Annotated in this window: 42 protein-coding genes and 1 pseudogene (1 of these 43 running past the window's edge); 29 read left to right on the top strand and 14 right to left on the bottom strand. The window is 66.0% G+C overall.

The annotated features are described in order from the left end of the window. The 4 genes from WKW79_RS22125 to WKW79_RS22110 all read right to left on the bottom strand — a co-directional run. A protein-coding gene (locus WKW79_RS22125; RefSeq protein ID WP_340337363.1) for a response regulator crosses the window boundary here: on the bottom strand, window positions 1–1,208 show its 5' portion. The gene continues 229 nt to the left of window position 1, outside the view; only the first 1,208 of its 1,437 coding nucleotides appear in the window; the start codon lies at window positions 1,206–1,208; the stop codon falls past the left edge of the window. A gap of 80 nt (window positions 1,209–1,288) precedes the next feature. Further along, window positions 1,289–2,221, bottom strand: a complete 933-nt coding sequence (locus WKW79_RS22120) for a DUF2950 domain-containing protein (protein ID WP_340337362.1) — start codon at window positions 2,219–2,221, stop codon at window positions 1,289–1,291. A gap of 11 nt (window positions 2,222–2,232) precedes the next feature. Continuing rightward, complete coding sequence (locus WKW79_RS22115) at window positions 2,233–3,744, bottom strand: DUF3300 domain-containing protein (protein WP_422823941.1); 1,512 nt, start codon at window positions 3,742–3,744, stop codon at window positions 2,233–2,235. A gap of 111 nt (window positions 3,745–3,855) precedes the next feature. After that, window positions 3,856–6,252 (bottom strand): phosphoketolase family protein, encoded by a 2,397-nt coding sequence (locus WKW79_RS22110; RefSeq protein WP_340337360.1) that lies wholly within the window; start codon window positions 6,250–6,252, stop codon window positions 3,856–3,858. A 347-nt stretch (window positions 6,253–6,599) separates the two neighbouring features. Between WKW79_RS22110 and WKW79_RS22105 the strand changes: the two genes are divergently transcribed. After that, window positions 6,600–7,988, top strand: coding sequence for a hypothetical protein (locus tag WKW79_RS22105; RefSeq protein WP_340337359.1), 1,389 nt, complete (start codon window positions 6,600–6,602; stop codon window positions 7,986–7,988). A gap of 5 nt (window positions 7,989–7,993) precedes the next feature. Here the strand turns inward: WKW79_RS22105 and WKW79_RS22100 are convergent, their stop codons facing one another. Further along, window positions 7,994–8,908 carry a hypothetical protein gene (locus WKW79_RS22100; RefSeq protein ID WP_340337358.1) on the bottom strand — a complete coding sequence of 305 codons (915 nt, stop codon included), beginning with the start codon at window positions 8,906–8,908 and terminating at the stop codon, window positions 7,994–7,996. 463 nt (window positions 8,909–9,371) lie between these two features. Between WKW79_RS22100 and WKW79_RS22095 the strand changes: the two genes are divergently transcribed. The 4 genes and pseudogenes from WKW79_RS22095 (at window position 9,372) to WKW79_RS22080 (ending at window position 14,074) form a co-directional block, all read left to right on the top strand. Beyond that, entirely contained in the window at window positions 9,372–11,210 is a 1,839-nt protein-coding gene (locus WKW79_RS22095) for a sensor histidine kinase (RefSeq protein WP_340337357.1), read from the top strand. Window positions 11,211–11,215: 5 nt separating this feature from the next. Next, window positions 11,216–11,863, top strand: coding sequence for a response regulator transcription factor (locus WKW79_RS22090; protein WP_340337356.1), 648 nt, complete (start codon window positions 11,216–11,218; stop codon window positions 11,861–11,863). After that, on the top strand, window positions 11,860–13,452 hold the full coding sequence (locus WKW79_RS22085) for a phospholipase D family protein (protein WP_340337355.1): 1,593 nt from the start codon (window positions 11,860–11,862) through the stop codon (window positions 13,450–13,452). Before WKW79_RS22090 ends, WKW79_RS22085 begins: the two co-directional genes overlap by 4 nt. Before the next feature lie 77 nt (window positions 13,453–13,529). Next, window positions 13,530–14,074, top strand: a pseudogene (locus WKW79_RS22080) (TerC family protein). Between the two features lie 12 nt (window positions 14,075–14,086). Here WKW79_RS22080 and WKW79_RS22075 read toward each other — a convergent pair. Continuing rightward, a complete protein-coding gene (locus tag WKW79_RS22075) occupies window positions 14,087–14,509 on the bottom strand; it encodes a hypothetical protein (protein WP_340337354.1) in 423 nt (140 codons plus the stop codon). Then, window positions 14,506–15,669 carry a BamA/TamA family outer membrane protein gene (locus WKW79_RS22070; protein ID WP_340337353.1) on the bottom strand — a complete coding sequence of 388 codons (1,164 nt, stop codon included), beginning with the start codon at window positions 15,667–15,669 and terminating at the stop codon, window positions 14,506–14,508. The genes WKW79_RS22075 and WKW79_RS22070 overlap by 4 nt, the downstream gene beginning before the upstream one ends. Window positions 15,670–16,011: 342 nt before the next feature. On the opposite strand from WKW79_RS22070, the gene WKW79_RS22065 reads away from it, so the two are divergent. From WKW79_RS22065 to WKW79_RS22045, 5 genes are all read left to right on the top strand, one after another. After that, window positions 16,012–16,686, top strand: coding sequence for a DUF3302 domain-containing protein (locus WKW79_RS22065; RefSeq protein WP_340337352.1), 675 nt, complete (start codon window positions 16,012–16,014; stop codon window positions 16,684–16,686). Beyond that, entirely contained in the window at window positions 16,687–17,823 is a 1,137-nt protein-coding gene (locus tag WKW79_RS22060) for an HlyD family secretion protein (protein ID WP_340337351.1), read from the top strand. 8 nt (window positions 17,824–17,831) lie between these two features. Next, a complete protein-coding gene (locus WKW79_RS22055; RefSeq protein ID WP_340337350.1) occupies window positions 17,832–19,247 on the top strand; it encodes a TolC family protein in 1,416 nt (471 codons plus the stop codon). Window positions 19,248–19,339: 92 nt separating this feature from the next. After that, complete coding sequence (locus WKW79_RS22050; protein WP_340337349.1) at window positions 19,340–20,695, top strand: DUF3300 domain-containing protein; 1,356 nt, start codon at window positions 19,340–19,342, stop codon at window positions 20,693–20,695. A 43-nt stretch (window positions 20,696–20,738) separates the two neighbouring features. Continuing rightward, the gene (locus WKW79_RS22045) at window positions 20,739–21,629 is read left to right on the top strand and encodes a DUF2950 domain-containing protein (RefSeq protein WP_340337348.1); all 891 of its coding nucleotides are present in this window, start codon (window positions 20,739–20,741) and stop codon (window positions 21,627–21,629) included. Window positions 21,630–21,638: 9 nt separating this feature from the next. Here the strand turns inward: WKW79_RS22045 and WKW79_RS22040 are convergent, their stop codons facing one another. Next, the gene (locus tag WKW79_RS22040; RefSeq protein ID WP_340337347.1) at window positions 21,639–22,997 is read right to left on the bottom strand and encodes an NUDIX domain-containing protein; all 1,359 of its coding nucleotides are present in this window, start codon (window positions 22,995–22,997) and stop codon (window positions 21,639–21,641) included. A 97-nt stretch (window positions 22,998–23,094) separates the two neighbouring features. On the opposite strand from WKW79_RS22040, the gene WKW79_RS22035 reads away from it, so the two are divergent. Then, window positions 23,095–25,443 (top strand): fatty acid cis/trans isomerase, encoded by a 2,349-nt coding sequence (locus tag WKW79_RS22035; protein ID WP_340337346.1) that lies wholly within the window; start codon window positions 23,095–23,097, stop codon window positions 25,441–25,443. A 4-nt stretch (window positions 25,444–25,447) separates the two neighbouring features. On the opposite strand, the gene WKW79_RS22030 is transcribed toward WKW79_RS22035, so the two are convergent. Further along, entirely contained in the window at window positions 25,448–28,207 is a 2,760-nt protein-coding gene (locus WKW79_RS22030; protein ID WP_340337345.1) for an MGH1-like glycoside hydrolase domain-containing protein, read from the bottom strand. 141 nt (window positions 28,208–28,348) lie between these two features. Here WKW79_RS22030 and WKW79_RS22025 point away from each other — a divergent pair, with 141 nt between their 5' ends. The 3 genes from WKW79_RS22025 to WKW79_RS22015 all read left to right on the top strand — a co-directional run bounded on the left by WKW79_RS22025 (window position 28,349) and on the right by WKW79_RS22015 (window position 30,668). After that, window positions 28,349–29,284 (top strand): DUF1254 domain-containing protein, encoded by a 936-nt coding sequence (locus WKW79_RS22025; RefSeq protein ID WP_340337344.1) that lies wholly within the window; start codon window positions 28,349–28,351, stop codon window positions 29,282–29,284. Between the two features lie 153 nt (window positions 29,285–29,437). Continuing rightward, window positions 29,438–29,665: a hypothetical protein gene (locus WKW79_RS22020; RefSeq protein ID WP_340337343.1), complete on the top strand. Its 228-nt coding sequence runs from the start codon at window positions 29,438–29,440 to the stop codon at window positions 29,663–29,665. 334 nt (window positions 29,666–29,999) lie between these two features. Then, a complete protein-coding gene (locus tag WKW79_RS22015) occupies window positions 30,000–30,668 on the top strand; it encodes a response regulator transcription factor (protein WP_340337342.1) in 669 nt (222 codons plus the stop codon). Between the two features lie 64 nt (window positions 30,669–30,732). Here the strand turns inward: WKW79_RS22015 and WKW79_RS22010 are convergent, their stop codons facing one another. Continuing rightward, complete coding sequence (locus WKW79_RS22010; protein WP_340337341.1) at window positions 30,733–31,416, bottom strand: hypothetical protein; 684 nt, start codon at window positions 31,414–31,416, stop codon at window positions 30,733–30,735. A 229-nt stretch (window positions 31,417–31,645) separates the two neighbouring features. On the opposite strand from WKW79_RS22010, the gene WKW79_RS22005 reads away from it, so the two are divergent. The 4 genes from WKW79_RS22005 (at window position 31,646) to WKW79_RS21990 (ending at window position 38,423) form a co-directional block, all read left to right on the top strand. Continuing rightward, the gene (locus WKW79_RS22005) at window positions 31,646–32,488 is read left to right on the top strand and encodes a M15 family metallopeptidase (protein WP_340337340.1); all 843 of its coding nucleotides are present in this window, start codon (window positions 31,646–31,648) and stop codon (window positions 32,486–32,488) included. Window positions 32,489–32,723: 235 nt separating this feature from the next. Then, complete coding sequence (gene tssM / locus WKW79_RS22000) at window positions 32,724–36,584, top strand: type VI secretion system membrane subunit TssM (protein WP_340337339.1); 3,861 nt, start codon at window positions 32,724–32,726, stop codon at window positions 36,582–36,584. Then, the gene (gene tagF, locus WKW79_RS21995) at window positions 36,581–37,576 is read left to right on the top strand and encodes a type VI secretion system-associated protein TagF (protein WP_340337338.1); all 996 of its coding nucleotides are present in this window, start codon (window positions 36,581–36,583) and stop codon (window positions 37,574–37,576) included. The genes tssM and tagF overlap by 4 nt, the downstream gene beginning before the upstream one ends. A 1-nt stretch (window position 37,577) precedes the next feature. Then, window positions 37,578–38,423, top strand: a complete 846-nt coding sequence (locus WKW79_RS21990) for an OmpA family protein (protein ID WP_340337337.1) — start codon at window positions 37,578–37,580, stop codon at window positions 38,421–38,423. A 63-nt stretch (window positions 38,424–38,486) separates the two neighbouring features. Here the strand turns inward: WKW79_RS21990 and tssA are convergent, their stop codons facing one another. From tssA to tssJ, 4 genes are all read right to left on the bottom strand, one after another. Further along, window positions 38,487–39,611 (bottom strand): type VI secretion system protein TssA, encoded by a 1,125-nt coding sequence (gene tssA, locus WKW79_RS21985; protein WP_340337336.1) that lies wholly within the window; start codon window positions 39,609–39,611, stop codon window positions 38,487–38,489. Continuing rightward, window positions 39,611–40,402: a type IVB secretion system protein IcmH/DotU gene (icmH, locus tag WKW79_RS21980; RefSeq protein ID WP_340337335.1), complete on the bottom strand. Its 792-nt coding sequence runs from the start codon at window positions 40,400–40,402 to the stop codon at window positions 39,611–39,613. The genes tssA and icmH overlap by 1 nt, the downstream gene beginning before the upstream one ends. 49 nt (window positions 40,403–40,451) lie before the next feature. Then, window positions 40,452–41,798, bottom strand: coding sequence for a type VI secretion system baseplate subunit TssK (tssK, locus tag WKW79_RS21975; protein WP_340337334.1), 1,347 nt, complete (start codon window positions 41,796–41,798; stop codon window positions 40,452–40,454). Window positions 41,799–41,894: 96 nt separating this feature from the next. Next, complete coding sequence (gene tssJ / locus WKW79_RS21970; RefSeq protein WP_340337333.1) at window positions 41,895–42,521, bottom strand: type VI secretion system lipoprotein TssJ; 627 nt, start codon at window positions 42,519–42,521, stop codon at window positions 41,895–41,897. 174 nt (window positions 42,522–42,695) lie between these two features. Here tssJ and WKW79_RS21965 point away from each other — a divergent pair, with 174 nt between their 5' ends. The 11 genes from WKW79_RS21965 to WKW79_RS21915 all read left to right on the top strand — a co-directional run. Next, window positions 42,696–43,409 carry a tetratricopeptide repeat protein gene (locus tag WKW79_RS21965; RefSeq protein ID WP_340337332.1) on the top strand — a complete coding sequence of 238 codons (714 nt, stop codon included), beginning with the start codon at window positions 42,696–42,698 and terminating at the stop codon, window positions 43,407–43,409. Between the two features lie 25 nt (window positions 43,410–43,434). Continuing rightward, the gene (gene tssB, locus WKW79_RS21960; RefSeq protein ID WP_340337331.1) at window positions 43,435–43,950 is read left to right on the top strand and encodes a type VI secretion system contractile sheath small subunit; all 516 of its coding nucleotides are present in this window, start codon (window positions 43,435–43,437) and stop codon (window positions 43,948–43,950) included. Window positions 43,951–43,954: 4 nt separating this feature from the next. Next, window positions 43,955–45,439: a type VI secretion system contractile sheath large subunit gene (gene tssC, locus WKW79_RS21955; RefSeq protein ID WP_340337330.1), complete on the top strand. Its 1,485-nt coding sequence runs from the start codon at window positions 43,955–43,957 to the stop codon at window positions 45,437–45,439. 75 nt (window positions 45,440–45,514) lie between these two features. Further along, complete coding sequence (locus WKW79_RS21950) at window positions 45,515–46,018, top strand: Hcp family type VI secretion system effector (RefSeq protein ID WP_340337329.1); 504 nt, start codon at window positions 45,515–45,517, stop codon at window positions 46,016–46,018. Between the two features lie 93 nt (window positions 46,019–46,111). After that, on the top strand, window positions 46,112–46,606 hold the full coding sequence (gene tssE / locus WKW79_RS21945) for a type VI secretion system baseplate subunit TssE (RefSeq protein ID WP_340337328.1): 495 nt from the start codon (window positions 46,112–46,114) through the stop codon (window positions 46,604–46,606). Between the two features lie 3 nt (window positions 46,607–46,609). Next, entirely contained in the window at window positions 46,610–48,451 is a 1,842-nt protein-coding gene (tssF, locus tag WKW79_RS21940; protein WP_340337327.1) for a type VI secretion system baseplate subunit TssF, read from the top strand. Beyond that, the gene (gene tssG / locus WKW79_RS21935; RefSeq protein ID WP_340337326.1) at window positions 48,415–49,533 is read left to right on the top strand and encodes a type VI secretion system baseplate subunit TssG; all 1,119 of its coding nucleotides are present in this window, start codon (window positions 48,415–48,417) and stop codon (window positions 49,531–49,533) included. The genes tssF and tssG overlap by 37 nt, the downstream gene beginning before the upstream one ends. Window positions 49,534–49,551: 18 nt before the next feature. Continuing rightward, on the top strand, window positions 49,552–52,272 hold the full coding sequence (gene tssH / locus WKW79_RS21930) for a type VI secretion system ATPase TssH (protein ID WP_340337325.1): 2,721 nt from the start codon (window positions 49,552–49,554) through the stop codon (window positions 52,270–52,272). 106 nt (window positions 52,273–52,378) lie between these two features. Then, window positions 52,379–55,234 carry a type VI secretion system Vgr family protein gene (locus WKW79_RS21925; RefSeq protein WP_340337324.1) on the top strand — a complete coding sequence of 952 codons (2,856 nt, stop codon included), beginning with the start codon at window positions 52,379–52,381 and terminating at the stop codon, window positions 55,232–55,234. Between the two features lie 8 nt (window positions 55,235–55,242). Then, window positions 55,243–56,184 (top strand): DUF4123 domain-containing protein, encoded by a 942-nt coding sequence (locus tag WKW79_RS21920; RefSeq protein WP_340337323.1) that lies wholly within the window; start codon window positions 55,243–55,245, stop codon window positions 56,182–56,184. Then, a partial coding sequence (locus tag WKW79_RS21915; RefSeq protein WP_340337322.1) for a T6SS effector BTH_I2691 family protein occupies window positions 56,181–57,671 on the top strand: 1,491 nt, incomplete at its 3' end. The genes WKW79_RS21920 and WKW79_RS21915, both read left to right, overlap by 4 nt.

Genomic DNA, 57,671 nt, shown 5'->3' with positions numbered 1-57,671 from the left:
GATTGGGACAGCGCCTGCTCGCGTCGGGCGTGGTAGTCGGTGACGGCCTTTCGCACGGCCTCGACCAGCACCCTGGCGTCCACCGGCTTGACCAGGAAATCGGACGCGCCGAGCTTCATCGCTTCGACGCAGGCGACCACATCGCCATGGTCCGTGATGAAGATGACGGCAGGTGCACAACCCTTCTGCACAAGGTGCCGTTGCAGATCCAGTCCGGACGTGCCCGGCATCCGGACATCGAGGAGCATGCATGCGACGCTGGCGGCAGGCGGCTGGGCTGCCAGGAACGCGTCGGCCGACGGGTAGGGCCGCGTGAGCCAACCTTGCGCGCCAAGCAGGCGTACAAGGCTTGCGCGCATCCCGGGGTCGCCATCGATGACGCACACCAGTGCCGTTTCCGCGATTTCGTCGGCCGCCGCATCGGCTATTCCGAAGTCATCAGGCCGTGCCTTGTGATCGGGCTCCAAGGGCGCTGCCGCAGGAGGGTTCGCCCGTTCGACGCGATCGGCATGCCATGCGCGCTGCCGCTCGCTGGCCTCATCCTCCGCACGTGCCAGGGCCAGCGCGCCCCCGAGCATTTCACCCAGCATCGTCAGCCGCGCAACCGTCTCCGGCGGCCATGCGCGCGCACGATGCATCGATGAGAAGGTGAAGGCGGCGGTGATCCGCCGGCCGACGCGCACCGGAATGGACAGGCAGGAACGCAATCCGATCCTGCGGCAGTGCGCCTTCTCTTCCACCGCATCGGCGGGAAGGTCGTCCGGGAGGTTCGACAGCGCCACGGTCCGGCCCGCGCGCAACTGCCCCAGGAACCAGGGCAGGCGATAGGGGAACCGCCCCCGCGGCAAGGGCTCGATATCGCCGGTTGCGCACGAGCAGAGCACATTCAGGTAGTCGCCCTCGATCAACTCCGAGAAGGTGCAGCGGCCGTAGCCGAGCGCCTCGGCGAGTTCACCCAGCGAAGTCTCCATCGTCCGCAGCATGTCCGGGGCCGATGTGTCCGCGAGCCGGCGGGAGACGGCACACAAGACGCCTTCGACCGCAAGCTGCTCGTGCAAGGCCGCGCCCGCGTAGCGCATGGAGACCCTGGCCTCGAAGAAGGCAGCAGATCCCTGCCGGAGCCGGATCTCCGGGCTGTGGTCGATGAGGTCGAGCACCTTGCCGTTCATGGGGTTCCATGCATGGGAAGCGCCGTCGTGTTCCTGCATGCGGCCATTCTGGCCACCTCAGGCTCGCCTGGATTTGCGCTGAATCAAACCACGTCGATCGTTTCCCGACATCCCTGATCTCAGCTTCCGGGCTCGATCGCCTTGCGCCAGCTGGCGTCAGGGTCGAAGCGCGTCACGGCCCGCGCCGCCGCATCCGTGCCCGGCCCCAGGTTCTTCTCGTACACCGTGCCGTCATGGCTCACCATGAAGCTCATCACGCCGGTGTCGCCGTAGAGGACCGGCCAGGCGATGAGCGCGAAGCCGCCGCGCATGCGCCCGCCGATCACGTAGTCGTAGGCGCCGCCCGGGGCATTCTTGCCCTGCGCCTTGAGGATCTTGAAGTGATAGCCGTGGTAGCCCTCGCCGGGCCGCACGCCCGCATAGAGCGGTCCGAGCGGGCTGGGATCGTCGCCTGGCTTGTCGGGCCAGTACAGGCCGTCGTGCTTGCCGGGCGAACTGGCGAACTTCTGCGCGTACTCCAGCACGCCGTTGCCGTCGCGGTCGCGCTGGGCGTATTCCTTCTGCGCGTCGAAGTAGGCCAGCGCCGCCTGCATCGCGGCAAGCTCATTGCGGCCGATGCGTCGCGAACGCATCTGGTCGGCACCGGCATGCGTGTCGAAGCGCCAGCCGCCCGCGCTCTTGATGATCGGGATGGGCAGTGTCCAGTCGCCGGGGCCGGCCGAGAGAACCGCGCGAGTGGGACTTTCGAGTACCGTCTTGTGCTGCTTGGCCCAGGCGGAGAGGAATCCGTAGATGTCCTCCTTGTCGACACTGCCTTCGGGAACGAAAGCGCGCCAGTCGGCGCCGAGCACCGTGCGCAGGGCGGCGACGTCGCTGTTGGCAACGGCATCCGCGAAGGCTTGCGACGCTGCCTCCGGCGTGGGGTAGGCGTGCTGCGCGAAGGCGGGGGCGGAGGCGAGCGTCAATGCGCAGGCCGCCGCGATCGCCAGGTGCTTGAGCGTACGGACATTCAGGGACATGCTGCGCCCTTTCTGGTTGGCTGCTTGTGTCATGCCGGATCCTCCTAGCGACGACCGCCGCGACCGCCGCCGCCACCGCCCGCGCGACCACCGCCCATGTGCCCGCCGCCGCCGGCCCGTGCACCGCCGCCGCCCATGTGCGCACCGCCACCGCCGGCCCGCGCGCCACCGCCGCCCACATGCGCGGCGCCACCGCCGCCGGCCCTTCCACCGCCACCGCCCACGTGGGCGCCGCCGGCACCCTGGCCCGCGCGGTTCTGACCCATGGACTGGCGGCTCGCATCGCCGCGGTTGGCATGCTGGCGGGCCTGGCCGCCACCGGCATCGCCCGCGCCGCGCAGCGCGTTGTCGCCGCCGCGCCCGCCCTGTCCAACGCCTTGGCCGCCGCGATCCGCAACGCCGGCGCGATTGCCGCCACGATCACCGGCTCGGTCACCTGCACGATCACCCGCACCGGCGCGATCCCCGGCGCGATCACCCAGGCCGCCACGATCCCCTGCGCCCTGGCCGCGGCCGGTGTCCCGTGCCGCGTTCTGGGCGCGCTCCCGCGTCCCGGGGTCGTTGCGCAGTTCATTGCGTCCCTGGCCAGGATCCATGCCGCGTTGCTGGAGCGCAGATTGCGCCTGCTGGCGTTGCGAGTCGCGCGCCGCGTTGTCGCGTCCGCGGAAGTCGCCGCGCTGCTCCGCGCCGGGCACGTTCTTGCCGAAGCGCTGCTGGCTCGCGGAATCCCGGTAGGGCACGCCGCGCCGGTTGGCCGCGTTGTGCTGGAAGGACTGGTTGGCGCTGATCTGCCGGTTCACGTTCACGTTGTTGTAGCGGGCCGCGTTGATGTTCACGTTGCCGCCACCCCAGTTGCAATTGCCCCAGAGCGCGGCGGTGGCTGCGACGCCGACGCCGAAGGCGATGCCCGTGGCCAATGCGGCGCCGGGGTAGTACATGGCCGGCGGCGGGTAGTAGTAGGGCGGGTACGCCGGATAGGGCCAGGCGCCGTAGACCACGGTCGGGTTGTACGAGGGCACGTACACCACCTGCGGGTCCGCCGGCTCGATCCGGATGACACTCTCCTGCGACTGCGGCGCCTGCTCGACGATGACGTTCTGCTGCTCGGTGGTCTTGAGGCTGCCGTTGGCCTGCGCGCGGTTGCGCAGCCTTTGCGCGGAGTCCAGCACGTCCTTCGAGGACGCGAGGAAGGCGTCGCCCAGGTTCTGCACCCAGTCGGGCTTGTCGCCCATGGTCTGGATCACCTGAGGGAAGGCGACCAGCGACTGCACGCTCGGATCCCACGGCTGGTTGGCCACGGCCTTCAGCGCGGCTTCGCCCTTCTGGTTGGGATTGGCCTTCGACCACTTGGCGGCCTCCACCACGTCCGCGGGATAGGTCGCCGCCATCAGCACCTGGGACAGCAGCGAGTCAGGGTACAGCGCGATGGGCGCCATCATCTGGTCGAGTTGTTCCTTCGAGAAGCTCGGTGCTTGCTGCTGCGCGCCCGCGACCGCCGTCATGAGCGAGGCAACGAGCATGAGCGCACGCGCGAATCTGACCGCCAAGGCTCGCATACCGGCTCCTTGTCTAGAACAATCGCTCATCTTGAGCGCAACGGGACGCGCGCGACTTGATACAGATCAACCCTGGCGGTTCGCAAGGTAAAGACGCGGCAGGCACAGCCCTCATCCGGGCCACACCCAGTTGGCGATCTCGGTGCGGTCGGTGCCGTGGGCGTGCGCGTAGTTCAGGTTGTCGATGATCGTGTTCTTCATGTCCTCGCGCAGGTGCGCCGTGCGGCCCTGCAGGCGCGGCACGCGGTCCAGGACGTCGATCACGAGGTTGAAGCGGTCGACCTGGTTGAGGATCGCCAGCTCCATCGGCGTGTTGATGTTGCCCTTTTCCTTGTAGCCGCGCACGTGGAGGTTCTCGTGGTTGCGGAAGCGGTAGGCGAGCTTGTGGATGAGCCAGGGATAGCCGTGGAAGTTGAAGATCACGGGCTTGTCGCGCGTGAACAGGCTGTCGAACTCGCGCTCGGTCGAGCCATGGGGATGCTCGCTGGCCGGCTGCATCCTGAACAGGTCCACCACATTCACGAAGCGCAGCCGGAGTTCGGGCAGTCGCTCCCGCAGGATCGCCGTCGCGGCCAGTGACTCCTGGGTCGCGACATCGCCGCAGCAGGCCATCACCACGTCGGGCTCATCGCCTTCGTCGCTGCTCGCGCGGCGCCAGATGCCGATGCCCTTGGCGCAGTGCACGATGGCCTCGTCCATGGTGGTGAACTGCAGGTGCTTCTGCTTGTCGGCCACGATCACGTTGATGCAGTCGGTCGAGCGCAGGCAGGCATCCGCCACCGCGAGCAGCGTGTTGGCATCCGGCGGCAGGTAGACGCGCGTGACCGACGGGCTCTTGTTGGTCACCAGGTCGATGAAGCCCGGGTCCTGGTGCGAGAAGCCGTTGTGGTCCTGGCGCCAGACGGTCGACGACAGCAGGATGTTCTGCGAGGACACCGGCGCGCGCCACGGCACGTGGTTCTTGCAGATGTCCAGCCACTTGGCATGCTGGTTGAACATCGAATCCACGACGTGGGCAAAAGCCTCGTAGGTGTGGAAGAAGCCGTGGCGGCCGGAGAGCAGGTAGCCTTCGAGCCAGCCCATCAGCGTGTGCTCGGACAGCATCTCCATCACGCGCCCGTCGCGCGCGAGTTCGCCGCCGTCGGCGTCCTCCGGCAGCAGGTCGGCCATCCACACTTTCTTGCTGGCCTCGTAGACCGACTGCAGGCGATTGGAGGCCGTCTCGTCCGGGCCGAAGACCCGGAAGTTGTTCATGTTGTGGCGCATCGTGTCGCGCAGGAACTGGCCCAGCGGGTGGGTGTTCTCGTGCAGCACCTTGCCGGCCTGCGTCACGTCCACCGCGTAGTCGCGGAAGTCGGGCAGCTTCAGCTCGCGCCGCAGCAGGCCGCCATTGGCCACGGGGTTGGCGCTGATGCGACGCCGGCCGGTGGGCGCCAGCGCCCGCAGTTCGGCGACCAGCCGTCCGTCGGCGTCGAACAGTTCCCCGGGCTTGTAGCCGCGCATCCAGCTCTCGAGTAACTCGAGGCTCGCGGGGTTGTCCCGCACGTCGGAGAAGGGAACCTGGTGCGAGCGCCAGGAACCCTCGACCTTGTGGCCGCGGATCTCCTTCGGCCCGCTCCAGCCCTTGGGTGTGCGCAGCACGATCATCGGCCAGCGCGGCCGCTCGACCTGGCTGCCGACGCGAGCCTTGTCCTGGATCTCGCGGATCTCGGCAAAGACGGCGTCCATGGTGGCGGCCATCTTCTGGTGCATCTCGGCCGGCTCCGATCCCTCGACGAAGTGCGGCTTGTAGCCATAGCCCACGAAGAGCGCTTCGAGTTCCTCGTGGCTGATGCGCGCAAGGATGGTCGGGTTGGCGATCTTGTAGCCGTTGAGGTTGAGGATGGGCAGCACGGCGCCATCGCGCTGCGGATTGATGAACTTGTTCGAGTGCCAGGCCGTGGCGAGCGGTCCGGTCTCGGCCTCGCCGTCGCCGACCACGCAGGCGACGATCAGGTCGGGGTTGTCGAACGCGGCACCGTAGGCATGCGAGAGGCTGTAGCCGAGCTCACCGCCTTCGTGGATCGATCCGGGCGTCTCGGGCGTCACATGCGAGCCGATGTGCCCGGGAAACGAGAACTGCTTGAAGAACTTGCGCATGCCCTCGGCGTCCTCGCTCTTGTCCGGGTACACCTCCGAATAGGTGCCTTCCAGGTAAGCGGGACCGAGCACGCCCGGGGCGCCGTGGCCCGGCCCGGCCATGAAGATCACGTCCAGATCGTCGCGCTTGATCAGGCGGTTGAGATGCGCCCAGGCAAAAGACAGCGCGGGACTGGCGCCCCAGTGCCCGAGCAGGCGGTGCTTCACATGGTTGATCCTGATCGGTTCGCGCAGCAGGGGGTTGTCGCGCAGGTAGATCATGCCGACCGAGAGGTAGTTGCATGCGCGCCACCAGGCGTCGATGCGTCGCAATTCCTCGTCGTCGAGTGGACCGCGCGATGTCGCGCGTGAGGAAGATGCCTTGGCCATGCTGCCGTCTCCTGTCGAGCAGCCTCGCCGAAGCATGCGGATCGCCGAAGGCGTGCTGCAAAGGCGCGTTGAAGGGGCCGCTCGAACCGCCACGCGCCTGTGGGCGGCCTCGGGACTTCATCGGAATGCCAGCGCGCGAAGCCTTGCGTTACAGGCAGCGTGCGCCGCCAGGCCCCGTCGCCTGGATGCCGATCCCGGGACTATCCGGGCAACGAGATGTGCGCAGCTTGATCCAGATCAATCGCCGGCCCGGGAAACTGCAGAGACTTGCGCGCGTGGGCATCTGGTCGAGGCGTCCGGGCCAGCGCAGACAGCGTGCAGGTCAACAACAAAGCGAGGAGCCGAGGATGTATCGACACGCAGCACGCGGTGCCGTCGCCGCCGCCGTCGCCCTCTGCGGCGTCGCGCAGGCGCAGTCCAACGAAGAGCTCAAGGCCACGCTGGACCAGGCCCTGAACACCATCCGGGACCTGCAAGCGCGGGTCGAGGCGCTGGAGCGGCAGAAGGCGTCCGTGCAGCCGGTCACCGCCCCTGTCGCCGCTGGCGCAACAACCTCGACATCCACGCCTGCCGCGCCGGCCAGCATCGGCGCACCGGTGGTCTCGCCCGGTGCGATGGCCGAGGAGGGCGCCGCGGACCTGGACAAGGCCCGCGTCGAGTTCTACGGCCACGTGATGCTCGATGCGATCTACGACGCCAGGCGGATGAACCCCGACTGGAATGCCACCCTGCGGCCCTCGCAGATCCCGATCAACTGCCCCGGCTCGCCCGGTTGCGGCCAGGACGGCGCCACCATCTTCAGCGTGCGGCAGTCCAGCCTCGGCTTCAAGTCCTTCATCCCGACCCGCCTCGGCGAGATCAGGACCGACCTGAGCTTCGACCTGTTCGGCACCAACGGCGGCACGCAGGTGCACTGGCTCAATGCCTGGGCCGAGCTGGGCATGTTCGGCGCGGGCCAGTACTACTCGAACTTCATGGACATCGAGGTGTACCCGAACACCATCGACTACTGGGGGCCGAGCGGCATGGTCTTCGTGCGCAACCCGCAGTTGCGCATGACGCCTTGGAACAAGGACGGCGCCAGCGTCGCGATCTCGCTGGAATCGCCCGGCTCGGCGATCGACACCGGCCGGATCACGCGCGTCGATCCGGCGCTGGGCAGCGCCATCTCCGGCTGGAACAAGCTGCCGGACCTGGTCGGCGCCTTCAAGCTGGAGCGCGACTGGGGCCACTTCAAGGCCGCCGGCATCGTGCGCCAGGTCGGCTACCAGAACACGGCCTCTTTCAATGGCGAGCCGTCCGGCACGCGCACCGGCTACGGTCTCAACCTGAGCGGCACCCTCAACATCTTCGGCAAGCGGGACAGGCTGAGCTGGCAAGTCGTCTCCGGCAAGGGCATCGCGAGCTACATGAACGACGGCGGCGTCGACCTGGCGCCCGACCGCGCGCTGCATGCGCAGACCGTCAGCACGCTGGGCTGGCTTGCGTACTACGGCCACAAGTGGAACGAGCAATGGACCAGTTCCATCGGCTACAGCGAGCACCGGCAGAACAACACCGATGGACAATTGCCGACGGCCTTCCGCAAGGGCAGCTATTCGTCGCTCAACCTGCTGTATTCGCCGACGCCGAACGCCACGGTGGGGGGCGAGCTGATCTGGGGCCGTCTTGAGGACAAGCTGGGCCGTTCCGCCGACGACTACCGTTTCCAGTTCTCGACCAAGGTCGGGTTCTGATTTGCCTATCTGGGCGCGCCACCCGCACGGCGCTGGGCATCACTTCGCTTCTCGGCAAGGTAGCTGTTCAAGTCCGTCTCATGCAACTGCCTGGGATATTTCTCGGTGGCTGCGAACCAGCGCTTCTGCATGGCCACGGCGTCGGCTTCGCCGCCCTTGGCGCCAGTCCCGCCACCCGCCGCAAGGTACGCATCGACCGCCAGGAAGTAGCGCATCGCATTGCGCTCCACGAGCCCGCGGGAACCGCGTATGAAATCGCGCTCGCCATTGGGCAGCTTGCCCACGACCGTGAAGCCGACCTTGTTGCGACCGGTGGTGGCGAGGTAGGCCTTCGTGCCCGATCGCGCCGCGGCGCTTTCGTCGTAGCGGTAGGAGAAATGAAGGAAGCTGCGCTTCGGGTCGAGCGCGATCGCCTCCAGCACGATGCGGTAGTTGCTGGTGCCCAGCGGGCCCTTTGCCGCAGTCAGCGCCACTTCCAGGTGGTCCGCGGACCGGTCGACCACGCGGTATGCGAAGGGCAACTCGAAGGCCCCGTCCACCGGCAGGTCGAATTTCCGGACCACGCTCAACGTGATCACCTCCTGGCCTGGCGCGCCGGCGACCTTGCAGTCGCGGTTGTTGAGATGCAACAGCAGCGCTGCGCACCAGTTGGACGGCGAGCCGAACGCAGCGGTCAGCGCCGACAACGGCTGGTCGACGACCGCATGCACGTCGCCCTTCAAGCCACCGGACGTCTCCTGGGAGATCAAGCGCATCGGTCTTCGCAGCGGGCTCGCCGCCAGTTGCTCGCGCATCTGTTCATACGTCGCGCGCATCTCGGCCGCGGTTGCCGCGCGGGCGTCGAAGGCAGAAACGGCGACCAACGCGCCGCAAAAGCAGGCAGCAAGGTATCCGGCCCATCGTTCGAGATATCCGGACATGAGGCCTCCAGCACGCTGTTGGGATGGCATCCCGGGAAGGAATGCGCAGAGGGAACATTCTCCGGCCAGAGTGCTCTCGCTGCGTCGTGCGGAGGAACATTGAGTAATCATTTGTTGACGATCGTCAATCACGACAGCAAGATCGTCGCATCTGACACGCGTTGTCGACGCGGCTGGTTGCACCCGCCGCCGGATCGGGGATTGCTGGCTGCCGCATGTCGCGGGCCAGAACCGGAAGAGGTACAAATGGGTTTCACACTCCAGGTGGCGCCGCGGCAACGATCGCCGGCAATTCGGCGACCTCCGCTGGCCGGTTCCATTCGGTTCCCGATGCGCCGTCGGCATCGCAGCCCGTTGGCTGAATGAGTCGATGGCGAGCCTGCGCCCTCGCATGACGCCCGCTGCTGCGCTCCGGTCCGTCCCTCCGGTCGCAGGCAGCACCGTTTCCATGCACACCTCCGCCATGACCGATCGCCCCACGGCCGTCGCCGTCGTGCGGGAGCGCCTGGGAGAGTTTGCGGCCTTCGACCAGGTGCTGACGGAACTGTCGGCGGAGCTCATCAACCTGCCGGCCGACCGGATCGACAAGTCGATCGAGCACGGCTTGCACCAGTCCATCGACATCCTGGACATCGACCGCTGCGCGATGCTGAGAGTGGACGGGGAGACAGGCCAGGCCACATTCACCCACACGGCCGCGCGCACGGGGGTGGCCACGGCGCCGAGGTCGCTCCTGCCGCGCGAGCACCTGCCCCACGCTCTGGCCACGGTCATGGCCGGCAACACCCTGGCATTCACCCGGCTCGATGAATTGCCGCCAGAGGCCAGCGTGGACCGCGCGACGTACGAGAAGTACGGGCAGAAGTCCCATCTCGTGATGCCGTTGTGGATCGCCGGCGAGGTGCGGGGTCTGCTGAGCTTTGGCAGCACGCGGCGCGAGCGTGCATGGTCGGACCAGTTGCAGGCGCGCCTGCGCAGGCTGGCGGAAGTTCTGGGCAATGCGCTGGCGCGCAAGCGCGCGCAGGAGGAACTCGACCAGGCACTCGGGTTCGAGCGCCTGACCACGGGCATCCTCGCCTCGTTGCTGCTGGCCAGGACGCAGGATGGCGCGAAGGCCATCGAACTCGCCCTGCGCGACATTGCCAGGTTCCTCAACGTGGAGCGCGCGACCCTTTGGGAACGCCTGCCGGGCCGGGCCGAATTCCGCAAGTCCAGCCGCTGGACTGCGCCGGGCGTGCCGACACCACGAGAGGTCTTCAACCTCATCGATGCCCCCTGGATCAGTGCCCAGCTGGTGTCGAACCAGGTCGTGCGGCTCACGCGGCTGGATGATCTCCCTGCGTCCGCAACATCCGACCGGGCGACGCTCCTGGGACTGGGCGTGCGAGCGCAACTGATCGTGCCGCATTGCGTGGGCGGCGTCGTGGATGGCGCGCTGGCGGTGGCTTCCGTCAGGCAAGAGCGGTCCTGGCCGGCACCCCTGGATTCCGGCCTGCGCCTGCTCACCGAAGTGTTCTCGAGCCTGAACGTCCAGGTTGCGGCCGACCGTGAGCGGCGGGCTGCCGAAGCGGAGGCTGCGCTGTGGCGCGAGCGTCTGGCACACATCGTCCGTGTGCACGCGGTCGGGGAGATGTCGGGCGCGCTGGCGCACGAGATCACGCAGCCCATGGGCGCGATCGAGAACTACGCGCTCGCGGCCAAGCGCCGCCTCGCGGGCCCGCAGGCGGATCTTGCCAAGGTGGCGGGGTTGCTCGACAACATCGTCGACCAGGCCAGCCGCGCCGGCGACGTGATCTCGCGCCTGCGCACCATGGTGCGGCGCCACGACATGGAGCTGGCCTATGTGGACGTGGAACGCGTGATCCGCTTCTGCGCCGATACGGTGAGGATGGATTGCGAGCTTCGCAACATCGAACTGCAGCAGGAAAGGGCGGCGGACATCCCCTTCGTCGTGGCCGACGAGGTCCATATCCAGCAGGTCGTGCTGAACCTGCTGCGCAACGCCATGGACGCGATGGATCATCCGGACCTGGATCGGCCCAGGATCATCACGCTCTGGATCCGGCATGCGGCAGGCATCGTGTCGGTGGGCGTGGCGGACGTGGGAACGGGCATCGCCGCGGGTGAACTGGAGCGTGTGTTCGAGTCCTTCTACACGAGCAAGCCCGGTGGGCTCGGCATCGGGCTGGCCATCAGCCGCAAGCTTGTCGAGGCGCACGGCGGCAAGCTCTGGGCTGCGCATCGTCCCGGCGGCGGCGCGGTCTTCGAATTCACGCTGCCGGCGGCGGCGATCGGAAGTTGAGCGTCATGAGCATCGAGCAAACCGTCTTCATCGTCGACGACGACGAGGCCTATCGGGACTCTGTCAAGGAGCTCGTGAATTCGGTTGGCACGTCGGCCTTGACCTACGGCTCGGCGCTCGAATTCCTGGAGGCTTTCGACCCGGAGCGCCCAGGCTGCCTGGTGCTGGACGTGCGCATGATGCGGATGAGCGGCATCGCGTTGCAGGCCAGGTTGAGCGCCATGGGTGCAAAGTTGCCGATCGTGTTCATCAGCGGGCACGGGGACATCGAGATGGCGGTGAAGGCGATCAAGGACGGCGCCGTGGACTTCGTCCAGAAGCCCTACCGCGAGCAACAGTTGCTCGATGCCATCGACGAGGCCTTGCGACGCGATGCGGCCTGGCGCAGTGCGCCACAAGCCCTCGTGCAGGGCAAGGAGGGCGGGGCACTGGCCGGACGGATTGCCGCCCTCACCGAGCGCGAGCGTGAAGTCATGACGCTGGCCCTCGACGGTGTCCCGAACAAGCTCATTGCCAAGCAACTCACCCTGAGCCACCGCACCGTCGAGCATCACCGCAGCCGCCTGCTGGAAAAGCTGGGCGTCGCATCGATCGTCGACCTGATGCGCCTGCTGCGCGAGGAGCCCGGCCTGATGGATTCGCCGGTCAAGTGACCATCGCCCCTTGCCGCGACGGCGTCAATGGATCGCTGAACGTGTGGCGCCTGGCCTTCCTCGTTGTCGTGCTGCTGGTCGGTGGCTGTGCCAGCCTTCCGCAGGGCTACGAGCGGGCCGAATCGCATGCGCTGGAAGACACGTCGTCCACCGCACTGGGGCTGGCCGGCCGCGATGCATTGCAAGCCCACGCCGGCCAGAGCGGATGCCGGGCGCTTCCCAGCGGCATCGATGCGCTGGCGGTGCGGATGCTGCTGGCCGAAGTGGCCGAGCGTTCGCTGGACGTGCAGTACTACATCTGGCGCGACGACCTGACCGGGCGGCTGTTCGCGAATGCACTGCTGCGCGCCGCCGACCGCGGCGTGCGTGTGCGCGTCCTGATCGACGATGTCGGCACCCGCTCGAACGACGAGACGCTGCTGGCCCTGGAGGCGCATCCGAACATCGAGATCCGCCTGTTCAATCCCGTCGCTTCGCGCAGCTTTCGCGTCCTGGGCATGCTGGGCGATTTTTCGCGCATCAACCGGCGCATGCACAACAAGGTCTTCATCGCAGACAACCAGCGCGCGGTGCTCGGCGGCCGGAACATCGGCGACGAATACTTCGACGCCTCCGGCGACCTGGCCTTCGGCGACCTGGACGTGCTGACGCTCGGCCCGGTCGTGGCCGACGCATCGAAGGCCTTCGACTGGTACTGGAATGTGCCGGCCTCGGTGCCCATCACGGCGTTGATGAATCGTCAGGGCGCGGCCTCGAAGCTCGACACGCTGCGCACGACGCTGGCGGCGTATGTCGAGGCGCAGCAGGAGACCGCCTATGTGCGCCGCGCGAGATCGACCGGCGCACAGATCCTTGCCGCCGGAACCGGGGACGTCTTCTGGGGCACCGCGCACCTGGTCGTCGACGACCCGGCCAAGATCACGCGCGCGCCGGATGACGACATGGGCCACCTGATGCCGCAGCTGCAACAGATCGGCGTCCAGTTGCGCAGCGAGTTGCTGATCGTCTCGCCCTATTTCGTGCCCGGTGATGCGGGCGTGGCCTCGTTGACCGGGCTGGTGGGGCAGGGCGTGCGCGTCACGGTGCTGACCAATTCGCTGGCGGCCAGCGACGTCGGTGCGGTGCATGCGGGCTACAAGCGCTATCGCGAGGCGCTCATCGATGGCGGCGTGCGCCTCTACGAGCTGAAGCCCGACGCCATCGCCCACGTCGATGGCAAGGCCGGCGCCCGAACGATCGGCGGCTCGCGCGCATCCCTGCATGCCAAGACCTTCGTCTTCGATCAGCGCGCCGTCTTCATCGGCTCGCTCAACCTGGACCCGCGATCTGTGCAACTCAACACCGAGATCGGCGTCATCTGCGAAAGCGAGCCCATGGCCCGCGAGATGGCGGGCCAGCTGGCGCGCGGCTTCGACAAGGTGGCCTGGCGCGTCGAACGCGCGGGCGGCGCCGATGGCCGGGCACACCTGGTCTGGACCGAAAGCACCGCGACCGGCACGACGCAATACAGCGATGAACCCGGCGTCAGCACCTGGCGCCTCCTCGGCGTCTGGTTCCTGGGTCTGCTGCCGATCGAGTCGCAGTTGTAGCGCGTCGCGTCAGGGCTTGTTTGCAGATGCGCCGCTTTTGTTGATAGCTTCCGGCTTCTGCCCTTGTGGACCATCTCATGGAACTCCTTCTGAGCCCCGACGCCTGGATCGCCTTCGCGATGCTGACTGCGCTGGAGATCGTGCTGGGCATCGACAACATCATCTTCATCTCGATCCTCGTCGGGCGACTTCCCCCGGAACAGCGCGACAAGGCACGGCGTCTCGGCCTCGGCTTTGCCATGGTGTCGCGGGTGCTGGCAAGGGGATGTTCTGGAGCATCATCGGCCAGATTGCCATCATCGACATCGTCTTCTCGCTCGACTCGGTGATCACGGCCGTCGGCATGGTCGACCAGATCGCGGTGATGATGGCCGCCGTCATCGCATCGGTGGTCGTCATGCTCGTCGCGGCCAAGCCCATCGGCGACTTCGTCGACCGGCATCCCTCGGTCAAGGTGCTGGCGCTGGCCTTCCTCGTCATGGTGGGCATGGCGCTCACGGCCGAAGCCTTCGACCAGCATGTGCCGAAGGGCTACATCTATGCCGCGATGGCCTTTTCGCTGGCCGTGGAAGCGCTCAACATCCGGGCGCGCGCCAAGAGAAAGGCGTTGGCCGCGCGCTAAGACTGGGACTTGCTACCGCCCCATCCGGGCGTCATAGCTGCGCGACACCTGCTGGAGCAAGCCGGCGTCGCGCAGCCCGGCCCCGTCGAACTGGACCCTGACGCTGCCGTCGCCTTGCCGGCTGATCGTCGCGGTCACCGTGCCCGCGCCGGGGCTTCCGACGATCGTTCCGCTGCCGCGGTCCTCGACGCTGATGGACAGGCCCTGGTCCCGCATCGCGCCCGATGCCGCACTGAAGGAGCGGTCGTAGTTGGCCGGCACGGCGGCCGGCGCCGGCACCGGGTAGGGGTAGTACGCACAGCCCCCCAGGGCCAGGGCGCCGGCGCAGCACAGTGCGCGCGCCATGGCCCGCATCGAAGCGCCCGCGCGAGTCTCGGCCGTAGTGATGTGGCTGAGCGTCAATTTCGTCATGTCGTCCTCGCTTCCTGTTTTCACGGCCGATTCCAGGCGCTGCCAAACTGTACGTAGTAGACCGGCCCTTGAGGCCCGTAGGCCACGTCCAGGCCCATGTGCATCCCGTACTTGCGCGCGATTTCGTAGCGGAAGCCGAAGCCGCCGGTGCTCACGTTCTGGGTCGAGCGATTGCGCGAATCGCTGTTGCGCGCCGCGCCGACGCCGCCGAACCCGACGACGCTGAAGCGCTCCCAGAACTGCCAGCGCACTTCCGCTTCCGCCTGCGCGGTGTATTCGCCTTGGTAGCGCATCGCCGGCACGCCGCGCAGGCTGATGAAGGGGCGCAGGTAGAAGGGCACGTCGCCGAAGCTGAGGACCGAGCTTCCCATCACGCCCACGGTCAGGCTGCGCGAGATCGGCTGGTAGTGCATCGCGGTCAGGTTGACCCGCTGGAAGTTGCTGGTTCCGCCCAATGCCTTCGAGAACAGCCCCGCGGACAACTCCAGGTAGTCGCCCTTGGTCGGCGTGAACATGTTGTCGCGCGAGTCGTAGTTCAGGATCGGCAGCAGGCCCGCGACCCTGGACTCCCGCTGGAAGGCCGGTGGCAGGCGTGACTCCTCCTGCGTATTGAAGTCGACGGTGGTCGAGGCCAATGCGTAGCCAATGCCGATCCAGGCGGGCGAATTGCCGATGCGATAGCGCCCCTGGGCCACGAGGGCGCTGGTCTTGAGGTTGTAGGACTGCGGACTCTCCTGCAGGCTGGCGTCGCGGCCGATGCCGTAGAAGTCCAGGTTGACCGACGCGCGCACCACGCCGACGACGGTTCGCACGCGGTCATCCATCCAGTGGCGCACGTCGCCCGCGAAGGCGCCCTTGGTGCCGTTGTCGGTGCCCAATGCGGCCACCACCGAGATGTTGGGCCGGCCGAACCCGGCCGCCGCCGTGCCGTCGTCCTTCTGCTTGTCGATGAAGGCCATGGCGCCGACGGCGCCATAGCCCACGGCCGGCTCGGTGATCGGGATGGCCAGCGGCACAAAGCCGTAGGTCTCGTCGAGAAAGCCGCTGATGTCCAGCCAGCCATCGTCGCCGCGGATGCGACTGGGTTTCTTGGGTTCGGCGGACGCATCCGTCGCAGCGGGCTCGTCCGCCCATGCGCCAGCGGCAACAAATGCGAGGGCCAGTGCGAGGCAGTGCCGGCGCATGCATCAGTCCCGCAGGCAGCGCTGGCGTCGCGCGCCTCCAGCCGCTCCCTGCGGGGCTGAAGTGCCACTGCGGCGAACACAGTTCTCAGGATGCGGGACCATGACTTTCCTGCTGGAGTTTGCGGGGTTGCCGGACACGAATTTCCCCGACGCATCTTGCGCCGATGGGAAAAGGGTAGCGTCGCGGCGCATTGCGCAATTTGCGCCAGATCAAGTCAGGGCCCTCCCGGAAGATTCCGCCCGCCGTCGCCCCCGCACTTGATTTGGCGCAAGTTGGGCCCGGCCATCGCTGGCTAGCATCTGGCCTGCTCGACATCTGTCTGCCCCAGCTTGAGTCAGGACATGAGGACACATCCAGCCCAGGACCCCAGCCCGCAGGTACCCGCCACGACGCCATCCCTGCCAAGGCGCGATCGACGGCGTCGTGCCTTCCAGGCGGCGCTGGCGATGTTCTTCCTGTTGTTGCAGGCGCCCAGCGTCCACGCCTCCTTCCTGGAGGGCGAGGCACTCGACAACTTTGCCAACATCCTGTCCTGGGTGGTGCTGGCGCTGGTGCCGTGCCTGGGCATCGCGCTGTTCTGGATCGTGCATGTGATGCCGGAGAAGATTGCCGAGAAGCGCCACCATCCGCAGAAGGACGCGATCCACACCCTGTGCCTGCTGTCGCTGGTCTTCGGCGGCCTGCTATGGCCGATCGCCTGGCTCTGGGCCTACACGCGGCCGGTGGCCTACAAGATGGCCTACGGCACCGAGAAGCACGAGGACTTCTACTTCGAACACGGTGACAAGGCCGAGCGCGGCGAACTGGCCTCGCATGAGTTCGATCAGATGGTGGCCGAACTGGATGCGATGGAACGCCAGGGCCACCTCACGCCGGAGCTCAAGCGCGTGCGCGAAAACCTGATCGCCGCGCAGCGCAACATTGCCGCGGCCCAAGTCGCCGAGAGCGCGCCTGTGGTGGCAACCGTCCCGCCGGTCGTGGCGCCCACCCCGCCCGACGCACCCAAGGGGGCATGAATGGAAGCCATCCTGCTTGGCATCTATGCCTTCTTCGTCTGGCTGATCTTCTTCAAGTTCAAGTGGCTGCCGTGGAACAACGTCTCGATGGTGATCGTCATCACCATCCCGGTGGTCGGCATGGCGGTGCTGATCATGCTGCTGAACATCTTCGCGCCCTCGACGCCCGACGTGCGCGTCTACAAGTACGTGATCAACATCGTGCCGCAGGTGCGGGGCCGCGTGATCGAGGTGCCGATCGAGGCCAACCAGCCGATCAAGCGCGGCCAGGTGCTGTTCAAGATCGACCCGACGCCTTACCAGTTGACGGTCAAGACGCTGGAAGCGCAACTGGCCAACGCGGAAGGCGGCACGCGCAAGTTGCGTGAAGAACTCAATGCGTCGACCTCGAAGTCGGCGGCCGTGCGCGCGCAACTCGAATTGATGCGCAAGCGCGTGGTCCAGAACAGGCAGTTGGTCAGCAGCGGCGCCGGCGACAAGTTCGCGCTGGAGCAGGCGGAAGCCAACCTCAAGGACATGGAAGCGCAACTGGCTGGCGCCATCGCGGGTGAATCCCAAGTGCGCGCGCGCCTGTCGGCCACCGTCGATGACGACCAGGCCGAGGTCGCGCAGATCAAGGCGCAACTCGAGAACGCGAAGTGGGAGCTGTCGCAGACCACCGTGGTCGCGCCCTCCGACGGCCAGGCGGTCAACCTGCAACTGCGCGTGGGCTCGATGACCGCGGCGCTGCCGGTCACGCCGGTGATGAGCTACGTGGAGAACGCCTACCAGGTGGTGGCGCTCTACCAGCAGAATGAACTGCACCAGGTCGCATCGGGCGACGAGGCCGAGTTCACGCTCAAGACCAATCCGGGCGTCATCTACAAGGCCAAGGTGGAATCCATCGTCTGGGCGCAGGGTGCAGGCCAAAGTCCGAATGCCCTGCAACTGCCCACGACCGGCATGGGACCGTTGCCGCCGGGCCGCTTCGCCGTCCGGCTGGACATCGACCCGAAGTTCCAGAACGAACTCTTCCCCGCAGGCGCGGTGGGCGACGGCGCGATCTACACGCAGCACCTGGAGGTGATCCAGATCATCCGCAAGGTGATCGTCCGCGTCGGCGCGAAGATCGACTACCTGGTGCTGAAGCTGCATTGAGCCGCACCATGCTCCATTCACGCATGCGCTCAGGGTCGATGCTGGCGCTGGTCGTACTGGGCCTCGCGGGTTGCTCGCTCAAGACCGCGCCCGAGTCGGCCGCGTTGCAGACGGACAACCTGTCCAACGTGGTCCTGCCCGGCGGCTGGAAGGCCGGTGGGATGCCGGGCGACGTGCGCAACGACTGGATCGCGGGCTTCAACGATCCGGTCCTGGCCAGTCTGGTCAACGAGGCGCTGCTCTTCAACCTCGACCTGCGTGCATCGGCCGCGCGCATCGAGCAGGCTGCGGCAGGGGTCAAGGCGGCGGGCGCGCAGGCGGTGCCGGCGGTCGACTTCCTCGGGCGCAAGGGCGGCAAGCTCGGCGGCGACGGCTCCGGCCTCAACGGCTGGATGATCTCGGCCTCCTGGGAGATCGACGTCTGGGGCCGCGTGCGCTACGCCCGGCGCTCCGCCGAAGACCAGTTCGCCTCGACGCAGGCCGACATGGCGGCGGCCCGGCAATCGATCGCGGCGCTGGTGGCCAAGGGCTGGTTCCTCGCCACCGAAGCCTCGCTGCAACGGCAGCTCGCCCGGCAGATGATCACCAGCACCGACCAGTCGGTGAAGCTGGCCGGCGACCGCTTTCGGATCGGCGCGGCGAGCGAGTCCGACGTGGTGCAGGCGCGCGCCGATCGGCAGGGCTATCTCGATGCGGAGAAGCAACTCGACCTGGCCTACGTCAAGGCGCTGCGTTCGCTGGAGATGCTGCTCGGGCGCTATCCCGCGGCGGAACTCAAGACCACAGACACCTGGCCGCGCGTCGACATGCCGGTGGAAGCCGGCGTGCCCTCCGAGTTGCTGGAGCGCCGCCCCGACATCGTGGCCGCGCAACGCCGTGTGGCCGCGGCCTTCAACAGCACTCAGGAGGCGCAGATGGCGCGGCTGCCGCGCATCTCGCTGACGGCGGGCCTGTCCTCGATCACCAGCGAACTCTTCGTGCTGAAGGACCGTGACAACCCCATTGCAGGCGCGGGCCTGAGCATGCTGATTCCGCTGTTCCGTGGCGGCGCGTTGCAGGCTCAGGTCGACGCGCGCACGGCCGAACAGAACCTGGCCGCCGCGCAGTGGGCGCAGACCGCGATGAAGGCCTTCAACGAAGTCGAGTCCGCACTCGCCGAAGAGGCCACGCTGCGCCAGCGCGAACCCATCATCGATGCCCAGATCCGCGAGGCGCAGCGCGTGCTCGAATTCCAGAACACCCGCTACCGCGTCGGCAACACCGACCTGCGCTCGGTGACGCAGCAGCAGATGGCCGTCTACGCGGTGCGCTCGACATTGCTGCGCGTGCAGGCCGAGCGTCGCGTGCAGCGCGTGAACCTGTTGCTGGCGCTGGGCGGCGCATGGGACCGCAGCGAGAACCTCGCGTCGTCCTCGAAGCGGTAGCGTCCCACATGCGCTTGAACGCATCCCCAGTACGCTGGCCTTTTTTCAGATCGCTCGGCACCATGCCCGGCGCTTGTCCCAGGAGCGAAGCCGTGGAAGCTCAATCCAAGTCCGTCATCACGGCCATTGCGCTGGCTGTGATGGCTGCGAGTTGCACCGCACCGGTCACGCCGGGCCCCACCGGCGGCGCGCCGCCGCCCAGCACGACCTCGGTTGCCGCGGGAGGGTCGCAGCAGGGCACGCAGGTCTTCAGCGAGGCGCAGATCGACCAGATGATGGCACCCATCGCGCTCTATCCGGATTCGCTGCTGTCCCAGGTGCTCATGGCATCGACCTATCCGGCCGATGTGGTGGAAGCGGCCAAGTGGTCGGCTGCCCATCCGGACCAGAACGGCGATGCGGCGGCCAAGGCGGTCGAGAGCCAGCCGTGGGACCCGAGCGTCAAGTCGCTGATCGCCTTCCCGCAGGTCATCCAGATGATGGGCGACAAGCCCGACTGGGTGCAGAACCTCGGCGATGCCTTCCTCGCTTCATCGAAGGACGTGCTCGACTCGGCCCAACGTTTGCGCACCCGCGCGCAGGCCAGCGGCAACCTGCAATCCTCGGCGCAGCAGAAGGTGTCGGTGACGGCGGATGCCCAGTCGCCGCAGAGCGTCATCACGATCGAGCCGGCCGATCCGCAGGTGGTCTATGTGCCCACCTACAACCCGGCCATCGTGTACGGCACATGGCCGTATCCGGCCTATCCGCCGTACCTCTACTATCCGCCGGCCTACTACTACCCGGGTGCCGCCCTCGCGTCGGGGATCGCGTTCGGCATCGGCGTCGCCGCCATCGGTGCGCTCTGGGGCAATTGCAACTGGGGCGGCGGCAGCGTCAACATCAACGCCGCCCGCTTCAACAGCATCAACGTGAACCGGCAGATCAGCGGCAACCAGGCCTTCCAGCACAACGCGGCCAATCGGCGCGGCGTGCCCTATCGCGACAGCCGCAGCCAGCAGCGCTTCGGTGGCAATGTGCCCGGCGCGGAACAGCGCGGCGACTTCCGCGGACGCGCGGACGGCTCGCGCGATGCGCAGCGCCAGCAGGCGCAATCGGCGATGCAGCAGCGCGGCATGGACCCGGGTCAGGCGCGCAACCAATTGCGCAACGATCCGGGCACGCGCGAGCGCGCGCAGGCCGCCGCCCAGGGGCGTCCGGGTGGCGATTTCGGCGGTGGCGACAGGATGGGCAACCAGGGCTTGTCGAACATCAATTCACGCGGCGGCATGGGCGGCGACAACGCGTTCCGCGGCGCCGGCAACGCGAGCCAGATGCAGCGGCAGATGGATCGCGGCGGCGCCAGTCGGCAGTCCATGCAGCAGCATGGCGGCTTCAGTGGCGGCGGAGCCCGCATGGGTGGCGGTGGTGCCCGCATGGGCGGAGGCGGCCGTGGTGGCCGTCGATAGGAGGCCGACCATGTCCAAGTTCCATGCTATTCGGAGGCCATCCATGTTGCACTTGAAGGCCGCCCGGTACGCCACCGGTGTGCTCATTTCCATGGCCGCGCTGGCCTCGACCGCCACATTCGCACAGCGCGCCTATCCCAGTGCCGAAGCGGCTGCGGATGCGCTGCACGATGCCATCTCGCGCAACGACGTGGACGCCTTGCGCACGGTGCTCGGCCCCGATTGGCGACGCTTCGTCCCGGTCGGCAGCGTGGATCGGCGGGATGTCGATGCCTTTCTGGCCGCTTGGGACAAGCAGCACAAGGTCATCCCCGGCTGGAGCGGCCGGAAGCAGATTGCGGTGGGCGATGGCGACTGGACGCTGCCGATCCCCATCGTCGAGAAGGCCGGTGCCTGGCGGTTCGATGTGCGCGTGGGCGCCGACACCATGCGGACCCGTCGCATCGGACGCAACGAACTCGCGGTGATGCAGGCCGTGCTCGCCTACTACGACGCGCAGAAGGAATACGCGCAACGCGACCGCGACGGCGACGGCGTGCTGGAATACGCGCAGAAGTTCGCCAGCACGCCCGGGCGGCACGATGGGCTCTACTGGGACGACAACTCCGCGCAGGGCCAGAGCCCGCTGGGCCCCTTGTATGGCGGCCAGAAGCCGGGCGAGGGCTACCAGGGCTACTACTTCAAGATCCTCAAGTCGCAAGGCCCCAGTGCGCCCGGCGGCGCCTACGACTACATCATCGGGAAGCGCATGCGCAGCGGCTTCGCGCTCATCGCCTGGCCGATCCAGTATGGCGAGACTGGCGTCACATCCTTCATGGTCAGCCATGCGGGCGTGCTGTACCAGAAGGACCTCGGGCCGCAGAGCGATGTGGCGGCTCGCGCGATGAACCAGTTCAATCCGGATGCGTCGTGGTCGAAGGTGAATGCACCCTGATCGCCGCGTTCAGGTCTTGTTCCTGCGCAAGAAGCCTTGCGCGGGCGCGATCCAGTCGACGGCATCGCGCAGATCGGATGGCACGGTGCCGCGATCGCCAGTGAAGAGCATGCGGTCCTCGACGAGCAGGAAGTTGAGCGCCTCGGCATCCTGAGCGGCGGCCACCGCGCGGATCGTCGCACCGCCAAGCTTCAGGACCTCATCGGCCGACAACTGCATCGCACTGGCTTCCGGCCAGACTTCACGCAGCCTGTCGACGGTCGCCGTTGCGAGGCTTGCCCGCGGCGCAGTCGAGAGAATCCATCGAACCGGCCCCGGTGCTGCGCGACGCAGCGCGTCGAACTGCGTCGAACCGGCAGGCATCGGGTCGATGAGGGCGCAGTCGCCGCCCGCCTCGCCGACGAAGTAGCTGTTCAGGCCCGGCGCCGTGGAATCGCCCTCCGCACCGTCCGTCACGCGCCAGACCCTGGGCGACAGTTGCATCGCCAGGCCCGCCTCCAGCGCATAGCGCCCGGTGCAACGGCCATTCGTGTCGACGAGCCCCAGTTCCTCATAGGCCGGCTCCTCGATGTTCACGGCCCGCTGCCCTTGCGGACCTTGGGCGACGCGCGGCATGTTGAGCGGTATGTGCTGCACCGACCGTGCATGGGCCAGGCATTCCGCGGCGCTGCCGAAGGCGTCCAACTGCTCCAGGATGCGGCGCGTCACGTTCATCAGCTTGAGGCCGCGCGCCGGCGACAGCGCCTCGTGTGGTCGCAGCCACATGTGCTCCACGGTCTCCCGGCCGTCCTCGCGGACCACCTGCGCAGCCGGCATCAAGGCCGCGAAGAAGCGGGTGTCGAAGCGTCGCGGCATGCCGGGCGGCGTGAGCCAGTGGGCAAAGTAGGTCAGGCGATCGACGGCCAGGCGCCAGCCCCTCCTGTCACACAGCGCCAGCAGCGCATCGGTGCCTTGCTCCGCAGCATGGCGCATGGCCTCGAGCTCCTGTGCAGGCAGGCCCGCCAGGTCGATCAACTGGCCGCCGGCATCGCTCGCGAACAGCACGCCTGCCTCTTCGAAGCATTCGCGCACGGCGGCGGCGTAGTAGTCGAGGCCGCCCGCGTCCACCGACAGGCGCTGGCTCGCGGCCGCATCATCCAGGCCCGCGCAATGGCCGTGCAGGCTGCGGTCGTGCGCGTCGAGCACGCCACCTGGAAACACGGCGGCGCCGCTGTTCTGGTCATTGGCCTTCTCGGCGCGGCGCAGCAGCAGGACTTCGAGGCCCTCCGGTCCATCGCGCAGCACGAGCAGCGTGGCGGCGGCACGTATCGGACGCGGTGTCGATGGTTGCGGGGGTGGTGAGATGGCGGCGGGCGTGTTGGCTTGCATGAGGCGCCATTGTCGATGCCATCCTCGACCGGTCCAAGCGGCGGCTGTCGCCTCCGGTGAGAATGGCCGCGACCAACTTCGTGGGAATCATCGCGTGATGAGCAAACGGATACTCTGGCCCGTCGTCGTCCTCCTTCTCGCCGCCTGCGCCACGCTGGCCGGCCCCGGTTTCGACAAGCTCTTCGGCCCGGCCGATCCGACGCGATTCGACGCGCGCCCCGCCGGGCCGGCCGTCGGCGTCTATGCGCAGGCGATCCAGCCCATCCTCGACCGGCGCTGCGTCGTCTGCCATGCCTGCAACGATGCGCCGTGCCAGTTCAAGGCCACGAGCTGGGAGGGGATCGCGCGCGGCGCGAGCAAGGCACCTGTCTACGATGCCACGCGCCTGCTGGCCGCGCCGCCTTCGCGCCTGTATGTCGATGCGGACAAGGCCTCGCAATGGCGTGAGCTCGGTTTCTTCCCGGTGTTGAACGAGCACGCGGTGCAGACGCCGGAAGCCAACAAGACCGCCGGGCTCATTCACCGCCTGCTCGCGCTGAAGCAGGACCATCCGCTGCCCACCGGGGGCGTCGTCGGCGGCGGGCTGGATTTCTCGCTGGAACGCACCGCATCGTGCCCGGCAGGCGAGGAGATCGACCGCTACGAGCGCACGGTACCGATGGGCGGCATGCCCTTCGGCCTGCCCGGCCTCGGCAAGGCCGAGCACGACACGCTGACCCGCTGGCTGGCGGAGGGCGCGCCCGCGGCCGCGCCGCCCGCGCCGAGTGCGCTGGCCCTGCAACGTGTTGCGCAGTGGGAGCGCTTCTTCAACGGCGACTCGCTCAAGGAACAGCTGTTCAGCCGCTATGCCTACGAGCATCTGTTCCTCGCGCACCTCTGGTTCGACGACGACCCGCAGCGCCAGTTCTTCAAGCTCGTGCGCTCGGAGACGCCGCCCGGTGAGCCGGTGCGCATCGTGCGCAGCCGTCGCCCGGTCGACAGCCCCGGCGTGGACCGTGTCTACTACCGCATCGTCCCCGAGCTGGAGACCATCGTCGACAAGACGCACATGCCCTATGCGTTGTCGGCCCGGCGCATGGACCGTTGGCGCGAGCTGTTCCTGGACCCGCCCTACACCGTGGCCCGGCTTCCCGGTTACGAGGCGCAGGACGCGGCCAACCCGTTCTCGACCTTCGCGGCGCTGCCGGTGAACGCGCGCTACCGCTTCATGCTGGAGGAGGCGGAGTTCACCATCATGGGCTTCATCAAGGGCCCGGTGTGCCGCGGGCAGATGGCGCTGGACGTGATCCGCGACCACTTCTGGGTCGTGTTCGTCGCACCGGAGAAACGCTTCGACGAGCCGCTGTCCGCGCTGCTGGCGCGCGATGCCAACCTGCTGCGCCTTCCCACGGGCAGCAGCAACACCAACATGCTCGTGCCGTGGGTGCAATACGCACGGCTCGAGAACGAGTACCTGAAGTCGAGGTCGCAAGTGCTGGCTGGCGCGTTGGGCAAGCGGCTCAAGCTCGACCTGAACCTGATCTGGAACGGCGACGGCCGCAACGACAACGCGGCGCTCACCATCTTCCGCCACTACGACAGCGCCAGCGTGGTCAAGGGCATGGTCGGCGACACGCCGCGCACCGCCTGGGTCATCGGCTATCCCTTGCTGGAGCGCATCCACTACCTGCTGGTGGCCGACTACGACGTGTACGGCAACATCGGCCACCAGCTCAACTCGCGCATGTACATGGACTTCCTGCGCATGGAGGGCGAGTTCAACTTCATCGCGCTGCTGCCGCGCGCGCAGCGCGAAGCCACGCGCGATGCCTGGTACCGCGGCGACAGCAAAAGCACGCGCGAACAGGTCTACGGCGGCCCGGGCACCACGCTGCCGGCGGAGAGCGCCGTGCGCTACAAGACCGCGGATGCGAGGCACGAACTCATGGACCAGTTGAAGGCCCGCCTCGGGCCGGTGCTGGACACCCGGCTCGACCTGGGACTGAATGCACCACCGGCCTTGCGTGCCCCGTTGCGCGAGCTTGCCGCGATCAGCGGTGTGTCCTTGCAATGGCTGCCGGAAGTCACGCTGCTGGTCATCGACACACCGGGCGGCCCGGTGAGTACCTACACGATGCTGCGCAACACGGCGCATGCAAGCGTTTCGCACCTGCTCGAACGGAAAGAACTGCGACCGGAGGAGGACACCCTCACCGTCGTCCCTGGCGTCGTCGGCAGCTATCCGAATGCCTTCTACCGCCTCGATGCGGCGCAGCTTCCGGCACTGGCCGAGGCGATACGCCGCCTGGGCTCGGAGGCGGACTACACCGACTTCGCGAAGCGCTGGTCCGTGCGCCGCACCGATCGGGCGTTCTGGGCCGTCAGCGACGACGTGATCTCGCGATACCTCGCCGCGCAGCCACTCGAAGCCGGTGTGCTCGACTACAACCGCCTGGAGAACCGCTGAACGTTCAGGCGTGCCCGCGGGTGCGGCCCGTCTGCAAGGCGTCCATCACCGCGGCCTCGGCGCCCGCCGAAGTCAGCATGTCCCGCGTCAGCACCGCGTTGGTCTGGATGATGCGGGCCACGCACCCGGTCCAGCCCGTCTGGTGACTCGCGCCCACGCCCGCGCCGGTGTCGCCGTGGAAGTACTCGTGGAACAGCACCAGGTCGCGCCAGTGCGGATCGTCCCGGAACTTGTGCGCGTCGCCATTCGCCGGTCGCGCGCCGTTCGCGTCGCGCAGGAACAGCCGCGTGATGCGCTCGCCCAGTTCATGCGCGACTTCCATCAGGGTCATCATCTGGCCGGAGCCGGTCGGGCACTCCACCTTGAAGTCGTCACCGTAGTAGGCATACAGCCGCAACAGCGCCGAGACGAGCAGGAAGTTGATCGGCATCCACACCGGCCCGCGCCAGTTGGAGTTGCCGCCGAACATGCCGGAGTCCGAGTCACCCGGCACATAGCCCACGCGGTATTGCCCGCCGCCATGCTCGAAGACATAAGGGTGCTCCAGGTGTTGGCGCGACAGCCCGCGAATGCCGTGCGAGCTGAAGAACTCGCTCTCATCGAGCATGCGCGACAGCAGGCGTCGCACCTTTCGCTCGTCGACGATCGCCAGCATGCGGCGCCCGCTGACGCCGGGCTGGTCGGGCAGGTGCATGCTGCCCTTGAACTCCGGATGGCGCATCAGGAACTCGCCCGCACGCTTGCGGAAGTTGGGCAGCTTGTCGAGCGTGCCCTCCTCGAAGATCGCGATCGCCGCCAGCGGCAGCAGCCCGACGATCGAGCGCACCTTCAGCCGTTGCGCGTTGCCGTCGGGCAGGCGCAGCACGTCGTAGAAGAAGCCATCTTCCTCGTCCCACATCTCGTCGTTGCACTCGCCCACGCGGTCCATCGCGGCGGCGATCGACAGCGTGTGGCAGTAGAACTTCTCGACGAACTCCTCGTACAGCGGCTCGTGCATCGCCAGCTCGCCCGCGATGCGCAACATCTGCTGGCTGAAGAAGACCATCCACGCGGTGCCGTCGGCCTGGTCGAGGTAGCCGCCGGTGGGCAGCGGCTTGGAGCGGTCGAACACGCCGATGTTGTCCAGCCCGAGGAAGCCGCCCTCGAACACGTTGGCACCGGGGCGGTCCTTGCGGTTCACCCACCAGGTGAAGTTGACCAGCAGCTTCGAGAACGCGTACTTCAGGAACTCGACGTCGCCATCGTCGTCGCGATGCTCCTTGTCGACCAGGTAGAGCTGCATCGTCGCCCACGCATGCACGGGCGGATTGACATCGCCGAAGTTCCATTCATAGGCCGGCAACTGGCCGTTCGGATGCAGGTAGTCGTTGCGCAGCATCAGGCCGAGTTGCTGCTTGGCGAACTCGGGGTCGACCATGCCGAGCGGGATCATGTGGAAGGCCAGGTCCCAGGCCGCGTACCACGGGTACTCCCACTTGTCCGGCATCGAGATGATGTCGTCGTTGAACATGTGGCCCCAGTCGACATTGCGCACGCCCTGCCGCCGCAGCGCCTGCGGCACTTCCGCGCCGGCGCCGTGCTCGTCGAGCCACAGGCCGACGTCGTAGTAGAAGTACTGCTTGGACCACAGCATGCCCGCGAGGGCCTGGCGCATGACGTTGGCGCGGTCGGTATCGGCGCTCACTGCGGGCGGCATGATGGACTCGTAGAACGCATCGGCCTCGGCCAGGCGCGTGGTGAACACCTCGTCGAAGTCGGCGAAGGTGCTTGCGCCCGGCATGCGCGTCGACAGGCGCAGGCGGATCACGCGGGTCTCGCCCGCGGCCAGCGTCATCGCGTGATGCACGGCCGCCTTGGTGCCCTGCTGCGTCGGGTTCACCGCGCCGGCATCGCCATGCACCACGAAGTTGTGGAACGCGTCCTTCACATGCGGCGATGCGTTCTGCGTGCCGAACAGGCGCGCGTTGTTCGTCTCGTTCTCGGTGAACAGCAGCGCGGCGTCGCTGTCGCAACTCAGGTGGTAGTCGGCCAGCGACTCCTGGAACAACGGGTCGGTGTGATGCGCGCGCACGGCTGCATGGCCGGGCAGGTCGATCTTCTCCAGCACCGGCTTGCTGCCGCCGCCCGGCGCGGCCCAGGTGTTGCGGAACCAGAGCGTTGGCAGCACATGCAGCGGCGCGGCATCGGGTCCGCGGTTGATGGCGGTGATGCGCACGAGCACGTCCTCCGGCCCGGCCTTGGCATATTCGACGAAGACGTCGAAATAGCGGTTGTCGTCGAACACGCCGGTGTCGAGCAATTCGTACTCGGGTTGCAGCCTGCCGCGCTGCTTGTTGGTATGGATCAGGTCCAGGTACGGATAGGCCGCCTGCGGGTACTTGTACAGGTACTTCATGTACGAGTGCGTTGGCGTCGAGTCGATGTAGAAGTAGCACTCCTTCACGTCCTCGCCGTGGTTGCCTTCCTCATTGGCCAGGCCGAAGGCGCGTTCCTTGAGGATCGGGTCCTGGCCGTTCCAGAGCGCGAGCGCGAAGCACAGCACCTGGTGGTCGTCGCTGATGCCGCCGAGGCCGTCCTCGCCCCAGCGATAGGCGCGCGAGCGGGCGTGGTCGTGGGTGAAGTAGTTCCAGGCGTCGCCGCTGTCGCTGTAGTCCTCGCGTACGGTGCCCCACTGGCGTTCGCTGAGGTAGGGCCCCCATTTCTTCCAGTCCGCATGCTTGTTGCGGGCTTCATCGAGCCTGGCCTGTTCCGCATTGGGGTTCAAAGCACACCTCCGTGACTTTGGGGGATGGCCGAGTGTCGCGCAGGTGTGGCAGTTGCAGCGCGAATTGCCCCAAGGTGCAGGTGCAACCTCCCCACCAGACGACTGGAAGTTTGCGTGGAAAGTTGTAGAACCATGCCTACCATGATGATCCGAAGCGAGCGTCCGCCCGACCGCTGCATCGACAACGGCACCATCCACACGCGCTACGGCGCCTTGACCTTCGACAAGGGTCAGCCGACCCACGAATCCGCCGAGCATCTGGCGCAGATGCTGACCTTCAGCCGCGCCGTCGACATCTACCAGCACAACGCCGAAGCCGTCGCCATGTTCCGCTTCCGGCAGGGGCTGGCCAACTCGGGCATCCGGCAGACCTGCCAGGTGGTGATCTGGAAGACCGTGCAGGAGGGCGTTGCCGGTTCGCCGTCCGGCATCCGCGAAAAGGTGCAGGTGTGCAATTTCCTGAACCTGCGCAACGGCCCGATCGTGATCGACGTGCCGGCCGGCATCGTCAGTGTGTTCGACGACATGTGGCGCCGTCCGGTAGGTGACGTGAGACGCCTGGACCGGACGACGGGCAAAGGCGGCAAGTACCTGGTGCTGCCGCCCGACGACACGCAGGGCGAGCGGCCGGGCTATTGCGCGCTGCGCTCGCCCACCTATGGCGTGTGGATGCTGCTGCAACCGGTCGACGGCGATCCGCTGCTGGCGGTCCAGCGCTTCGCCGGGCTGCGCATCTATCCGCTGGCACAGCAGGCATCGTGCGTGCCGGCCGTGCAATTCCTCGACCGCTCCAACGGTCCCATCGACACCAGCGCGCCCGCGGACTATCGCTACTTCGAGCAACTCGGCCAGTTGGTCGAGCAGGAACCGGCCGGCGCCGTGACGCCGCTGGAGCGCTTTCATCTTTCTCAGATCGGCATGCGCTTCGGTCATCGCTTCGCGCCCGACGACAGCATGAAGGCGTTGCTGGCGGAAGCCGCCCTCGTGGGTGGCGCGGCGGCGCGCATGAATCGCGGCGGACCCCCGATCGCGGCGCCAACGGGCACGCGCGGCCAGTGGCAGCGCACGCTCGCATGACGGGACGGCAAGCCTGAAGATGAAAGCGGCCGTCCCGGCTTCTTCGTCGCAGGACGTGGCGCTGCCGGAGATCGCACCGTCTCGATACAGGCGTGGCCAGCGGCTAAAGTCGCCGGCTTCCTCCACGTTCCTGCCTACGACATGCACTCCCCCTTGCCACGATCCGCCACGCGCTGCCTTGCCCTTGCCATGGTCGTCGTGGCCGCCGGATGCGCGTCTGGCCCGGCGCCCCGTGTCACGCGCATGGGCGATGGGGTCTTCACGTCGCCGAGCATGCAGGAGGCGGAGGCCTACTGCCGCAACTTCGGGGCACCGATGCGGCTCACCAATCCCAAGCTCAAGCCGGCGCCCGGTACCGATGTGTCCTTCCGCTGCGATTGATGGCCCACCGGGCGCACCAGGGCGCGATGCGGTGATTTGAAAATATTTGTGAACAGCCTTGTCCGCAAGGGGGCGGATGTGCTCCCATGGCGCCGCGCTCCCCGCAAGTCGAATTGGTTTGCGCATCTCGACGTAGTCCCGCGGGGGCCGGCCGGGCGCGTTCCGGCCTGGGGCTCAAAGGCATCCGCACGGGAATCAGGGCGCGTGAGCAGGCCCTAAACCAAAGTGCAGGTTGCCGCGGGCCGATCCAACAGATTCAATAGCTGCTGACGACAACACAACAGCCGACAGGGAGCTGGCAGCCATCGACGCGCATGGAGCGCGGAAGGTTGAAATGACCGACAGCGACTTGCAGGACGACAGCGAAGATGCACCGCTGGTACGCCTCATCGACGATGACGCGACGTTCCGGCGTGAACTCCAAGGGGTTCTTCGAGCGGCGGGATACAGGGTGGCGCAATACGGTTCCGTCGGCGAGATGTTGCTCGACGGCATCGGAGACGCGCCCGGTTGCCTGGTGCTGGACATCCACATGCCGGGCCCGAGCGGCCTGGACCTGCAGGAAATGATTGCCACGCAACCGGAGCCCCTGCCCGTCATCTTCGTGACGGCGGAAGCCACGGTGCATGAGACCCTGCGCGCCATGAAGGCCGGCGCCGCCGACTTCTTCTTCAAGCCGATCGACAGCGACGCGTTGCTGCCTGTCGTGGCCAAGGTGATCGAGGATGACGCCGTGCGCCGCCGGGCGCGACTGCGCCAGACCGCGTTGCAGGCCCGTTATTCGAGGTTGAGCCCACGCGAGCGGCAGGTGCTCGACATGGTGGTGAACGGCGCCCTCAACAAGCAGATCGGCTGGGAACTCGGTGCCGCGGAACGCACCGTCAAGGCCCATCGCGCGCACGTCATGGAAAAGATGGAGGTGCGTTCACTGGCCGAACTGGTGAAGGCGGTGGGGCAACTCGAAGCGTCCCTCGCGTTTGCACCGGGGCGCGGCGGCAGCTGACGGATCGACGAGAACGCCTGCGTGTGGTGCGCTGCGTACCCGCGCGGACGACCCGGGGCGAGGCCTATTGCGGACCGCCGCCGTTGCGTCGCAACATGGCCGCCAACAGGTCGGTGTCGGGATCGGTGTTCTTCCTTGCCGTGGGCGGGGCGCTTCTCGCAACGCGCTTCTCGTCCCGCGTCTTCGCGACGGCTGTGCTGCCGGACTTGCCCGGCACATGCACCTTGGTCCGCGCGCCCACCACATCGGTGTGCTGTCGAACCTGCTTTGCCGACGCCTGCTTCTGGACGGGCTTGGTCGCGGCGACTTTTCGAGGCTTGTCGGATCCGGCCTTCGACGCGCCTGACGCCGTAGCCTTGGTCGCAGCCACCAAGGGTGGCGCAGCCTTCGGTGGCACGGCAGTCCGGGCTGTCATGACCCTGGACTCGCGTGCAAACTCATCGGAAATCTTTGCGACGCCGGTCCCGGCGGGGCGGGCGGATTCGAGATTCAGCGCCGTGAGGGCGGGGACCGACGGTTTCAGCTCCTCGGCTGCGACCGCCGCAGGGGCAGGAGGGGCAGGGGCAGCGGAACTGGCTGGCGCGGCGGTTGGCGCTGGCGCCGTCGCGACCGTCGCGATAGCCGGCTTCGTCGCACCCGAAGTGGCCCAGAAGCCTGCTCCGATGCCGATTGCGACGATGCAGCAAGCCACCGCGATCATGCCGCCCGAGATGCCCGGGGGCTTGTGGCCACCGAGGTCGGCCAGCACGCGTGTGGGCTCCGTGGTGCTTCGCGGGTCGGACGGCGAGGAAGGCGCCGGGTCCATGAGGCTGGGCCAACGGCTCGTCGACGCCTCTTTGCTTGATTTGCTCATTTGTATTTCCCCCTGATGAACCTGTACTTTTCAGCACAAGGTGACAGCCGTCGCAGATTAGCAGGTTTTCCAATGAATACGCCAACCTACAATTTCCGCGTCTTCGCATCGTTCACGGTTTGGCTTGTTCGCTCTCGCGCTTTTTTTCTATTTCGTACTGATGGTGGCTGTGGCCGCCATTTTTTTTCTACCGTCTGCGCGGGCGCGAGCCGTTGCAATGGCGAGCGGCGCATGGCGGTCCTTCGCCAGCAGTTGGCGTCGTGCGCGGCATGGCGCCGCGCGGACCTCGACCGCCTCGGTGCGCGCGGCGGGCAGCGCGGGCTCCGGCGCGCTGCAGTTCCTGGTCCGGCGCCGGTTCATGCTCCTGGGCGGACTGGCGGTACTGGCCGTGCCCGTATTGTTCAGCGTGGTGCTGCGCAGCGGCAAGACGGTGTTCTACGAAGATGCTGAACGCGACACCGACGAGAAGGTCGAGGCACTGCTTCGAGGCGAGCACCTGGTGCCGCCGCCGGCCTTGCCGCCGGAGGTCTTCGCGACGGCCGAAGTCGAGCAGGTGCGGCCGCTAACCCGGGAAGGCAGCCGCAACTGGGATGTACTGGACCCCGATTTCCGCGCGCGCCTGCTGCTCGTCTACAAGGTCATGAAGGACAAGCACGGCTACGACCTCGCGCTGCTGGAAGGCTACAGAAGTCCGGAGCGTCAGGCAAAACTTGCCGCTTTGGGCGAGCACGTGACCAGAGCGAAGGCAAATCAAAGTTACCATCAGTATGGTCTGGCAGCAGACAACGCGTTCTATCGAAATGGCAAACTCGTCATTACCGAGAAGGACCCGTGGGCGATGGAGGGCTACCGCCTGTATGGCGAAGTGGCTGAATCGCTCGGGCTTGTCTGGGGCGGCCGATGGTCGTTCAAGGACTATGGACACGTGGAATACCGCAAGCTAGGTTTCAAGCTGCCACGGGATTGATTGAAATTGTGTGAGTTGCGCGCCGCCAAGAATGCGGTGCGCAGGGCAGCCAAGGGAGTAGATAAAAATGAATCGACCGCACGACGTGCCGGGCGATGGATCTGACTGTCACGGCGTCTCCGACGCCGCGTCCGGCAACCAATCGACATCACCATCCGGCCACCGCGCCACGCGCGCGGCTTCGGGCCGCGCGCTCGTTGCCATGATTGCTGCCGCATCGCGGCACGCCTGAGCGATGAGCCGCTTCTTCAGCTTCCTGCTGGACACGCGCACGCTGTCCATCATCGGCTTCCTCGCGCTGGCCGGGGTCCTGTTCCTGGGCGTGCAGCAACTCGAACTCGCGCTGACCTATGCCGTGGCCGCGTTTGCCGTGGCCTTGGCGATCTGGCTGGTGGTCTGGCTCGTTCGCCGCTGGCGCAGGCGCAAGGCCAATCAGGAACTCGGCGACATGCTGGAGCACCAGGGCGAGACGGCCCCGGTCACGCCCGTTGCCGACCCTGCGCGACGCGCCGAGATCGAGGCGCTGCGCGCCCGCATGATCGAGGCGATCAAGACCATCAAGACATCCAAGATCGGCCAGGTCTCCGGCAACGAGGCGCTGTACGAACTGCCCTGGTACATGGTCATCGGCAATCCGGCCGCGGGCAAGAGCACGGCCATCCTCAACTCGGGCCTGCAGTTCCCGTTCGCCGAAAAGGGCAACGCGGTTATCCAGGGCATCGGCGGCACGCGCAACTGCGACTGGTTCTTCACCACCGAGGGCATCGTGCTCGACACGGCCGGCCGCTATTCGGTGCACCAGGAAGACCGCAAGGAATGGTTCGGCTTCCTCGACCTGCTCAAGAAGTACCGGCCCAAGGCGCCGATCAACGGCATCATCGTCACGGCCAGCGTGCCGGAACTGATCGGCAACCGCCCCGACTTCGCGATCGAACTGGCCAAGAGCCTGCGCGAGCGCGTGCAGGAACTCACCGAGCGGCTGGAGATCTTCGCGCCGGTCTACGTGATGTTCACCAAGGCTGACCTGATCACCGGCTTTGCCGAGTTCTTCGGCGACAGCGACAAGGTCGAGCGCGACCGCGTCTGGGGCGCCACGCTGCCCTATGAGCATGACGAGAAGCAGGACGCCGTCGCGCTGTTCGACAAGCGCTTCGACGAGCTCTACACCGGCCTGAAGGAGATCAGCGTGGCCCAGATTGCCACGCGTCGCAACACCAACCCCTCGCCTGAACTGCTGATCTTCCCGCTGGAGTTCGCAGCCACCAAGCCTGCACTGCGCGCCTTCCTGGCCACACTGTTCGAAAGCAACCCCTTCCAGTACAAGCCCGTGTTCCGCGGCTTCTATTTCACGAGCGCGCTGCAGGAGGGCACGCTGCGCAGCCTGTCGACCGAGCGCATCGCCTCGCGCTTCGGGCTCCGCCTGACCGACCCGGCCAGCAAGTCGAAGGAGGTCTATTCGCAGAACGGCTTCTTCCTGCGCGACCTGTTCTCCAAGGTCATCTTCGCTGACAAGAAGACCGTGCGCCAGTTCTCCAGCCCGGTGAAGACGCGGCTGCGCTACCTGGTCTTCTTTGGCTTCGTCACCGCGCTCGGCCTCATGCTGGGCGGCTGGACCTGGTCCTACCTGGGCAACCGGCAATTGGTCGAGAACGTGCAGGCCGACCTCGACAAGGTCGTCAAGCTGCAGGCCAGCGGGCCCGGGCTCAAGGCCCGCTTCGAAAGCCTGGGCATCCTGCAGGACCGGATAGAGCAACTCGAGAAGTTCCGCAACGACCGCCCGCTGGCGTTGTCGCTCGGCCTCTACCAGGGCAACACGCTGGAAGACAAGCTGCTGGCCGAGTACTACGGCGGCATCAAGCAGATCATGCTGGCGCCGGTGTCGGACAACCTTCAGGCTTTCCTGAAAGAGGTCAATGCGCATCCGGAGCACCTGAAGAAGCCCGTCGCGCCCAACGCCGATGGCAACGCGCCAACGGCGACGCCCGTCGCCGCCAGGCCGGCCGCACGCAATGTCGATGCCGGCGGTCTCTATGCCGGCTCTTCGCCCACCGACGTGCAGGACGTCTACAACGCCCTCAAGACCTACCTCATGCTGGCCGACAAGCGGCATGTCGAAGCGGCGCATTTGACGGACCAGATCTCTCGTTTCTGGCGTGTGTGGCTCGAGGCCAACCGCGGCGACATGAGCCGCCAGCAGGTCATCCGCGATGCCGAGCGTGCGATCAGCTTCTACCTGGGCCGCGTCAGCGACGACAACTGGCCGGTACTTTCCGACATCAACCTCACGGCAGTCGAGCAAACCCGCGATACCTTGCGTCTTGTGGTGCGCGGCATGCCGGCACGCGAGCGCGTTTATGCCGAGATCAAGGCCCGCGCATCGACCCGCTTCGCACCGATGACCGTGTCTCGCATCATCGGCGGCACCAACACCGCCGAGAGCGAGGCGGTCATCGCGGGCAGCACGGCCATCTCCGGCGCCTTCACTCGCGAGGCCTGGCAGCAGTACGTCGACCAGGCCATCCGCGACGCGGCCAACCACGAGACGACCAACAAGGACTGGGTGCTGAACGTCGCCAGCAACGACGACCTCACCCTGGAAGGCAGCCCCGAACAGATCCGCAAGACGCTGGTCAACATGTACAAGCTCGAATACGCGAAGGAGTGGAAACGCTTCCTGCAGGGCATCGCCGTGCGCGACCTCGCCAACTTCGACCAGGCCGTCGGCGCGATGAACGTGCTGGGCGATCCGCAGAACTCGCCGATCCGCAAGGTCTTCAACACGGTCTACGACCAGACCTCCTGGGACAACCCGTCGCTGGTCAATGCCGGATTGAAGGAGGCCAGCACCGGCGCCGTGTCATGGGTCAAGGGACTGTTCTCGCGCGCCACGCCGTCGCAGTTGAACGTCAACGTCAACATCGATGCGAGCAACCCGGTCGAAATCCCGATGGGGCCGGTGGGCAAGGAGTTCGCGGGCGTCGGCCGCATCGTGGTGGAGCGCGACAACACCTCGCTGCTGAAAGGCTACCTCGGCGGCCTGTCGAAGTTGCGCACGCGCTTCAACCAGATCAAGAACCAGGGCGACCCCGGCCCGGGCGCGCGCCAGTTGATGCAGCAGACGCTCGATGGCAACGGCTCCGAACTGGCCGACGCACTCAAGTACGTCGACGAGCAGATGCTCACCGGCATGGACCCGTCCCAACGACAGGCCCTGCGGCCCTTGCTCGTGCGTCCGCTGCTGAGTGCGTATGCGGTGACGATCCAGCCGACCGCGGTCGAGCTGAACAAGGTCTGGACGGCCCAGGTGCAGCAGGTGTTCCAGCAGTCGCTGGCGACCAAGTACCCGTTCGCCGCAGGTTCCAGGATCGAGGCAGCGCCCGCCGAGATCGCACAGGTGTTCGGGCCCGAGGGCGCGATCAGCAAGTTCGTGGCGACCACCATGGGGCCGCTGGTGAATCGGCGCGGCGACCTGCTGTCGGCGCGCACCTGGGGTGACGAGGGCTTGCGCCTGAACCCGGAATTCGTGGGCGGCTTCGCGCAATGGGTTGCGCCGCTGGCCGGCGGCGCGGCGTCAGCGTCCGGCGGCGCGACGGCGGCCCAGCCGCAGACCTTGTTCCAGATCCTGCCGCAGCCCGCATCGGGCCTGACCGAATACGTGATCGAGATCGATGGCCAGCAATTGCGCTACCGCAACACGCCGCCGCAGTGGTCCAACTTCGTCTGGCCCAACGCACAGGGCACGCCGGGCTCGAAGATCTCGGCCGTGACCTTTGATGGCACGACGGTGGAACTCGTCAATGAGCCGGGCAACTTCGGACTGGAGAAGCTCTTCGCCACCGCGCAGCGCAAGAAGCTGCCTGACAACAGTTTCGAATTGACGTGGGCCAAGGGCACGGCATCCGTGTCGGTCAAGCTGCGGCTGATCCAGAGCGCACAGGCCGGCGCCAGTGGCTCCGACTCGCCGCAGGGCAAGGGACTGCGCGGCGTCACGCTGCCCTCGACCGTGGTCAGTGCCGGCCCCACGGCGCCTGCATCGGGTGGGGCAGCCCCTGCGCCTGCTGCAGCCGCCACCGTCACACAGGGAGCGACCCAATGAGCCAGGTGCCACTCCAGGCCCAGCAACTGTCGTACTTCGGCAAGCTGCCGATGCGCGGCGATTTCGTGAAGGGCATCTACAACCCGCAATTGCTGCGCGTGCTCGACAACTGGCTCTCGCAGGGCATGGAACTGTTGTCCGAGGATCCGCGCTGGAAGCTCATCTACGACGATGCGGCGCCGCTGCACTTCGTCTGCCTCGGCTCGCGCAGCCGGCTCGCCATTGCGGGCCATGTGCGGCCCAGCCATGACGAGTCGTCACGCCGCTATCCCTTCCTGGTGGCGGTGCCGCTGGACGTCGACAAGGCCATCGATTTCATGAGCGGCGCACCGGCCCTGTTGCAGCCTTGGTGGGACCTGGTCTCGCTGCGTGTCACCGACCTGGCGACAAGCAGCGACATGGAAGCCGACCTGCGCAGCCTGGAGGCCGTGCCGTTCCACATCGACACGGCGTTCAAGGGCTCCGCCGCCCATTCGGCGTACCACGATTTCATTCGCGACTACAGCCTGCTGCGCATCGAGCAGACGCTCAATTTCGACGGCCACAAGGTGTCGCTGCGGCGCATGACCCTGGCGCTTGGCCTGCTGCTTCAACCGGTCATGGCCAGCACCGTGTCGCACCTTGAGAAGGGGCTCACGTTGCCGCTGCCGCGCGATCCGCTTCTCCAGCCGATGGTGGCCACGTTCTGGCTCGACATCGTGGCCAGGTTCTTCGCGAAGGCGGACTTCGAGCTGGTGCTCTGCGTCTCCGCGGTCAGTGGCCTGCCGCGCCTGATCATCGGGTTCAATGGCCTGTCGCCGCGCACGCTGCAAAGCGTGTTGCATCTGCAAGTCCATGCCGAGCAGAACATCGAGATCGACAACCCGGATTGGGTCGAGGAAAGCATTCACAGCAACTACGCGATGTACAAGCTGGTGAGCTATCTCGAGCAGCCGCAACTGCCGCTCGAAATCGTGTTGTCCGCATTTCGCGAAGTCTTCATCGGGGATTGAGATGCGCAAATTGAACATCGCGTCATTGCGCGTTCTGGCCGGGGCCGGGCTCCTCGCGTTGTCGGCGTTGAGCCAGGCCCAGGCGCCTGCTGGCGCGCCGACTTCGGCGCAGGGTGCGAACATCGAAAGCCAGGGCGGTGGCGCCGGCAAGACCGAGCAAGTGGTCGCAGGCGGCCAGGTGCCCGATGAGGCGACCCGCGTTGCCGTCATCGCCGCATTGCGGCAGGTCTACGGCGCGGCCAACGTGGTGGACCGGATCGAGGTCGTCAGTTCCGTGGGGACGCCGGCCAATTGGTCGGCGAATATCCAGAAGCTGTTGAACCCCTCGCTCAAGCAGATCCATCGCGGGCAACTGCAGATCCAGGGCACGCAGATCACCGCGCAGGGCGAGGTCGGCAACGAAGCACTGCGCCAGAAGATCGTCGGCGACATGGCCAGTGCGCTGAATCCGACCTACACCATCAAGAACAGCCTGCGGGTGCCGGTGTCGGAGCAGGTCGTCGTGGACCAGGTGCTGGGCAACCGCATCGTCGAGTTCGAAGTCGGCAGCGCCACGCTCACCGCGAAGGGGCGCGCGATCCTCGATGAGATGGCGACGGCGCTGGCCAAGCTCAGCAACAAGTCGGTGGCGATCATTGGCCATACCGACAACTCCGGCAACCGGTCGTCCAACCTGGCGTTGAGCCAGGCACGGGCGGAGGCGGTCAAGGGCTACCTGGTCGGCAAGGGCATCGATCCAGCGAGCATGAGCACCAGCGGTGTCGGACCGGACCATCCGGTGGCGGGCAACGACTCCGAGGCTGGTCGCGCACGCAATCGGCGCATCGAGTTCAGAGTCGGACGCTGAGCAAGGCGCCCCGTTGAATGTGCATGCGGTGCTCCCGTTCAAGGGAGCATTCGGAGATGCCCTTCAGTTGCCGTCTTGGGGTGTCTCTCCGCGCACGCCGAGCAGGTCTTCCAGTTGCGCGAGTTCCTGCTCGTTCTTGATCACGTTGCGCAGCCATGCATGCAGCGACATGTCGGCCCAGGCTGCGGCCTTCTTGGCCATGTAGGCCGTCGGGCTGGATGGTTCGGTGCGCTGGAAGAAGTCCGCCACTTCATTGAGCTGGGCGATGGCCTGCGCCCGGGTGTGGATGCCGCCACGTTGTGGTGCGACGATGGCACCGGGCGTCTCGCCGATGGGCGTTGCCAGCATGCGTTCGACACGTTGCAGCGATTCGTCGCTGGCGACGGGGGCAGGCGGTTCGGCGATGCGTCCCAGTGAAACACCGGCATCGCGCGCAAAGCGCTCGATGGTGGCGCGAACCGACTCCATTGCGTCCTTGACCCGTGCGAAGCTCGGTCCCTGCGAATCGGTGCGGGCGTCGAAGACCTGCTCGAAGCGCTTCACGGATGCCTCGCATGCCACCAGGTCGGCATGCACCGCTTGCAGGAACTTCGCCGGCGTCGCGCGGCGCACGCGATCGAACTGCTCGGTCGTGACCTTGCCGCGCGTCAGTTCGTCGCTGTCGGTCGGCGCGCGCTTGACGGCCTGGTCAAGGGCCAGTGCCTGCTCCCAGGCGTGCACGCCGTAGGAGACCTTGCCGTCGTTGACGATGGGCGCGCGTCGCACCAGTTCGATGGAGCGCGATGCCAGCCAGCTGACGCTGCCGAAGCGCATGTCCATGTCGCCGTCTTCGGCTTGCGGATGCAACGCCTCCCAATGACGTTCGCAAAGCCCCGTCAGCAGGCGGTAGCCGTCGTTCAGCCCGGCAAAGCCCTGGCGGCTGGCGAGCGCGTCGGTGAGCCAGACGCCGAGGCGCAGGTCCTTGGTGGATTCGGTCAGCAGCTTCTGCGACTCGGTGATGACGAAGGGCCAGTTGGCTTCCTTGAGATCGATCACCCAGTCGCCTTGTTCGAGCGTCGGGTCGTCCTGCTCGCGCGCCCTCTGGATCGCGTCGAACTGGGGCGAGAAGAGCATGTCCGGGCCGCAAGGGGACGGGCCGGGAATCGGGGCAAGCAGCGCGTCGAGGTCAAGCATGGTGTCGGCGGCCATCAGGGCAGGGAGATCGTGAGGTTGGCCTGGCGCGGGCCGAGCCGCACGATGTCCTGGTAGCGCTCCAGCGTGGATTGCGTGGTGCTGGACAGGTGCAGCGACAAGCCGATGAAGCCGACCAGCGCGATGAGCGAAAACACCGAGGCCACGACCCACTGCGGCGCCTCGCGCTTGAGCGTGTGCGCAATCTGGTCGGGCAAGGGCCAGTGCGGCGCGAAGGGCGTGCGCTTGCCCTTGATGTTGGCGATCTCGTCGCCGAGGCGCGCGGTGAGGTAAGCCAGCTTCTCGGGGCCTTCGAGGATGTACTTGCCCTGGAAGCCGAGCAGCAGGCACATGTAGAACACTTCAAGGGTCTGTACGCGCGCCGCGCCCTGGGCCCGTTGCGCTTCGAGCATGTGGAAGAAGTTCTCGCCGGCGATCTGGTCGCCGAACAGCGCGAGTTGCAACGGCCTGCGTTCCCATTCGGGCTGGATCGCGAACTCCGGCGACGCGAGGACGAATTCGTCGACCACGGCGCAGAAGGCGTACTTGCAGGCGTGGACTTCCTCGGCGCCGGCGCCGAGCTTGCGCGCGTTGCGCTCGAACTCCGCGAGGTAGCTGCGGATGCCGCCAAGGAATTGTTCGGCCTGCGCCGGCTGCTGCTTCTTCTTGATGAGGAACAGCATGACGAACCCGTCATACAGGATGTCGAGCAAGGAGGAATCCTGGCCGGGGAGGGCGCCTGCGGGCGTGAAGCCCGTGGGTGGCGCGTCTTCACCGAAGAGAGAGGGCGGGCGTGCCGTGGTGTTCATGTCGAAGCCTCCGTGCTGTGCGCTGTGGCATGTGCCTTGGTCGATGTGCTCACGATGTCACCGCGATCAGTTCGAGTTGCATGTCGGGAATCCCGGTCGGTGCGTAGATGGCGACGCTCTGCGCTTGCAGCATGCGCTCGTAGAGTGGGCTCTTGCTGTCGACCGCGAAGTAGCAGGCGCCGGCGCGGATCGGAATGGCAGGCGGCACTTGCGGCGCGTAGACGAGGCGCACCCCGGGCATGGCGGAAAGCACCAGCTTGTCGACGTCTTCCGGCGCGCCGATCTTGAATCGCGCGGGCACCGCTTCGACCAGTTCCGCCGCCGGCATGCTGGCGGTGACGGCCATGTAGAACACCGTCTTGTCGTCGATCTTGCCGGAGTCGAGGCGGCCCATGTGAAAGGCACGCCGCGTCTCGGTCAGCGTGATCGCGAAGTAGCGCGTCGATATCACGGTGTCGAGCAGGTCGCGGATGATGTGGTCGAGGTCCGCGAATGCTGTACCGGGCTTCTCGTGGTCGTAGGTGGGCAGGTCGTTGAGCGTGTAGGTCTTGGCGAAGGTCATCAACGCGCCGGCGAGATTCAGCAACTCCTGGAACAGTCGCTCCGGATGCAGTGCCGGGTGCCGGAACAGGTGCGACAGCGAGGCAAAGGCCGAGTTGGCGGTGTGGAGCAGCCAGAACGAGGCGATGTCGCCTGAGCGGAACTCGATGATGTTCTTGCTGGGCTCGCGGTGGATGCCATAGAGTGAATTGACCTTGGCCTGGAGCACGTCGAGCAGTCGGCGCAGTTGCTGGTAGACCGTGGGCGATGTGTCCACGCAAATACACGGCGGAACGAAGGCCTGGTCGAGCTCGAAGCCGCCCGATGCGGTGCGCCGGATGCGCACCACCGGGATCGAGACGAACTGCTCGCGCGGCTCGGAATCGGCCAACAGCTTCACGGTCTTGCGCAGGTAGACCACCTCGGCGTTGACCGCGTCGGTATAGAGGTCGGGGCACTGCGTCGCGTCGCTGACATAGCGCGCGGCGAAGGCGGCTTCTTCCGGTTCCTTGTAGTTGTGCCCGAGCTCCCGGACCGGGTGGAGCACCAGGTAGAAGGTGATCTCGTTCTGTCCGGGGCTCAGCGTGTCGAGCGCGATGGGCGGTGGCAGCTTGTCCACGTGCGGCGCCGAGTACGGTTCGCCATCCGGGAACACGACCGACAGTTCCGATGCGCGCAACATGCCGCTGGCCAGCGCGTCCAGGTCGAAGCTGAACGAGCGAACGCCCCAGTAGTACGGATGCAGCGATTGAGCGGTGTTGTGCAGGCGCGCCTCATGGTAGGCGTCCTGCCGTTGAAAATGCTGAGGGCGCAGAAACAGGCCCTCGCCCCAAAGAACCTTGGCGGCATAGCTCACGACGAATCAACTCCCTTGGAAACATGTGCCGCGACGGGTATGGCTCCCTTGGCGCAGCGAAAAACGGCCGCAGTATCTCATGCGACCCCGAAAAAATCAGGTGCGGCAGTTGACCTGCGCGAGCCTGTTGTAGTTGCGCGGCGGCTCGCTTTGGCCATGCCCTTGCATGTCGAGCACCGCGCCCTGCGTGACAGTCAGCGCGCACGCATGCGCACCGATGACCACGCCGGTTTTCTCGGCCTCGGCCGCATCGAAGGCGACGCGCCATCGCTGCCCGCCCGGCGAATGGAACAGCACCACGATGCCCATCGCATTGACCGTGCGCGGCAGGGTCTCGCTGAGATTGAGCTGCTGGTCCGGAATGAGCGTGATCTCGCGGCTTTCGATTAGGTCGTCGCCGAGCGCGGTCTTGTCGCGGCCCGCGGTGACGAAGGCATCGAAAGGCGCCTGGTAGAACGCCGTGGTGTCCTTCAGCTTGTAGATGCGCATCACCGCCGAGAGGGGGCGGCCGCTGTCGCCGGCATTCAGGTTCTTGCCGGTGGCGATCGAGACCGGGACCTTGCGCGGCGGCTTTTGCAACTCCGGCAACTCCGGCTTCGTGATGCCGCTGACTTCCAGCGCGACCTTGGCGACGCTCCCCAGGGTGGCCAATGGAGAGGCGCAGCCCGCCAGTACTGTGGCACACAGCATCGCCGCGATGAAGCGGTACGGAGCGCCGCGCATTGACTCGTATCGCGGCAGGGCCGCTTGCGAAACGGATCGAGTCCGCATTGAGTATTTCTCCCTCATGTTTGGTACGGGCCGTTGCCGACCGGTAAGTAATATGTAGTATCGTTCGGCCGGGCTGGAAAAGGCGAGTGGCCTTTCCGACAAAACAGAAGACTTCAGGGAGTAGTGGTGAACAACAAGCACATTGCAAGTGCGGTAGTGGCGTTTTCTCTCGCCACGGGCCTATTGACCGGATGCGCCAATACGCCGACGACAACCGCGGCGGCACAGTCCTCCGAGGCATTCGGCAAGAGCATGGCGGAAGCCGACCAGGTCGCGGCAAGCGACAAGGCTGGCGACAAGGAACGCGCCATCGGCATGTACCAGCAGATCGCGACCAAGAACCCCAGCCGCGGGGAACCTTGGTCCCGCATCGCACAGATCCATTTCGCCCAGGGCAACTACAGCCTCGCGATCGTCGCGGCTGAAGAAACACTCAAGCGGGATCCTTCCAACCGGCAAGCCAAGAGCGTCACCGCTGTGGGCGGCCTTCGCCTGGCGGCCCGGTCGCTGGAAGACCTGCGCAAGGACAGCTCGCTGAGCGGCGACACCACGGCCGATGCCCAACGGCTTGCGCAACTGCTGCGCGAGACACTGGGCACCTCGGTGCTGGTTCCCGCCACGGAGCCCGCGCGCGCCACGACGCCGGCGCGCCGGGCACCGCCCCCCAAACCCCCGCGCGCACCTGCCGCTGCGTCGGATGCGCCGTCGACGACCACGTCCGCGCCGGCAACCACCCCCACGACGGCCGTCAAGCCCGTTGCAGTACCTGCCAAGGCCGCGCCCGCTGCGCCACCCGCCGCCCGCTCCGGCAGCGGCAATCCATTCGATGCGTTGAAGTAACTGCGTTCTTGCAGGGAGGAAATCCATGGCTACCAAAAGACAAAGCGTCCAGAAGCGCTTGCAAAAAGTGCGTCCCCCGCGGGTGCAACTGACCTATGACGTCGAGATCGGTGACGGCATCGAGCAGAAGGAACTCCCATTCGTCGTGGGCGTGGTCGCCGACCTGGCCGGCCAGTCACGCGTCGACCAATTGAAGCTGAGGGACCGCAAGTTCGTCAACGTCGACCGCGACAACATCGACGACGTCATGCAGGGCGTGCAACCGCGCGCCGCCTTCCAGGTCGAGAACAAGCTCGACGCGCGTGGCGGCACCTTCGGCGTGGACCTCACCTTCACCTCGATGGACCACTTCTCGCCTGAAGCGGTGGTCGACCAGATCGAGCCGCTGCGAAAGTTGCTCGACGCGCGCACCAAGCTGGCCGACCTGCGCAACAAGATGGCCGGCAACGGCAAGCTGGAAGACCTGCTGGCCGACGTGCTCGGCAACACCGAACAGTTGCAGCGCCTGGGCAAGGACGCTGCGAAGAAGAAGGAAGGCTGAACCGATGAGCGCAGCACAAGCAGCGGCATTCGCCGACAACGCACAGGCCTCCACCAGCCTGCTCGACCAGATCGTCGACCAGAGCAAGGTCGCGAAGTCCGAGTCCGAGCATTCCCGCGCCCGCGACATCATCGGTGAGCTGGTGAGCCAGGTGCTTGACGGCTCCGTCATCGTGTCCGACAACGTCTCGGCAATGATCGACGCCCGCGTGGCGGACCTGGACCGCCTGATCTCGGCCCAGCTGAGCGCGGTGATGCATGCGCCACAGTTCCAGAAGCTCGAAAGCACGTGGCGTGGCCTCGACTACCTGGTCAAGGAAACCCCCACGGGGTCGATGCTCAAAATCAAGGTGATGAACGCTACCAAGCGCGACCTGGTGCGAGACTTCAAGTCCGCCATCGAGTTCGACCAGAGCTCGATGTTCAAGAAGATCTACGAAGAAGAGTTCGGCACCTTCGGCGGTGCGCCCTTCGGCGCGATCATCGGCGACTACGAAGTGACCCGCCAGCCGGAAGACATGTACTTCCTCGAGCAGATGTCGCATGTAGCCGCTGCCGCGCACGCGCCCTTCATCAGCTCCGCGTCGCCCGAGTTGCTGGGGCTTGAATCCTTCTCCGACTTGGGCAAGCCGCGTGACATGGCCAAGGTCTTCGACACGGTTGAATACGCCAAGTGGAAATCCTTTCGCGACTCCGAAGACTCGCGTTATGTCGGCCTGACCTTGCCGCGCTATTTGGGGCGCCTGCCGTACGACCCGAAGGAAGGCACGATCGTCGACAGCTTCAATTTCGTCGAGGATGTCGATGGCACCGACCACTCCAAGTACCTCTGGTGCAATGCGGCCTGGGCCTTTGCCACCCGCCTTACCGCGGCGTTCGATGACTTCGGCTGGTGCGCAGCCATTCGTGGTGTCGAAGGCGGTGGCCTGGTCGAGGACCTGCCCACGCACACCTTCAAGACCGATGCTGGCGATATCGCGCTCAAGTGCCCGACCGAGATCGCGATCACCGACCGTCGCGAAAAGGAACTGAGCGACCTCGGCTTCATCCCACTGGTGCATTGCAAGAACTCCGACTACGCCGCCTTCTTCGGCGCCCAGTCGCTGCAAAAGGCCAAGAAGTACAACACCGACAGTGCCAATGCCAATGCCGTGCTGTCGGCGCAACTCCAGTACATCTTCTCGGTGTCGCGCGTGGCGCACTACCTGAAGGCGATGATGCGCGACAAGATCGGCAGCTTTGCTTCTGCGCAGAGTGTCGAGCAGTTCCTGAACCGCTGGATCTCGCAGTACGTGCTGCTCGATGACAACGCGTCGCAGGAGCAGAAGGCTCAGTTCCCGTTGCGCGAGGCCTCGGTGCAGGTGTCCGAGGTGCCCGGCAAGCCGGGTGTCTACCGTTCGGTCGCGTTCCTGCGGCCGCACTTTCAACTCGATGAATTGTCGATCTCGCTGCGGCTCGTGGCGGATCTTCCCCCGTCCGTCAACAAGTAGGCCGTGGTGGCTTGCCTGTACGGTGTCAGTGTGTTGGTTGTTTCGTAATCAAAAACTTCAGCAGGAGAGGTAAGAGTGAAAGACATTTACGTCAAATTCGGTAGCCCGGCCATCAAGGGCGAGTCGCAGGACAAGGATCACAAGGATTGGATCGAGGTCAACACCTGGCACCACACCATTGTCCAGCCGCGTTCGGCAACCGCTTCCACCGCGGGTGGCCACACCGCAGAGCGCTGCGAACACGGCGAGATGATCTTCACGAAGGACATGGACGTTGTCAGTCCCTTGCTGTACCAGCACGCCTCGGGCGGCAGCACCTTCGATGAAGTCACCATCGAGTTCTACCGTGCCGACGGTGAAGGCAAGCGCGTGAAGTACATGGAGATCAAGCTCAAGTACGTGCTGATCGCCAGCGTGAGCCCGAGCGTCGTCGAAACCGGTGTGCCGAGCGAAACCTTCTCGCTCAAGTACGCGGCTGTTCAGTGGAAGTACATCCAGCAGAAGATCGGCGGCAACCAGGGCGGCAATTCGCAAGGCGCCTGGAGCCTGACCAAGAACGACAAGACCTATTCGGTCTGAGTCTGATCTGCCGGCAAGAACCGCGGCTTTTGCCGCGGTTCTTTTTTGGGTGTGCAGCCTCGCGGCTATCGCCCGAACGCGGGGAAAAACAAAATGACGGGGTTTGAACCCGGCTTGTTCAACAAGCTGTTTGACGACGATCGCCGCGGACCGGCTTCGCCAGCGCTGCGGAACTTTTCGCTGGAGGAGATGAAGAACGCGGTGGCACGGGACCTGGAGACCTTGCTGAACACGCGCATGGTGTTCACGGAGCAGATGCTCACCGGCCTGGACCAATGCAAGAGCTCGGTCCTCACCTACGGGCTCAATGATTTTTCCGGACTCAGCCTGGCAAGTTTCAACGACCGAACCTTCATCTGCAGGTCCATCGAACTGGCGATCGGCCGGCACGAGCCGAGATTGAAGGAGGTCGTGGTGAAGCTCGAACTCGACGGCCAGTCCAACACGAGTGTTCTTTACTTCAGTATCACCGCCTTGCTTACGTTGCCCGCCATGAAGGAGCCAGTGAATTTCGATGCGCTCCTGCAACCGACCACCCTTCAATATTCCGTGACCCGCGGGGCCAGCAAGGCCCGCAACTACCCATAAATCATGGAAGAGTTACTGCCGTTCTACGAGCGCGAGTTGGCGTTCCTGCGCGGTTACTCGCAGGAGTTCGCGGACAACTATCCGAAGATCGCAGCGCGGCTTGCGATGCCTTCGGACAACAGCGAGGATCCGCACGTCGAGCGGATGATCCAGTCCTTCGCGCTGCTGACTTCGCGCATCAGCAAGAAGCTCGACGACGACTATCCCGAGTTCACCGAGGCGCTGCTGGAGATCCTGTATCCGCACTACCTGCGCGCATTCCCGTCGTGCTCGATCGCGCAGTTCGACAGCAGCGAAGCGGTCGCGAAACTGAGCATGGGCGAGACTGTCGAGCGAGGCGCTGTCCTGAAGTCGCGCCCGATGCAAGGCGTGACTTGCTGCTTTCGCACGGCCTACGACGTGACACTGGCGCCGGTGCAGATCGCCGACGCTGTCTTTCATTCGGTCGTCAATCCGCCCTTGCATGTGACGCTGCCGAAGAACGCGACCGCCAGCCTGTCGGTCACGATCGAATTGGTGGGCGAACAGACGTCGTTGCAGAAGCTGGGACTCGATCGCCTGCGCGTGTTCATCGATGCCGAGCCTTCGCTCGCGATGGCACTCGCCGACGCGATGTTCCTGAAGACCGCCGCGGTGTTCGTCGAACCGAATCGCAGCGGCAAGTGGACGCCGGTGAAGGGTGAACTGCTGCATGAGGTCGGTTTCGACGAGGACGATGCGCTCATCGAACTGCCTGCACGCTCACATCCGGCCTACCGCTTGCTGAGCGAATATTTCGCCTTCCCGGAGAAGTTCAACTTCGTGGACATCGACCTGGGCAAGGCGGTGCAGGCCGTCGGTCCTTGCAGGACGGTGACGCTGCACTGGGTGATGCGCAACCTGCGCGCCGACTCGCCGGTGTCGCGCCTGCTGGAGGGCGTGTCTAGCCGCAATCTGCGGCTGGGTTGTACGCCGGTCGTCAACCTGTTCAAGCAGCCGGCCAACCCGATCCGCATCACGCACACGGCGGCGGCTTATCCGGTGCTGGGCGATACCAAGCATGCGTCGGCTTACGAGGTCTACAGCATCGACTCGGTCACGATCGTCAAGGAGACGCCGGGGAACAAGTCCTTCATCGAGTTCCGCCCGTTCTATTCGCTGCACCATGGCGAGCAGCCGAGGGATTCCGAGCACTACTGGTTCGCGCGTCGCAACGAGTTGGTGGCCAGCAAAAGCCCCGGCTACGAGACCGAGATCTCCATCGTCGACATCGACTTCGACCCCGCCGCGCCGGTGACCGAGACGCTCAGCATCGATATCACCTGCACCAACCGCGATGTGCCGAGCGGAATGGCGGTCGGGCTGCCGGGCGGGGACTTGTTCGTGGATGGCAACACGGTCGCGCAAGGCATCCGCCTGCTGCGCCGGCCGACTCGTACGCAACGCGTGGCGCGGGGCAAGGGCGCGCACTGGCGCCTGATCTCGCACCTGTCGCTGAACCATCTGTCGCTGGTCGGCAGCGGCCTGCCTGCGCTCAAGGAAATGCTGCGCCTCTACGACCATGGCCGCACGGCGGTGTCGAGCCGGCAGATCGAGGCGCTGGTCGCCATCGAGCAGAAGCCCGCGACGCAATGGCTGCCGGGAAAACCTTTCGCGACCTTCGTGCGCGGCATCGAGTTGCATATCACGGTCGACGAGGCCGGCTTCGTGGGCAGCAGCCTGCAGGCGTTCGCACGCGTGCTCGATCATTTCTTCGGGCTCTATGTGCACCTGAACAGCTTCACCCAACTGGTGATCCTGTCGTCCTGCGGCAACGAGGAGCTCGTGCGATGCAAGCCACGCAGCGGCGATTCGATCCTGCTGTAATCGAGCAGCTCGAACGCGAGCCCTATCGTTTCGAGTTTTTCCAGGCGGTGCGGCTGCTCGAACTGGCGATGCTGCGCCGGCAGGAGCGCGACGTGCACCAGCGTCTGGTGCCCGGCGACCGCATGGTGCCGCAGCGCATGCGCTTTCGGAGTTCGCTGAACCTGGGCTTTCCGCCGAGCGAGATCGAGGGCTTGCAACTGCGCAATGCCGCGGGCGAGGCAGTGTCGGGCAGCGATTGGGCGAGCTTGCCTCATCCCGAGTCCGATGCCATCGACAAAGTCGAGATCACGCCGGCGTTCTTCGGCATGCTCGGCGGCTCCGGCGCGCTGCCCATCGCCTACACCGAGATCCTGCAGCGGCGCGAGCAGAACCAGCGCGACAGTGCAGCGCGGGCCTTTCTCGATATCTTCACCAACCGCGCCGCCGCGCTGTTCTACGCGGCCTGGCGCAAGTACCGCCTGCCGCTGCACTACGAGCATGAGCGTACGCGCGCCTACCTGCCGGCGTTGCTGGCGCTGTCGGGCCTCGAACACAAGGCGCAGCGGCAGCCGCTGAGCGAAGGTGATGGCCGCGTGTTCGACGAGAGCGTGGCCGGCTACGCAGCCGCGGTGCAGCACCGGCCGATGTCGGCGGTGTTCCTGCAGAGGGTGCTGTCGGACTACTTCAAGAGCCGCATCCGCGTGGAGCAGTTCCTCGGCAAGTGGTATGACGTGCCGGAGTCGCAGATGTCCCAGCTCGGCGGCAACAACATCCAGCTCGGACACACGGCGCTCGCGGGCGTGCGCGTGTGGCAGCGCGACCTGCGCATCCGGCTGTGGATCGGACCCCTCAAGCGCAAGCAGTTTCGCGATTTCTTTCCGGGCAAGGCGCATGCGAAGGCGCTGGAAAAGATGCTTGGGCTGCTGGCCGGTGTGACCGTCGAATACGAAGTGCGGCTGATCCTGGCCAAGGAGGAGGTGCGCTCGGTCACGCTCGACGAGCCGCAGGGCAGTCACCTCGGCTGGGACAGCTTCCTGGCCACGCGCGATGTGCAGCAGGACCGCAGCGACACCTCGTACGAATTGCATCCACTGAACACCTGAACTTCCACAACAAAAGCAATGAGCACATCACTCAAGACGCTGATCACCAAGCTCAATCCTTCTGCGCGCGCCGCGACCGAGCGTGCGGCCAACCTGTGCCTTTCGCGCGGGCACTATGAGGTCGACCTGGAGCATCTGTTTCTCGCGCTGCTGGAGCAGCCGGGCAACGACATCGCGCGCGTGCTGCGGGCCAACCGCATCAGCCCGACGGCGCTGCAGTCCGACCTGGAACGGGAGATCAACACCTTCAAGAACGGCAATACGCGCACGCCGGTGTTCTCGACCTACCTGCAGAAGTTGTTCCAGCATGCCTGGCTGCTGGCCTCGCTCGATGCGCATGTGACGGCGATCCGGTCCGGGCATCTGCTGTTGGCGCTGCTGACCGAGCCGGACCTGTCGCAGCTTGCGCAACGCGGCTCCCCGCTGTTCGCCAAGGTCCGGCTGGAAGACCTGAAGCACGACTTCGACAAGATCACCGATGGCTCTGATGAGGCGGCCGATGCGAGCGCCGCGCGCTCTTCCGAGCATGCGCCGGTCGCCGAACCCGACCCGGGCGCGCAGCCAGGCAAGACCCCGGCATTGGACCAGTTCACCACCAGTCTCACGCAGCGCGCGCGCGACGGTGCGCTCGACCCGGTGATTGGTCGCGATGCCGAGATCCGACAGGTGGTCGACATCCTCATGCGGCGCCGGCAGAACAACCCCATCCTGACCGGCGAGGCTGGTGTCGGCAAGACCGCGGTGGTCGAAGGTCTGGCGCTGCGGATTGCCGCGAACGATGTGCCGAAGGTGCTGCAAGGCGTGGAAGTGCATACCCTCGACATGGGGCTGCTGCAGGCGGGTGCGAGCGTGAAGGGCGAGTTCGAGAACCGGTTGAAGAATGTCATCGCCGAGGTCAAGAAGAGCCCGCACCCGATCATCCTGTTCATCGACGAGGCGCACACGATGATCGGCGCGGGCGGGCAAGCCGGCCAGAATGATGCGGCCAACCTGCTGAAGCCCGCGCTGGCGCGCGGCGAGCTGCGCACTATCGCGGCGACGACTTGGGGAGAGTACAAAAAATACTTCGAGAAGGACGCGGCGCTGGCGCGTCGCTTCCAGGTGGTGAAGGTCGAGGAGCCGAGCGAAGCGCTGGCCTCGGCGATGCTGCGCGGCATCGTGCCGTTGATGGAGAAGCACTTCAACATCCGCGTGCTGGACGAGGCGATCACCGAGGCGGTGCGACTGTCCCATCGCTACATCAGCGGTCGGCAACTGCCGGACAAGGCAGTGGGGGTGCTGGACACGGCGTGCGCGAAGGTTGCCCTGGGGCAGAGTGCGACGCCGGCGTTGATTGAGGAGGCGCGCAAGGCTATCGATCGGCTTGATGCGGAGACGGCTGCGCTCAATCGCGACACTGTGGCGGGTGGCCGGCATGGGGGGCGACTGGCCGAGCTGGCGGAACAGAAGGCGGCAGCGCAGACGTCGCTGGTGGAGTACGAAGCCAAGCTCAAGAAGGAAGGCGAACTGGTCGAGCGGATCAGGGTCTTGTGTGCGGAACGCGAGGCAGCGCCTGTTGCTGCGGCACCCGCGGAGGCGAATGAGAAGGCCGCTGAAAAAGTGACTGCCCCGAAGTCTTCTGCTCGCGGCAAGAAGGCCGCAGCCGGCGCGGCGCCAAGTCAACTCGACGCACTTCTCGCCGAACTCCGAGCGCTGCAGGGCGAAACGCCCATGGTCCCATTGCAGGTCGACGGCCACGTGGTCGCGGAGATCGTTTCGGCGTGGACAGGCATCCCGCTCGGCCGCATGGTGAAGGACGAGATCCGCACCGTGCGCAACCTCGACAAGCTGCTCGGTGAGCGCGTCATCGGCCAGGACCATGCGCTGGCGGCCGTGGCCCAGCGCGTGCGAACTGCAAGTGCCCGCCTGGAAGACCCGAACAAGCCGCGCGGCGTGTTCATGTTCGTCGGGCCGTCCGGCGTCGGCAAGACCGAGACGGCGCTGGCGCTGGCCGACATCCTCTACGGCGGCGAGAAGAAGCTCATCACCATCAACATGAGCGAATACCAGGAGGCGCACAGCGTGTCGGGCCTCAAGGGCTCACCGCCCGGCTATGTCGGCTACGGCGAGGGCGGCGTGCTGACCGAGGCGGTGCGCCGCGCGCCCTACAGCGTGGTGCTGCTCGACGAGGTCGAGAAGGCGCATCCCGACGTGATGGAAATGTTCTTCCAAGTCTTCGACAAGGGGATGATGGACGACGCCGAAGGGCGCGAGATCGACTTCCGCAACACGCTGATCATCCTCACCTCGAACATCGGCTCGCCGCAGATCATGCAGGCCTGCCTCAACAAGTCCGGCGACGAACTGCCCGCGCCCGATGCGCTTGCGGACACATTGCGCCCGGCGCTGATGAAGTCCTTCAAGCCGGCCTTCCTCGGGCGGCTGAAGGTCGCGCCGTTCTATCCGATCACCGATGAAGTGCTGGTGCAGATCATCGAATTGAAGCTGGGCCGCATCCGCGACCGCATCGCGGTGAACCACAAGGCGGTCTTCGAGTGGGACGCGTCGCTGGTCGAGGCGGTGCTGGCGCGGTGCACCGAGGTGGATTCGGGTGCGCGCAATGTCGACCACATCCTCAACGGCACCTTGCTGCCGGAGATCGCCGAGGCAGTGCTGACGCGCATGGCGGATGAGGCGCAGATCGGGAGGATCAAGGTGAGTTCGGCGAAGAACGGCGACTTCAAGTACAAGATTTCCTGAACGCGCGGGGACCGGGCAGGAGGCAATGCAACATAGACTTGAGCGCGTGTCTTGATGGCGCTCGAGGCCTTCAGTGATGAGTGAGAGAACAGGGAGAGAACAACAAATGTTCGTGAGTCCATTCCAGGTTGGCAGCCTGCTGCGCGCAGGCTTCGAGCAGCGCCACCGGCTGCTGGTGCTGCACACGCCACTCGGCCCCGATCGACTGCTGGCCGAGACACTCGAAGCCACGGAGTCCATCGACAACGGTGGCTTCCGCCTCGAGCTCACCGCGCTTTGCGACGACGCCCACATTCCCCTCAAGCGCCTGATGGGCCAGGCTGTGCGCCTGGACCTGCAGACCGCGCAAAGCCGCACCGAGCTACGCCCCTTCCACGGCCACGTCACCCAGGCCACGCTCGTTTCCAGCAACGGTGGCTTCGCGCGCTACGGCCTGGTTATCGAACCGTGGTTCAGCTTCCTGCAATGGCGCCAGGACAGCTACCTGTTCCAGGACATGAGCGTCTTCGACATCGTCGAGGCGGTCTTCGCCGACTATCAGGCCCAAGGCCAGCTCAACCCCCAATGGTGCTGGGACATCGCCGACCGCAGCGTCTACCCGCAGCGCGGCATTACCACCCAGTACAACGAAAGCGACCTGGCCTTCGTCACGCGCCTGCTGGCCGAGGAGGGCCTGTACTACTGGTTCGAGCACGAGGCCGCCAACGGCGACAGCCTCGGCCAGCACACCCTGGTCATCGCCGATCACCCCGGTGCGCTCAAACCCAACGCCCAACCCGAGGCCCGCTTCCACCGCGCCGACGCGAGCGAAGCCGAGGACAGCATCCTGCAATGGCACGCCTGCCGCCAGTTGCAGACCAACAGCTTGAGCCAGGTGAGCTGGGACTACAAGTCCGTCAGCGCGCGCCCGCTGCAGGACGCAAGCAACCATGCCAACAGCCTGCGCCATCGCACCACGCTGAACTGGGCCGGCGACCCCGGCCACTACGCCTGGGAAACCAGCAGGCAGGGCGCACGCCGCCTGCGCAACGCCCTCGAGGCGCTGGAACTGCGCAACAAGACCTTCGAGGGCGAAGGCACCGTACGCACCCTGAGCCCCGCGAGCACATTCACGCTGACCCAGCACCCGGTGCACGACCGCGACGGCGCGGAAGACCGGTGCTTCGCGGTGCTGAGCGTGCGCCACATTGCGCGCAACAACCTCGATGAAGACCTGCAGCGCGCGGCTGATGCAGAGCTCGGCGCCTCCGACTTGGCGCAGGAACTGCGGCCCGTTGCCGATGTGGGCAACGACGCCAAGGCCAACAAGATCCGTCCGGCCAAGGCCACGAGCGAAGCCGTCCCCCACTACCGCAACCACTTCAGCGCCGTACGCGCCGCTATCCCCTACCGCCCCCTGACCTTGGACGGCCAGGGCCGTGCCATCCACTCCAAGCCCACCATCCGCGGCAGCCAGACCGCCATCGTCATCGGTGACGGCAACGTCATCCACACCGACCGCGACCATCGCATCAAGGTGCAATTCCATTGGCAGCGCGGCGCGGGCTCCAGCAGCCGCCTCGCGCATCCGGCCGGCGACAACAACGCCCCCGCCAGCCACCAGCTCGGCGCCTGGGTGCGCATGGCCAACGCCATGGCCGGCACCAACTGGGGCCAAGCCGGCCCGCCGCGCAGTGGACAGGAAGTACTGGTCGACTACCTGCATGGCGACATCGACCGCCCCGTGGTCGTCGGCGCGCTCTACAACGGCCAGGGCGCACCCGACGCCCAGTACAACCAGAAGCAATCGGGCGCAGCCAACGCCACCGGCAGCGCCCCCGCCTGGTTCGCCGGCCAGGAGGGCGAACACGCTCACAACGCCGTCTACAGCGGCATCAAGACCCAGGAGATGCGCGCCAGCCAGAGTGGCACCGGCGGCTACAACCAACTCGTCTTCGATGACACCCCGCAGCAAAGCCGCCTGGCCCTGGCCACCACCCAGGCCGCGAGCCGCCTGCACCTGGGCCACCACAAGCAGCAGAACGACAACCAGCGCGGCAAGGACCGTGGCCACGGCGCCGAGCTGGCCACCACCGCCCAAGGCGCGATCCGCGCAGGATCGGGTTTGCTCGTCAGCGCCTACGCGCAACCCAACGCCACCGGCCCCTTCATGGCCAGCCGCGAGGCGCAGAACCAGACCACGCAGGCGCGCGAACTCGCGGAATCCCTCGCCGAAAGCGCCCAGACCCAGAAGGCCATGCTCAAGGGCGAGGCCAAGCCCGACAAGCTGGAGCCGATTGAAGGCCTCAGGCACGTGGCCAAGGTACTGGGGACGAACGAAGGCGGTTCAGGCGCGGACAGCGATGGCGCTGGCGACGGTGACATCAAGGCCACAGGCGGCGGCCAAGGCAGCGTGACCGCGTGGAGCGAGCCGCACCTGCAACTCACCGCGCCGATGGGCATCGCCATCGCCACGCCCAAGGAGGCGGTGATCGTGAGCGGCCAGACCAGCACCGTCGTTGCCAACGAGGACATCGACCTGATGGCCCAAGGCCAGGCGGCCATCGCCGTCGCCAAGGGCGTGAGCCTGTACACGGTGGGCACGAAGCCCAAGGGCGAGGAGCCGAACACCGAACGCGGCATCAGCCTGCACGCGGCCAGCGGCAAGGTGAAGCTGCAAAGCCAGGACGGCGCCACGAAGATCGCAGCGGACAAGAAAGTGACGATCGCCAGCGTGACCAGGGAGATCGAGGTCGAGGCGCCTACGCATGTGCTGCTGACGGTGGGCGGGGCCTACTTGAAGCTGGAACGCAGCAGCATCAAGATCCATGCGCCGGGGAAGGTGATGTTTCATGGGATGCACAGCATGACTTCGCCAATGGGGGATAGCAGTAGCAATTCGGTGGGGAGGGGCGCACTCAAGGGGTGCGCAACGCAGGAAGCCGAAGCCGCGAGCGCCGGAAGCGGTTCTGTGTCACGTTGAAGCTGGCAATGCAAAGTCTGGATCCGTCATTGCTCAGTGAGGGCGATGCGCTCCCCGCGCCGTCACGGGAGTTGGTTACGCTTTGCCACGAACTGATGCTCCACGCCGACATCGACAGCGGGCGGCCGCGTCGGGCGTATCTCCTGCTTGACCGCTGGCAAGCCAATCCGCTGGCGAGTGCCTTTGAGGCTCGTTACCCCGAGCAAGCGGCGGCACGCTGCGCGGTGCCAGACCCTATGTTCAAAGGCCGTGAACACGATGCACCGTGTCTCGTGCAACTGCCTGACGATTCGTGGCATAGGGAGCCAGGCGGCGCGTCGGCGCAAGTCTTTGCTCAAGAATGGCTGGCCGGTCTGCTCGGCGTTGCATGGGATGCATCGTTGCAGCGCTTGTCCCGGCAACACTTCTGCGCCGTTCTTCTCAGCAAGGCCGGCCCGAAGGCCATCAGCCGGCATCTGGCGCGCTTGGGTGACCAATGGCCCGAAGGCGCCAGCACGCTTCGCCTGTTTCGCTATCACGACGCGCGCGTCATGCAGCGAGTGTGGCCGACACTCGCGCCCGCCCAGCAGCGTTGCTGGCTTGGCCCGATCGACCAATGGTGGGCACTGCGCCAGCCGTGGGGAGCGTGGACGCTCGAGGAAGACGACGAACGCGCGCGTTGGCAAGTGCGTTGGTTCGGCCCGAACGAAGCGCCGCCGAAGTCGCCATCACAACTCGATATCCGTCGTCTGTTCAATGCGACGCAGTGGGCCATGGCGCACGTTGCGCCCGTGGGCAATAGGGTGTGGGCGCGATGTGCACAGAGAGGCATTGCGGTCCAGAACCAGCCCGACGGTGAAGCGATGGACCGATTGCTCAAGCAGGGCATTGCGTCTCGTCTGTCAGACGAGGACCTCGAAAACTTCGTGTGGCGCGGTTGGCAAATAGAAAAGAGTGAGGGAGAAAAATGACGTGCGAAACACCGTGCAAGAACTGCAATCGCAAGGGCTTGCCGATTCTGTTCACGCGCTACGCTGCGGCCTACAGCGCGCAGCAAAAGGGCATGGATGCGCTGGCGGCCTTGAAGCCTGCGCACCCCTTGCAGACGACGCCCGGCAAGGTGGCGATGAAGACTGCGCTATACAACCTGCGCATGCTGCGCGCGGGCTACCTGTATGTTCATATTGAACGAGACGCTGACCGTTGCTTTGCTGATGAGTGGAAAGGCTATGTCGTCCACCCTCACGGGTACTTGACCGAGTTCGATCTGTCTACGCCGGGCGACGCGATGCCGTTGGTTGCCTGCTCACGCGACGCAGCGCTGCAGGCCAACAGGAGCATGGTGTGGGTCAAGGACGCCAAGGAAGTCAAGAAGCTCTGGTACATGTTTAACCCCGACCCGGTCGATCACAAGCACCTGTTCAATGTGATTGCGAAAGACCTGCCCAAGTACATGCAGAGCTTCGATGTGGCCGGATGGACGGGCGGGAGTACGAATCAGAAGGACACCGTGGAGCCAAACAAATTGGACAGCCAAGTGGTTGAGTTTTCGGCACTTTCGAGTCCAGCGTTGCGCAGCGCTTGCGAGCCCTTGATGTACGGCCTCATGGGTTCCAATGCGCAGGAGCGCGGCTGGGGTGATTACGAAACCCAACGGGCGACTCCGCAACTTGACATGGCCAGCGGAGCCGCCACTGGCTTCGAAGAAATGTACACGATCACGGTCAAACAGCCGGATTTCGCTATCGCACACGGTGCGCGGCTGAGGAAGGTGGCCGAGTTCCTCAAAACTGGGAAGGGGGCCGTGGCGGCTTGCGAGGATGCCATTGGAATTGCACAGGAACTGGGGCACCTTCAGTCGGAGGCGCACACGACTTACGCGCACTGGCAAAGTCAACAAGCCGAGGGAGGTTTTGCCAAGGGCGTCAATAACGAGTGGGTTCTGCAAACAGTGGTTAGCGCGCAGAGTCTGCAGGAACTGGTCAAAAAAGGTGCAATGGCTCGCAACGATGCTGAACTCGAAAGATTGCGGCATCGCTACAAGCAGGCTGGCAACCCTTTTTCTGAAGGCGATACCCGGCGCGAAGCAGAGCAGGAGCGCCGAGATGCTGAGTTCGCGCGTCAACAGAAGCTGGCGCAAGACGCGGCCAACAAGGCGGGCGACGCGCAGTTTGCGAGACTGTTTGACCAATCCAGCGCGAAGACTTTTGTTGACGGTGCGCACCAACCTGCCTACGAAAAAGTCGAAGCCTTGCGCGCAGCAATTGGCGAAGACCAAGGAAAGTGGTTGACTGCCGAAGCGCTGCTCGCGGTCATGGGTCGCTACAGCGACAAAGATACCCACGTCGTGTCTGTCCGGTCTTCCCCGTCGCTTGACGACGGAGAAGCGGCGTGTCAGTCAGATGTCGATGACCCGCCGCAGGTGTCCGTAGGACACGCTCCAGGAGGCCTCTCCCGT

The organism is Variovorax robiniae (genome assembly GCF_037889955.1).
In the GTDB taxonomy this organism is placed as follows: Bacteria; Pseudomonadota; Gammaproteobacteria; order Burkholderiales; family Burkholderiaceae_C; genus Variovorax; species Variovorax robiniae.
Note: the sequence above shows the minus strand (reverse complement) of the source record. Positions and strands in the feature narration are given on the sequence as shown.

What these genes read in the sequence shown, in the direction of transcription:
- WKW79_RS22120 (WP_340337362.1), bottom strand. Translation starts at nt 2,221, where the DNA reads ATGACACAAGCAGCCAACCAGAAAGGGCGCAGCATGTCCCTGAATGTC.
- WKW79_RS22115 (WP_422823941.1), bottom strand. Translation starts at nt 3,744, where the DNA reads ATGCGAGCCTTGGCGGTCAGATTCGCGCGTGCGCTCATGCTCGTTGCC.
- WKW79_RS22110 (WP_340337360.1), bottom strand. Translation starts at nt 6,252, where the DNA reads ATGGCCAAGGCATCTTCCTCACGCGCGACATCGCGCGGTCCACTCGAC.
- WKW79_RS22105 (WP_340337359.1), top strand. Translation starts at nt 6,600, where the DNA reads ATGTATCGACACGCAGCACGCGGTGCCGTCGCCGCCGCCGTCGCCCTC.
- WKW79_RS22100 (WP_340337358.1), bottom strand. Translation starts at nt 8,908, where the DNA reads ATGTCCGGATATCTCGAACGATGGGCCGGATACCTTGCTGCCTGCTTT.
- WKW79_RS22095 (WP_340337357.1), top strand. Translation starts at nt 9,372, where the DNA reads ATGACCGATCGCCCCACGGCCGTCGCCGTCGTGCGGGAGCGCCTGGGA.
- WKW79_RS22090 (WP_340337356.1), top strand. Translation starts at nt 11,216, where the DNA reads ATGAGCATCGAGCAAACCGTCTTCATCGTCGACGACGACGAGGCCTAT.
- WKW79_RS22070 (WP_340337353.1), bottom strand. Translation starts at nt 15,669, where the DNA reads ATGCGCCGGCACTGCCTCGCACTGGCCCTCGCATTTGTTGCCGCTGGC.
- WKW79_RS22065 (WP_340337352.1), top strand. Translation starts at nt 16,012, where the DNA reads ATGAGGACACATCCAGCCCAGGACCCCAGCCCGCAGGTACCCGCCACG.
- WKW79_RS22060 (WP_340337351.1), top strand. Translation starts at nt 16,687, where the DNA reads ATGGAAGCCATCCTGCTTGGCATCTATGCCTTCTTCGTCTGGCTGATC.
- WKW79_RS22055 (WP_340337350.1), top strand. Translation starts at nt 17,832, where the DNA reads ATGCTCCATTCACGCATGCGCTCAGGGTCGATGCTGGCGCTGGTCGTA.
- WKW79_RS22045 (WP_340337348.1), top strand. Translation starts at nt 20,739, where the DNA reads ATGTTGCACTTGAAGGCCGCCCGGTACGCCACCGGTGTGCTCATTTCC.
- WKW79_RS22040 (WP_340337347.1), bottom strand. Translation starts at nt 22,997, where the DNA reads ATGCAAGCCAACACGCCCGCCGCCATCTCACCACCCCCGCAACCATCG.
- WKW79_RS22035 (WP_340337346.1), top strand. Translation starts at nt 23,095, where the DNA reads ATGAGCAAACGGATACTCTGGCCCGTCGTCGTCCTCCTTCTCGCCGCC.
- WKW79_RS22025 (WP_340337344.1), top strand. Translation starts at nt 28,349, where the DNA reads ATGATGATCCGAAGCGAGCGTCCGCCCGACCGCTGCATCGACAACGGC.
- WKW79_RS22015 (WP_340337342.1), top strand. Translation starts at nt 30,000, where the DNA reads ATGACCGACAGCGACTTGCAGGACGACAGCGAAGATGCACCGCTGGTA.
- tssM (WP_340337339.1), top strand. Translation starts at nt 32,724, where the DNA reads ATGAGCCGCTTCTTCAGCTTCCTGCTGGACACGCGCACGCTGTCCATC.
- tagF (WP_340337338.1), top strand. Translation starts at nt 36,581, where the DNA reads ATGAGCCAGGTGCCACTCCAGGCCCAGCAACTGTCGTACTTCGGCAAG.
- WKW79_RS21990 (WP_340337337.1), top strand. Translation starts at nt 37,578, where the DNA reads ATGCGCAAATTGAACATCGCGTCATTGCGCGTTCTGGCCGGGGCCGGG.
- tssA (WP_340337336.1), bottom strand. Translation starts at nt 39,611, where the DNA reads ATGGCCGCCGACACCATGCTTGACCTCGACGCGCTGCTTGCCCCGATT.
- icmH (WP_340337335.1), bottom strand. Translation starts at nt 40,402, where the DNA reads ATGAACACCACGGCACGCCCGCCCTCTCTCTTCGGTGAAGACGCGCCA.
- tssJ (WP_340337333.1), bottom strand. Translation starts at nt 42,521, where the DNA reads ATGCGCGGCGCTCCGTACCGCTTCATCGCGGCGATGCTGTGTGCCACA.
- tssB (WP_340337331.1), top strand. Translation starts at nt 43,435, where the DNA reads ATGGCTACCAAAAGACAAAGCGTCCAGAAGCGCTTGCAAAAAGTGCGT.
- tssC (WP_340337330.1), top strand. Translation starts at nt 43,955, where the DNA reads ATGAGCGCAGCACAAGCAGCGGCATTCGCCGACAACGCACAGGCCTCC.
- tssE (WP_340337328.1), top strand. Translation starts at nt 46,112, where the DNA reads ATGACGGGGTTTGAACCCGGCTTGTTCAACAAGCTGTTTGACGACGAT.
- tssF (WP_340337327.1), top strand. Translation starts at nt 46,610, where the DNA reads ATGGAAGAGTTACTGCCGTTCTACGAGCGCGAGTTGGCGTTCCTGCGC.
- tssG (WP_340337326.1), top strand. Translation starts at nt 48,415, where the DNA reads ATGCAAGCCACGCAGCGGCGATTCGATCCTGCTGTAATCGAGCAGCTC.
- tssH (WP_340337325.1), top strand. Translation starts at nt 49,552, where the DNA reads ATGAGCACATCACTCAAGACGCTGATCACCAAGCTCAATCCTTCTGCG.
- WKW79_RS21925 (WP_340337324.1), top strand. Translation starts at nt 52,379, where the DNA reads ATGTTCGTGAGTCCATTCCAGGTTGGCAGCCTGCTGCGCGCAGGCTTC.
- WKW79_RS21920 (WP_340337323.1), top strand. Translation starts at nt 55,243, where the DNA reads ATGCAAAGTCTGGATCCGTCATTGCTCAGTGAGGGCGATGCGCTCCCC.